This window comes from Streptomyces sp. NPDC002835 (assembly GCF_053591995.1).
This window is the reverse complement of record NZ_JBSFUW010000043.1, coordinates 1-57,671: the sequence shown is the minus strand read 5'-3', so window position 1 is coordinate 57,671 and position 57,671 is coordinate 1. Positions and strand designations below refer to the sequence as shown.

The following is a 57,671-nucleotide window of genomic DNA, read 5'->3' as shown; positions in this document are numbered from 1 at the left end:
CCACCGCACGCTGGCGCGGAGCCGCCGTCCCCGTCCAGCAGGTGCCGCGGCGCGACAGCAGCCGCCGCAGCCACAGCTCGGTCGAGACCAGGTCCGCGAGCCCGTCCAGCGGCACGGGCTCGCCCTCCGACGCCGCGCGCAGCGCCTTGCGGACGACGCGTGCCTCGATCAGGCCCGCGTCCGCGAGCAGCGGGGCCTCGAAGAGGGCCAGCAGGTTCGGCAGCGCGGCCCGCAGGCCCGCCCGCGCGGCCGCGGCGGACGACGCGTGGGTCGGGGAGCCCCAGCCGGCCGGCAGGTCGTGGATGCCCGCGCCGGCGAGGACCGTGCGCAGGACGGCCGCCCGCGCGCCCGGCTGGACGCGCAGCGACTCGGGCAGGTCGCGGCAGGCCCGCACGACCTGGTTGTCGAGGAACGGCGCGTGCAGCCGCTGGCTGCGGATCTCCGCGGCCTGTTCCAGGATCCGGTGGTCGAAGGCGTGGCGGGCGAGTGCGGCCCGTGCCCGGGCCTCGCCCGGCCGTTGGACGGAGGTCGGCCTGGTCGCCGCGTCCGTCAGACGAACCGATACTTCAGCGAGCGCCTCCCCGGTCAGCCAGCGCGCCGCCGGCCCCGGCCGGGACCAGGCCAGCGCGGCGAGCGACGCGCCCACGGCGCCGTTGCGGAGCGCCGGCCCCGGGCGGTTGGCGAGGAGCAGATGGTCGGCGGCGGTCTCGAGGCCGGTGCGGTAGGGCGTACGGGCGAGCTTGCGTGCCGCGCGGTAGACCGTCAGCGGTACGAACAGGGACTGCGGCGAGGGGCGTTCGGAGCGGGCCAGCGCGGTGACCGGCCGCAGCAGGTGGCGTCGGCGCCGGTCGAGCAGCAGGTCGGCCAGGCGCGCCGGATGCGCGTCGAGGACCTGCCGGGCGCCCGCGCCGGTGAAGTGGTCGGCGCTGCCGGCGGCCAGCCGGCCCCGGTGGCGTTCGGCGGTGACGAGCGAGGGCGCGGGTTCGTCCGTCAGCGGACCGGATTCGAGGTTCGCGTACGGGAGGGCCTCCTCGCCGGCGGCGACCACGACGTGGTGCAGCCGGGGGTTGGCGGCGATGGTGCGGGCGCGTTCCAGTTCCGGTTCGCGCAGGTCGTGCCCGCTGGTGGCGAGGTCGTTGAAGGTAACGGCGAGCAGTCGTTCGCCGGCCCCGGTGCCGTGACCGAGGACGGTGCCGGGCACGCCGGGCAGTCCGGCCGCCAGCAGCGCGAGGGTGCTGGACGCGCTGCCTCCGGAGAGGTCGGCGCCGATGCCCGGCGCGGGCGCGCCCCGTGCCGCGCGGCGTTCCGCGGGCCCCATGCCGGGGACGGGCCCCGGGTCCGGCGGCACGGTCTCCGGTGCGTGCCGGGGCGCGGTCAGCCTGGCGCGTACGGCCTCGACCAGTGCGTCGCGTACGCCGTCGATGGCGCGGGCCGCCTCGACCTGCGGGGCGGCGACCGCGAGCGAGGCGACCGGCTCGTAGCCGGTGATCTCCCGCGAGCCCTCCCGCAGGATCAGCGCGTGACCGGGCGGGATGCGCTTGACCCCGACGTACGGGGTCGAGTCGCGCAGCGCCTCGGGGGTCTCGGGGCAGGCGAGCAGCGCGGCCAGGTGCCCGATGTCGAGCTGGGCCTCGATGAGGTCGGCGAGCGGGAGGGCGGCCGTGGCGTACGCGGTGCCGTTCGCCCAGGGGGTGTGGAAGACGGGCCGCGCGCCCGCGAGGTCGCCGACGACGGTGATGCGGCGGCCGACCTGGACGACGACGGTGTAGCTGCCGGCCCATGCGGTCAGATGCCTCAGTGCGCCGCCGCGCGCCGCGAACAGGCCGACGAGCAGCTGCTCGTCGCTGGCCGCGCAGCAGCCGAGGACGGCGAGCCGGGTCACGCCGGGAGTCTGTGCGCCGGGCGCGGCGCGGGGGCCCGCGGGGGTGGAGTGGGGCCGCTGGTTGGGTTCCGCGGTGATGACGCGTACTTCGTCGGGGCGCCAGTCGCCGACCGCCCACAGCGGATCGGGGTCACCCCACAGGAGTTGGGCTCCGACGGGATGGACGGTACGGCCTTCCCCGGACGCCCCGACGGCGCCCACTGTGCCGAAGTTCGCGGCGATACTGCTCCACCCCACCAACCACCGCATCGCCGCCTCCCCACGTTGCCCGAAGCCGTTCGGGAACATGCTGCCACGAAGGAGGCGCAAGTGAGGGGCTGCGCGTAGCGTGCGCAAAAAGTGAACACGCCCCCGGCATTGGCGATTTGCCGTCGGTGCCGGGGCCGGTCCGGAGACCGGTGAGGGTGCACAGAAGCCGCAGAAGCGGTGAGTCGGACAGGCGATATCCAGCCAATTTTGGAGAACCTCAGCGCACCCGTTCGGACACAACACATGGACCGGGAGGCGCAGTTCGCCCCCCGGACCCTGTCCACCGCCCGCGGGGATTGAGGCGATGGTGTCCCCCAGCCCGCTGGTTCCAGTGCGCAGCGGGCCGACCCACGCAGCACTCATGGAAGCGCTCCCGCCCCGGACCGGCCAGAGCGCACGAACGGGCGCACGGCCACACGGCGGGAGCACGAGGGCGGACGGCCGTCCGCCCTCGCGGACCACAATCCCGCCATAGGGAGGTTGGCCCCTTAACGGTCGGGATGCGGCGAACTACGCTGGGTTTACTGATGTTCTCCACAGGCGCGCATATTCCGCCGGGCTCGGCCGCACGCTTTTGCAGCCGGGACCGGTCGGAACGGGGGGCGGCGAACCGGGAGGACCCAGCACGAATGCCGTGCGCGGGCCGCGCACGGCAGCCGTCTGTGTGTCGAGGGGTGGCGCATGTCCAGGGAGCAACGCGGGCCGAACGAAAAGCTCGGCACGGTTCTCGCCCTCGCGGGAATCAGCAACGCGGGCCTCGCGCGGCGGGTCAACGACCTCGGTGCGCAACGTGGTCTGACCCTCCGTTACGACAAGACGTCGGTGGCCCGGTGGGTGTCGAAGGGCATGGTGCCGCAGGGCGCCGCACCCCATCTCATCGCCGCCGCCATCGGGGCCAAGCTGGGCCGCCCGGTGCCACTGCACGAGATCGGTCTCGCGGACGCCGACCCGGCCCCCGAGGTGGGGCTGGCCTTCCCGCGCGACGTCGGCGAGGCGGTGAAATCGGCCACCGAGCTGTACCGGCTGGACCTCGCGGGCCGCCGGGCCGGCAGCGGGGGGATCTGGCAGTCGCTGGCCGGTTCGTTCGCAGTGAGCGCCTATGCGACGCCCGCGTCCCGCTGGCTGATAACCCCGGCCGACCCGTCGGTCGAGCGGCTGCTCGACACCGCGGGCGGCTCCCTCGTCCTGCCCGACGCCTCCGCCCCCCTGTCCTCGCCCGCCGACCTGGCCGACACTCCGGAGTCGGCCGACACGCCAGCACGCGTGGGCCACAGCGACGTGGCGAAACTGCGGGAGGCGGCGGAGGACGCCCGGCGCTGGGACTCCAAGTACGGCGGAGGCGACTGGCGTTCCTCCATGGTCCCCGAGTGCCTCCGCGTCGACGCGGCGCCGCTGCTCCTCGGCTCCTACTCGGACGAGGTGGGCCGCGCCCTGTTCGGCGCGACGGCCGAGCTGACGAGACTGGCCGGCTGGATGGCCTTCGACACCGGTCAGCAGGAGGCCGCCCAGCGGTACTACATCCAGGCCCTGCGGCTGGCCCGGGCCGCCGCGGACGTCCCGCTCGGCGGATACGTCCTCGCGTCGATGTCGCTGCAGGCGACGTACCGCGGCTTCGCCGACGAGGGCGTCGACCTCGCCCAGGCGGCACTGGAACGCAACCGCGGGCTCGCCACCGCCCGCACCATGAGCTTCTTCCGGCTGGTGGAGGCCCGTGCCCACGCCAAGGCGAACGACGCGGCGGCCGCGGGCGCGGCGCTCAGGGCTGCGGAGGGCTGGCTGGAGCGCTCCCGGTCGGGCGACGGCGACCCGTCGTGGCTGGGCTTCTACTCGTACGACCGGTTCGCCGCCGACGCCGCCGAGTGCTACCGCGATCTGAAGGCGCCCCGGCAGGTGCGGCGCTTCACCGAGCAGGCGCTGTCCCGGCCCACCGAGGAGTACGTGCGCTCGCACGGACTGCGTCTCGTGGTCTCGGCGGTGGCCGAGCTGGAGTCCGGCAACCTGGACGCGGCGTGCGCGGCGGGCACCCGCGCGGTCGAGGTGGCGGGCCGGATCTCCTCCGCGCGCACCACCGAGTACGTACGGGACCTGCTGCACCGGCTGGAGCCGTACGGCGACGAGCCGAGGGTCATGGAGCTGCGGGAGAGAGCCCGCCCGCTCCTGATGACCCCGGCCTGAGCCCAGCCGGCCTGACGACCCGGCCTGCCCCTCGTCGGCCCGACGACCCCGGCCTGAGCCTCCCCGGCCGGCGGCCGAGGCCCTCCGGTCCGGGCCCGGGGTGCGTGTCCCGCACGGCGGCTGGTTTAAGCGCATTGTCGGCGGGCCAGTGCACTATCGGGGTGGGAGGTGACGCGGTGAGGGCGTCCGGGCAGGACTTCGACTGCGACGTGCTGGTGGTCGGCGGCGGCATCGTCGGCCTCTCGACGGCGTACGCGCTGGTCCGCTCCGCGCCGGGGACGCGGGTGACGGTCCTGGAGAAGGAGCACGGCCCCGCCAGGCACCAGACGGGGCGCAACAGCGGAGTGATCCACAGCGGGATCTACTACCGGCCCGGCTCGCTGAAGGCGCGGTTCGCGGTGCGCGGCGCCGCCGAGATGGTCAAGTTCTGCGCCGAGTACGGCATCGACCACGAGGTCACCGGCAAGCTGATCGTCGCGACGGACCGGGACGAGCTCCCGCGGCTCCACGCCCTGGTCCAGCGCGGCCGGGAGAACGGCATCCCGGTCCGCGAGCTGGGCCCGGCCCAGATCACGGAGTACGAGCCGGAGGTCCGCGGGCTCGCCGCGATCCATGTGGCGACGACCGGGATCTGCGACTACGGGGCGGTGGCCGCGCAGCTCGCCACGGCGTCCGGCGCGGACGTGCGGTACGGCGAGGAGGTCACCGTCGTGGACCGCCGCCCCTGGGGCGTCGCGGTGCGGACGCGGACGGGCACGGTCGTACGGGCCCGGGCGCTGGTCAACTGCGCCGGACTGCACTGCGACCGGGTGGCACGGCTCGCGGGCGACGACCCCGGGATGCGGATCGTCCCCTTCCGCGGCGAGTACTACGACCTGGCCCGCCCCGGTCTCGTACGCGGCCTGGTGTATCCGGTGCCCGACCCGGCCTTCCCCTTCCTCGGTGTCCATCTGACCCGTGGCATCGACGGCGGCGTCCACGTCGGTCCGAACGCGGTCCCCGCGCTGGCCCGCGAGGGCTACCGCTGGTCGACCGTCCGGCCCCGGGAGCTCGCCGGCACCCTCGGCTGGCCCGGCTTCTGGCACATCGCCCGCCGGCACTGGCGGTACGGGGCGGGCGAAGTACGCCGGTCGCTCTCGAAGCGCGCCTTCACGACGGCTGCGCGCCGGCTGCTCCCCGCTCTCGCGGAGGACGATCTGCGGCCTGCCCCGGCAGGCGTGCGGGCGCAGGCGGTGCTGCGGGACGGGACGCTCGCCGACGACTTCCTGATCCGCGAGGCGCCGCGGACGGTGCACGTCCTGAACGCCCCCTCCCCGGCGGCGACGGCCTCGCTCCCGATCGGGCGCGAGATCGCCCGCCGCGTCCTCGCCTCCCTGGCCGCGCTCTCCGTCTGACCCGGCCGTACCGCCCTCCGGCGGGCGAGCGGGCGCCAGGAGCCGTCGGCGCTCCCGCCCTCGTAGAATCGGGAGCACTGTGTCTGAGTCCCTTAACACCACCCCCGACGCCCCTCGCCACTACATCCGCGCCAAGGGCGAGCCGCGCTTTCCCGGCGGCCCCTCCGCCGACCCGGCCGGATCGCACCACGAGCGCCGTATCCGCAGCTTCCAGCCGCGGCGGAGCCGGGTCACCACCGGGCAGGGCGACGCGCTGCAGCGGCTGTGGCCGGTGTGGGGCATGGACATCGACGGGCACCGGGTGCTGGACCTCGACGAGATGTTCGGCGGGCTGCCGGTCGTCCTGGAGATCGGCTTCGGGATGGGCGAGGCCACCGCGCAGATGGCCGCCGACGACCCCGGGACCGGGACCCTCGCGGTCGACGTGCACACCCCCGGCCAGGGCAACCTCCTGAGTCTCGCGGAGCGGAACGGCCTGTCCAACGTCCGGGTGGCCAACGGCGACGCGATCATCCTGCTCCGGGAGATGCTGCCGCCCCACTCGCTCGACGGCATGCGCGTCTACTTCCCCGACCCGTGGCCCAAGAAGCGGCACCACAAGCGCCGGCTCATCCAGCCGGAGTTCCTCGCCCTCGCCGCCCGGCGACTCAGGCCGGGCGCGGTCCTGCACTGCGCGACCGACTGGGAGCCGTACGCCGAGCAGATGCTCGAAGTGCTCTCCGCGCACCCGGACTTCGAGAACACCGAGAGCGACGGCGGTTTCGCGCCACGTCCCGCGTTCCGTCCGCTGACCCGCTTCGAGGGCCAGGGCCTCGACAAGGGCCACACGGTGCGTGACCTGCTCTTCCGCCGGGTTCGGCCGCAGGGCTGACCGGTGCGCCGGGGGCCTCGACGCACCGTGCGCCGTCGCCAGTTGTCAGTGCGCGTGGTTAGGGTCGACGGGTGTCCGACTCGTCCGCGCAGCAGCCGCCGCAGTACCGCCCGCACAGCGTCGCGGTGCCGCCGCACCCGGTGCTGCCCGCACCCCGGCAGGAGCACGTCGACGCGCTGCTCACCGAACTGCCGGAGCCCGCGCGCCGGCGCTACCGGCCCCTGGCGGCCTCGAGGTTCTGGCGCAGCAGGGCGGTCCGCGCCGGCGCGGTGATCACGCTGCTCGCCCTGTGCGGCCTGGTGATCCTGGTGCTCGTGCGCGAACAGACCGGCACCCAGGGCTTCCTGGTCGGGCTCGGTCTGGCGACGTTGCCGGTCCCGCTGCTGCTGGCCGCGTTCCGCTGGCTGGACCGGGTCGAGCCGGGCCCCTGGCGGAATCTGATCTTCTCGTTCGCCTGGGGCGCCTGTGCCGCGGCGCTGATCGCGATCGTCGCGAACACGTTCGCGACCCGCTGGATAGCGACGGCGACCGCCGATCCGGCGTCCGCCGACACCATCGGGGCGACGGTCGTGGCGCCCGTCGTCGAGGAGAGCGCGAAGGCCGCCGCGATCCTGCTGATCTTCCTCTTCCGCAGACGGGACTTCACCGGGATCGTGGACGGTGTGGTCGTCGCCGGTTTCACCTCCACCGGCTTCGCCTTCACGGAGAACATCCTCTACCTGGGCAGCGCGTTCGACGAGGACCAGTCGACGGGCACGTCCGGCTTCGCCTCGGTGACCGCCGCAACCTTCTTCGTCCGGGTGGTGATGTCACCGTTCGCCCATCCGCTCTTCACCGTGCTGACGGGCCTCGGTTTCGGTCTCGCCGCGCTCGGCGCGCGCCGCCACCGGCGGCTGCGGAGTATCGCGCTGCCGCTGCTGGGCCTGGCCCTCGCGATGGGCATGCACGCCCTGTGGAACGGATCGGCGTCGATGCTCGGCCCGTGGGGCTTCTACGCGGTGTACGGGGCGTTCATGGTGCCGGCCTTCGGGCTGCTCACCTGGCTGACGATATGGACCCGCCAGCGCGAGCTGCGCACGATATCGGACGAGCTCCCCGCCTACGCCGCGGCGGGCTGGCTGCCGGCGGCCGAGCCGCGGGCCCTGTCCTCGATGCGGGCCCGCGCGATGGCGCGCGACTTCGCCCGGCGCACCTACGGTCCGGCGGCCGGCCACGCGGTGTCGGAGTACGAGGCGTTCGCGACGTCGCTCGCCTTCCTGCGCCGCCGGGCCCACCGGGGCACCGCGGACCCGGACTTCGCGGAGCGCGAGCAGGAGCTGCTGCACCATCTGTGGCAGCGCCGGCAGGTGGCGAGCCCGTCACTGGCGTACGCGGACCGGGCGACGAGCCGGATACCGGCGCCGCCTCCGTACCGCGACTACGGCGGCTACAACCCGTACCGTTCCTGAACGCCGCGGAGGCCGGGGGCGGCGGTGCTCCGTAAACAGCCCGGCAGCCCTGGCGTCGGGGGGTGTGACGCCAAGGCTGCCGGAGACATGGATGTGCCCGGCGCGGAGAGCGCACGCGTGAGCGTGCGAGCCCCGTACCGGGCAGGGATCAGAGGGTGAGGCCCTTGTCGCGCAGCCAGGCCATCGGGTCGATGCCGGAGCCGCCCGCGGTGCGCACCTCGAGGTGCAGGTGGGGACCGGTGACGTTGCCGGTGGCGCCGACGCGTCCGATCGTCTCGCCGGTGGTGACCGTCTGGCCCGCGCTCGCCGTCATCGAGGACAGGTGGGCGTAAAGGACCTCGGTGCCGTCGTCCAGTTCGAGGACGATGCGGTAGCCGTAGGAGCCGGACCAGCCGGCGGCCGTGACCGTACCGCCGTGGACGGCCTTGACCGGGGTGCCGGTCGGGGCGGCGAAGTCCAGGCCGGTGTGCTGGCCGGAGGACCACATGGAGCCGGCTTCGCCGTAGGTGGAGGTGATCGTGTACGAGGAGGTGGGCAGGGAGAAGCTCCTCGCGAGCTCGGCGAGCCGCTCGGCCTCCGCCTTGGCCCTGGCCGCCTCCTCCGCCTTGCGCTTCTCCTCCGCGGCCTTGGCCTCGGCCTCGCTCTGCTGCTTCGCCGCGGCGGCCGCGGCCTGTTCCGCGGCAAGCTTCTCCGCGGCGGCCTTGGCCTCCGCGTCCGCCACGGCCTGCTGCTGCTCGGCCTGCTGAAGGATGCGGGCGCGCAGTGCCTCACCGGCGCCCGTCGACTGCGCGGCGCCGTCACCGTCGGCCACGGGAGCCGCGGCGGCGGTCAGCGGGGCGGCGTCGGCTTCGTCCGCCGCGTCGGAGTCGGAGTCGTCGGAGACGAACGAGCTGACGCCCGGCAGGGACTTGGCGTCGGGAAGGTTGTCCGTGATGGCGTCGGGGAGCGAGATGGAGACGGCCGGCTTGTCCTGCGCGGTGGCTATGCCACCGGCGCCGACCGCGGCGATCACACCGACGCCGAGCACCGTGGAGCTGCGGGCGAGTCCGCCGCGCTGCTTGATGACACGGTGCCGGCCGCGCACCGGGCGGATGGACTCCTCGGTGGGATTCCATTCCTCCCAGGACCGCTCGGGTGCGTCGCCACCGGAGTGTTCAGACGCGAAGCGGGCCTCTGGGGCAGGCATGTTGGACGCCACGAAGGCGTTCTCCTTCCTTCCTTCTCGCCTACCGGGTTAGCTGACGGGTTCGGAGCAGGAAGGTCTCCTACGGGCGCCTCGACCGCGGACTGCGCGGCAAGAGGTGCCCGATTCACCCCAATTGGTGGTTCCCCGGTTCCCTTGTGGGATTCGGCGCGTGCGCACGGTGCCGACTCTGACGTCGGCTGGGACGACCGCGCTGCGTTATCGAACGTTAATAGACTGCGGGGCCGGATTCCAAGCTGTTCCGGATGATCATTAACGATTCCGGCGGGGACTTACCCGGACAGACGCGGGCGGAACCGGGCGACTTGATCAAACGTCAGGCCCGCACCTTTTTCTGACGTTGCGTCAAATGTTATGCGGAGGGGTGCCTTTCGATTACGGGCCGTGAGGACCGCCCGGCCGGCGGACCGGTCGCACCCCGCACGGCACGGGCCGGTCGGACCCGCATCATCCGTTTTCGCCGCCGGATCACGCCTCCGGCGGGACCACCGGCACCGTCCTGCGCCGGTCCGGCTGCCCCCGCGCCGGGCGGCCGACGGCCAGCAGCGCCATGTCGTCGTTCGACCCGCCGCCGGTGTACCGGCGTACGTCGTCGACGATCGCGTCCAACAGGTCCCCGGGCCCCGGGAAGAGCCGCCCGCCGAGCCGTTCGACCGGGTCGTAGAAGACACCGCGGTCGTCACGCGCCTCCGTGACGCCGTCCGTGTAGAGCAGCAGCGTCGCCCCGTCGGGCAGCGGGAACTCCTCCGCACGGTCCGGCCACTCCCCCAGGCCCATCCCGAGCGGCAGCGCCGCCTGCTGCGGCTGGAGCACGTCCAGCGCGCCGTCGGCGTGCAGCACCAACGGCTCGGGGTGCCCCCGGTTCACCAGCCGCACCACCGCACGGCCGCGCGGGATCTCGCCCAGCACGGCGGTGGTGAAACCCTCCACCGCGTCCAGGCTCTCCCGCCGGGTGCCCTCCCGCTTGAGCGCACGCTCCAGCCGCTGCCCCACACCCTCGAGCGAGCGCTCCTGCTCCGCGGCCTCCCGGAACGCGCCGATGATCACGGCCACGGTCCCCACCGCCCCCAGCCCCTTGCCGCGGACGTCGCCGACGATCAGGCGCACGCCGTACGGGGTGTCCTGCACGGCGAAGAGGTCACCGCCGATGAACGCGCCCTCCTGCGCCGCCTCGTACCGGGCTGCGATGTGCAGGCCGCCGATCCGCTCGGCCGGCGCGGGCAGCACGGCGCGCTGCGCGGTCTCCGCGATCACCCGGGCCGACGCCAGCTGTTCGCCCCTGCGCTGGACGACCCTGTTGATGAGCAGCGCGAGAGCGGCGACGGTGAACACGGTGCTGGTCTCGGTGACGGCGGTGATCTGGGCGGCGGTCCCGTTCACCACGTGCATGCCGCTCACGCCCATGATCGCGGCGACCCCCATGAGCAGGGTCATGACGAACGAGACGAGCGGGGCGGCGAGGAGGGGAGCGGCGGCGAAGAGCGGCACGGCGGTGAAACGAGGGGGTGTCAGCAGGTCGAAGACCACTCCTGCGACGATCATCGCGACGGGCAGGGCCCGAACGAACCACGGGGCCCGCCGCACGCCGCCCTGATCTCGCCGCTGCTGTCCCAAGGGTGGTCTCCTGCCGGGTCCGCTGACGGCTGCGGACAGTACCGCGCCCTCCTCAGGCTGAGCGTCGACACGCCGCGCAGCTACTTCCCGTCGTCCAACCGGGCGAATGCCGGGACGGTCGGAGAGACCACCGTGGAGGAGATCCGGTGACCGGGGAAAAGCCACCGGCCCGGTGATCGATCTCCAGGATCGACCACCGGGCCGGTGCCATCAGTAGCGGGGACAGGATTTGAACCTGCGACCTCTGGGTTATGAGCCCAGCGAGCTACCGAGCTGCTCCACCCCGCGTCGTGAACACAACCTTACGGCATCCCGAGCAAGATCAACTCCACCTTTTCCACGAGCCCGCCCGGGCGCCGTCACATCGGCCCGCCGCCGTCCGTCAGACATACGGGGAAGCGGTTCGACAGACATACGGGCAACCCGATCACCAGGGCACGACGAGGGGACGGAACGACGATGGACGACCACGACTTCCTGGCCGAGCGCTTCGAGGCACACCGCGGGCAACTGCGCGCGGTGGCCTACCGGATGCTCGGCTCGCTGAGCGAGGCGGACGACGCCGTCCAGGAGGCGTGGCTCCGGCTCAGCCGCAGCGACTCCGACGGGATCGACAACCTGGGCGGCTGGCTCACGACCGTGGTGGGGCGGGTCTGCCTGGACATGCTGCGCTCGCGTACGTCCCGCCGCGAGGAACCGATGGACGTGCGCCTGCCCGAACCGATCGTGAGCAGCACGGACACCGTCGACCCGGAGCACCGGGCGCTGCTCGCCGACTCGGTCGGTCTCGCGCTCCTCGTCGTACTGGAGACGCTGGGCCCTGCGGAGCGGCTGGCGTTCGTGCTGCACGACATGTTCGGGGTGCCCTTCGACGAGATCGCGCCCGTCGTCGGGCGCACCCCGGCGGCCACCCGTCAGCTCGCGAGCCGTGCCCGGCGCCGTGTCCAGGGCTCCGCCCCCGTCCCGGACGCCGACCTCGCCCGGCAGCGTGTCGCCGTCGACGCCTTTCTCGCGGCGGCGCGCGGCGGCGACTTCGAGGCGCTCGTCGCGGTACTCGCCCCGGATGTCGTCGTCCGTTCCGACAGCGGGGCGCTGCGTCCCGGTTCGGTCGTACGGGGCGCGGCGGCCGTCGCCGGCCAGGCGATCACCTACGCGCGCCTCGCGGACGTGGCCCGGCCGACCCTGGTCAACGGGGCGGCCGGGGTCGTCGAGATGGCGGGCGGGCGGCCCCTGGCGGTCATGGCCTTCACCGTCACCGACGGACGGATCGCGGAGATCGACATCCTCACCGACCCGGAACGGCTGGACCGCCTGGACCTGACCGTCACGGGCGCGTGAGGGCGCCCCGTCGCCAGGATGCCCGGTCACCCCGACGCAGAGAACCGTCACGGGCGCGTGAGGGCGCCCTGGGTCACTCCTGTCCGAGCCAGAGGTCCGGGCCGAACACCTCGTAGTGGATGTCCGCGGCCGGGACGCCGCGGCGCAGCAGGTCGCCGCGGACGGCGCGCATGAAGGGCAGCGGGCCGCACAGGTAGGCGGTGAGCCCCTCCGGCAGGTCGAGCGCGCCGATATCGGCCTGCCCGGCCGCCGCCCCGTCGCCCGCCCGCTGCTCCTCGTACCAGAGGTGCAGCGACGCGGCCGGGTGCGTGTCGACGAGGCGGCGCAGCTCCTCGCGGTGGGCGTGGCCGACGGCGCTGCGGTCCGCGTGGACCACGGTGACCGGGCGGGTGGAGCCGGTGGCGGCGAGGTGGTCGAGGACGGCCAGCATCGGCGTACTGCCGATCCCGGCGGACGCCAGGAGCAGCGGCCCGTCGCCCTCGCCGGGAACCAGGTCGCCGAACGGCAGGGACACGGTCAACAGGTCGCCGGCCCGCGCCGTTTCGTGGAGCCACGAGGACACCTCGCCCTGCGGGCCGTGGCCGTCCCGTACCCGCTTGACGGTGATCCGCCAGTGCGGGCGGCTGGGGGCGGAGGAGAGGCTGTACTGGCGTATCTGCCGGGCTCCGTCCGGCAGTTCGGCCTGGACGCTGACGTACTGTCCGGGCCTGAAGAGCGGGACCGGCGTGCCGTCCGCGGGGCGCAGGAGGAACGAGACGGCGTCGGGCGTCTCCTCGCGCCGCTCGACGATCTCCATGCTCTGCCACACCTCGCCCTCGGCGGCGCCGGCCTCCTGGTAGAGCCGGGACTCGAGGGCGATCAGGGCGTTCGCCATCAGCCAGTAGACCTCGTCCCAGGCCGCGGCCACCTCCAGGGTGACGGCGTCGCCGAGCACCTCGCCGATCGCCGCGAAGAGATGGCGGTGCACGAGCTTGTACTGCTCCGAGGTGACGCCGAGGGAGGCGTGCTTGTTCGCGATCCGGGCGAGCATCGCGTCGGGCCGGTCGTCGGGCCGGTCGAGCAGCATGCCCGCGAAGGCGGCGATGGAGCCGGCCAGCGCCTGCTGCTGCTCCCCGTTGGCCTGGTTGCCCCGGTTGAACAGGTCGCGCAGCAGCTCGGGACGGTCGTCGAAGAGCTTGCGGTAGAAGAGCTGGGTGATGTCTCCGATGGCGGCACCGACGACGGGGAGGGTGGCCCGGACGACGGGGGCGGACTGCTCGGACAGCACAGGGACTCCTTAATTGGTAGACGATCTTCGCATTATGGAGCGCCCTCTGAGGAGGACCTCGTCGTTCACGTCGGGGGTTCAGTACCGGTGCGATTCGACACTGCGCGCCGACAGGCCGACCAGCACCGGCCCGGCCGGTGAGGCCACCAGGTCGCCCACGGTCAGCGTGTCGAGGGTGGCGTAGAAGGCCTCCTGCGCGTCCCGCAGCGCCCGCCGCAGCCGGCAGGCCCCGCGCAGCGGACAGGGCGCGTCACCCTCGCAGGTGACGACCTCCGCCTCACCTTCCAGTTCCCGCACCAGCCAGCCGACGGAAGCCTGCCTGCCCAGCCCGGTCAGCTCCAGCCCGCCACCCCGCCCGCGTCTGGCCTCCAGGACCCCGAGGTGCTGGAGCCGGGCGATCGCCTTGGCCATGTGCGCATACGGAACGTTCATCACCTCGGCCACCTCCCGGGTGGTCGAGGGCCCGTCCTGCTCGGAGACCGCGAGGCGCATGACGGCACGCAGCGCCAGGTCGGTGAACTTGGTCAGTCGCACAGTGGAACGCTAACAAATACGCATCTGACAGTCCGATTCAGGGGCCCACTTCCCACCCTGCCGGCCCCGCCGGGCGTCGCACTCCTGATCGCCCGATGCGCGAGACGCCTGACACCGGGAGCCCGCGACGGGATGATGGGGGCCTTCGGGATGACCTCGAGAAAGGTACGTTCGTGACCAACGGGATCGACGACGCGGAATACGAGAACCTGCGGGACGAACGCAGGGAGCAGGCAGAGGCCTTCGACGCCATCGGCGACCGCTACGACGAGGCCTTCCCCCACAAAGAGGGGCAGCTCGCCGCCGGCGAGTGGCTGATCCGCTCACTGCCCTCCGGGTCGCGGGTGCTGGACCTCGGCTGCGGTACGGGCGTACCGACCGCACGCCAACTTGTCGACGCCGGGCACGAGGTGGTGGGCGTGGACCTGTCGAGCGTCATGGTGGACCTGGCCAGGCAGAAGGTCCCCGAAGCGACCTTCCACGAGCTCGACCTCGCGGACCTGCAACCCGGCGGCCCCGTCGACCTGGGCCGCTTCGACGCGGTCGCGGCCTTCTTCTCCCTGCTCATGCTCCCGCGGGCCGAGATCCCCACGGCCCTGGGGACCATCCACCATGTGCTGAAGCCCGGCGGGCTGTTCGCGCTCTCGATGGTGGAGGCGGACGTCGACGACCGCCCGATCCCGTTCCTCGGAAACACCATCCGGGTCTCGGGCTACCTCCGCGAAGAGCTGCGCAAGGTCATCGAGACGGCGGGCTTCGAGATCCTCGAGGAGACCTCCTACACCTACGCCCCGGCCATCGCCGACGTACCGCCGGAGGAACAGATCTTCCTCTCCTGCCGCCGCCGCGACTGACCACCGACCTCCCCGAGCGAGCCCCGGTCCGGGGCTCGGCCGGGAGCCCGTTGAAGCACGGCGTACCGTGCTGATCGCCGAGGCCCATGTGGTGGGACAACCCGCCCCGCGCACCGGGCCCCGGTGCTGGAATAGCCCCATGGCCGACACACCGTCCCGCGCCGGTACGCCCGCCGCCCACGACACCGACCTGATCGTCATCGGCGGCGGCCCGGCCGGCTGCGCCGCCGCCCGCATGGCCGCGAGCGTCGGCATGCGCTCGGTCCTGATCGAGCCGGACGCCCTGTGTCGCAACCTGTACCGCATCCCGGCCCTCGACAACGTCCTCGGCGGGCACACCAGCGGCCCCGCTCTCGCCGACTCGATCACCACGGAGCTGAAGAGCACAGAGCTGTGCCGCCTCCAACTCGGCCGCCACGCAGTCGAACTGCACGCCGACGACGACCACGTCGCCATCACCCTGGACACCGGCACGCGCCTGACCGCCCCGCACGCCGTCGTCGCCACCGGTGTCGGTCCTCTCCAGCCACGAGACGTCGCCTGGATCACTGCCCCCAACGGCCTCACGCTGCCCCCGCTGTGGCAGGCCGACGCGGACGACGCCGAGGGCCGCACCCTCCTCGTCCTCGGCGGCGACCGCCCGATCGGCACCTTCCTGCGCGCCCACCCGGCCACCGGCACCCGCCTGCTCGTCGCGTACCCGGAAGCCGACGAGTACAAGATCGAGGAGATCCGCGACGACCCCCGCGTCACGCTCCTGCCCGTCGACCGCCTCACCCTGCGAGGCTCCGAAGGGACAGCGGCGACGGCGGAAGCGGTGACCCGGGACGGCGCGCGGCACCCGCTCACGGCGGACGCCGTCCACCTCAGCATCGGGAACGCGCCCACCGCCCCGGCCGGCGACCTCGTCCGAGGTACGGACGGCTACTGCCCGCCGACCGACCAGCACCCCCGCATCAGCGTCGCCGGCGATCTGCGCTCCGCCCGCTACCAGCGGATCATGACCGCACTGGGGTCGGGCAGTGAGGCAGCACTGCACGCCTACTACGTGGCGCGGGATCTGCCCGCCAGGCGCTGAGGAACACGGGAAGAGCGGAGGTCGCCGAAGCGGCCCCGGCCGGTGCTTCGTGCCCGTAGAGCCGCCCCCGTAGCGGCTGCTGCCGGACCGTCCGCTCACGCATCGCTTACGCAGGAGCCCGGGAACGACGAAGCGCCCCGACCGGATGGAGCCGATCGAGGCGCTGAGCAGCAGGTCGGAGGGGGCTTCCCCGCCCTGCCTTCGGTAGGCCGTGTGGGACTCGAACCCACAACCAACGGATTAAAAGTCCGCTGCTCTGCCAATTGAGCTAACGGCCCTCGGCACAACACCCCCGAGCATAGCGGCAGAGATCCCCGGAGCCGATCGGGTATCCCTTCCCGGCCGCGTCCCCGGCGCGTCCCCGCCGACACCCCCGCGTCCACGCGTCCCCGCCAATTCGGCGGGGACGCGTGGACGCGGCGGCCGGAGGTCGTGGCGTCAGCCCACGTAGTAGCCGGCGACGTCGGCGATGAGGTTCACCGAGCCGGCGTTGTTGTAGAAGCTGACCTTGCCGTTGACCACCGGGACGATCACCAGGTTCGGGGCCGTCTGGCCCGCCACCAGGTTCAGGTTCGACGCGCTCGTGCGCGTCGTCCCGTTCGGGTACACGGCCACGTAGGTCGTCGCCGTCGGCGAGGTACCCGTCACGTTCATGACCACGGCCGTGACCCCGGTCGCCGGGACACCGTTCTTCCCCGTCACCTGGAGGGTGACCGTCCGGCCCGCGCCGACCTTCGCCTTCGGCACGCCCAGGCCGATACGCGTGTCCATGAACCGCGTCGGCGTCAGCGGCCGGTAGGTCGAGCCGTCGGGGGCGGACGTGAAGTAGCCCGACACATCCGCGATCAGGTTCACCGAACCGGCGTAGTTGTAGAAGCTGACCCTCCCGTTGATCACGGGCACGACCACCAGGTTCGGCGCCGTCTGGCCCGCCACCACGTTCAGGTTCGACGCGCTCGTGCGCGTCGTCCCGTTCGGGTACACGGACACGTACGTCGTCGCCGTCGGACCCGTCGCGGTCACGTTCAGCACCACGGCCGTGACCCCGGTCGCGGGCACTCCGCCGCGGCCGGTCACCTGGAGTGTGACGGTCCGGCCCGCGCCGACCTTGGACTTGGGCACGCCGAGCCCGGTCCGCGTGTCCATCAGACGATTCGGCGTCACCGGCTCGTACGTCGAGCCCTCGTCCGACGCCGTGAAGAAGCCCGACACATCCGCGATCAGGTTCACGGTTCCGGCGTAGTTGTAGAAGCTGACCTTGCCGTTGACCACCGGCACGACCACCAGGTTGGGACGTGTCTCGCCGGTACGGACGTTCAGGTTCGACGCGCTCGTGCGCGTCGTCCCGCTCGGGTACACGGACACGTACGTCGTCGCCGTCGGACCCGTCGCGGTCACGTTCATGACCACCGCCGTCACGCCCGACGCGGGAACGCCGCCGGTGCCCGCCACCTGCAGGGTGACCGTCCTCCCGGCGCCGACCTTCGCCTTCGGCACACCGAGCCCGGTCCGCGTGTCCATCACGCGGTTGGGCTGCACCGGCTGGAACGTGCCGGTGACGGCCTTGGTCCCGCCGGTCACCCGGAACGTGCCGGTGGCGGTCGCCGCCGGCCCCGTGCCGTCCGCCGGGAGGGCCTTCAGGCTCCAGCTGTACGTACCGTCGACGACGGCCCTGCCGTCCGTTCCCCGGCCGTCCCAGGCCACCCGCACGGGGCCCCGGGTCCCTCCGCCGCCGACCGTGTGCACGGCGGTGTTCGCCTTGTCGTGCACCGTCAGCCGCCAGGAGGAAGCGGGCCGGGAGAGCTGCCAGTTCGCCGCCCAGCCCGCGCCGCCGGCCAGGTCGGCGCTCGTCGGGACACCGGCGGGAAACGCCGCCAGGCCGGAGACGGGGACACCGCTGGGGATGACGTGGCCCTGGAACTCGTCGTCGAGGTAGGCGATGCCGCCGCCGAAGCGGTCGACGGTCCAGGAGTACCGCATGGTGGCGCGTCCGCCGTTCCACCCCGGCCGCACACCCAGGTCGCGGGTCTCGGCCGTGCCGTCCTGGAACTCCGTCACCGCGAAGGTGTCGGAGACGGTCACGAAGTACCCGTCGCCCAGCAGGCCCCGGCCGTCGGGCAGCGTCACCTTGGTGCCGTTGTCCCGGTCGATCGCGCCCGACGACCTGAAGTACGGGCAGGACCAGGAGAGCCAGCGGCCCGCCGTCTGCAGTTCGACGGGGACGCAGCTCGCGCCGGTCTGGAGCGTGCCCGTCCGCGTGCCCGTCCGCAGGTCGGTCAGTTCGACCTCACCGGCCGTGCCCGTCGCGGTGTACAGGGTGCTGCCCCAGATCGCCGCCGCCGTACGCGGCTTGGTCAGGACGATCCCGGAACCGGCGGGCGCGTCGAAGTCGACGACGACCAGATTCCCGGCCAGGTCCGGCTGGCCGACGGAGACCGCGCCGCTCGCGAAGGCCGCGTACCGGCCGAAGGTGTCGACGATCTGCCCGGAGCCCTGGCCCGTGTTCACCCGCGCGACGCGGTCCGTGCCGCCACGGGCGACGAGTTCGGTGGTGGTCGTACCGTTCAGCGTCGTGCTGACCTCGTAGACGGAGCGCCCGTCACCGGAGGCGAACACCGACTCGCAGGCGACCGCGCCACAGCTCGTGGTCTCGTAGCGGCTGGTCTCACGGCCGAGCCACTCGGCCTTGCCGGCGGTGGTGGGGGACGTGAGCGGGGCGAGGTCCCGGCGGTAGAAGCCGGACGTGTCCCTGACGCCGTTCTCCTCCAGGGTCGTCACGGAGCCGCCGGCCACGGCGACCGCCCCGACCTCGGCCGTCATCGGCTCGATGTGGTGCAGCTTCCGCAGCAGCGGAGTGCCGTTCTCGACCGTGGCCCGGTGGACGAACCAGGCGTCGGACGACTCACCGCCGATCGTGACCGCGCCGCCGCCGGGGAACTGCTCGGTCTGCGCGCCCGCGTTCTCCAGCAGGACCTTGCGCTGCGTCCCGTCCGGGGAGAACGCGACGACGCCCCTGCCGAACGGGTCGGTCGTGCCGTCCTTCTCCGGCGCGATCAGCCAGTCGTCGCCGAGGAGGGCGAAGTGGTCGTGGTCGAGGTCCTCCGGCACGGCGACCGTCCGCTCGCCGCCGCCGAGGTCGGCGCGGCTGCGGATGTGGACGCTGCGGTCGCGGTGGTCCCACCAGGCGATCTGCCCGGGGTCCAGGACGGCGCGCGAGGAGGCCATGGCCGGGAAGGAGTCGAGCGCGCCGGTCGCCAGGTCGACCACGCCGAGCATGTCCGGCTGGTCGTACGGGTCGGGCGTGGTGCTGAAGGCGACCACGACGGACCGGGCGTCGCCGCCCAGCGGCCGGCCGTCCTTGAGGTCGCTGCCCGCGGGCCAGCCCTCGACCGGGGTGCGAACGGTCGAGCCGTCCTGCTGCGGGCGCAGCAGGTACCAGCCCGGCACCTGGCCCAGGTTGTCGCCCTCGTAGTCCTCGACCAGCACGCTGGAGCCGAAGACACCGGCCCTGACGTCGCCGCTCGGGACCTCGACACGGGTCACCGTGCCGGTGGCCATGTCCTTGAGGTCGACGCTTTCGCTCCTGGTGTCGTCGAAGGCGACGACGTCCGACCCCTCGCCGGCGGAGCCGAGAGCGCCGCTGCCGGGGCCCCGGCCCCCGCCGAGGCCGGTGAGTTCCGTGCTCTTCCCGGTCTCGTACGCCGTCCACACCGACGCGTCACCACTGACGCTGCTGTGGCGCTCGGAGCCGTGGAGATAGCCGGTGGGCCCGAGGCTGTAGATCTCCTCCTGGCGCGGCAGCTTGCGCGAGGTGGGCGTGAAGTCGACGTGGCCGGCGACGGATTCGGCGCTCGGCGCCGCGACGGCCGGGACGGCGAGCGGCCCGAGTCCGGCGACGAGAGTGAAGGTTGCCGTGACGCACACGGCAGGACGAATGGATGGGCGTCTGTGCACCCGGTTCCTCCCCTGGGGCGGAGCTGAAGGGGCGGAGTGCGGGTCGTCACCGACGGCGCTCTCCCGGCCAGATCCCCCCGGCCTCTCCCGCAGCACAAGTAGGCGGATCCTAGCAACAGGGCCCGTACGCCACCGAAGTGGTGTACGGGCCCTGGCGCTACGACGTGCGCGGCCGCCGGATCAGCCGGTGTAGTACCCGGCGACGTCGGCGATCAGGTTCACCGAGCCGGCGTTGTTGTAGAAGCTGACCTTGCCGTTGACCACGGGCACCATCACCAGGTTCGGGGCCGTCTGGCCGGTGACCAGGTTCAGGTTCGACGCGCTGGTGCGGGTCGTGCCGTTCGGGCACACGGCGACATACGTCGAAGCCGTCGGCGCGGTACCCGTCTCGTTCATGGCCACCGCAGTCACCCTCGCCGTCGGCACGCCGCCATTGCCCGTCACCCGAGACGACAAAGTGGCGTAGGAGAGCGCTGCGAGCACTCGGGTCCTCCCCCGGCTGTTGGAGACACAGGGGAGCAACGGTGAAGGTGATGCCAGATAAGTCCGAAAGCGGCCCCCCGGCCGCGCCCCCCGTGTAAGTGGGGTGACTTTAACAGCAGCCCCACAAACAACGGAAGACATTTTCGAACCCGTTCAACGCGTCAGGGCCCGTACGACACCGAGGTGTCGTACGGGCCCTGACCGGGATTCAGCGGACGTCAGCCGTTGCGCTTCCAGCGCGGCTTGTCGTCGCGGCGGCCGCCACCGAAGGAGCCGGAGCCGGCGGCGCCACCGCGGTGGTCGTCACGGCGGCCGTGGGGGCGGTCACCGGCGCCCGGGCGGAAGCCGCCCGAGGGACGGTCGTCGCGGCGGTCGCGGTTGAAGGGGCGGTCGCTGCCGCGGTGGCCGGCCGGACGGTCGTCGCGGCGGAAGCCGCCACGGTCGTTGTCACGGCGGTCGTCGCGACGGAAGCCACCGCCCGAGGGACGCTCGTCACGGCGCTCGAAGGAGCGGCCGCCACGGTCACCACCGCGGTCGTCACGACGCTCGAAGGAACGCCCACCGCGGTCACCGCCACGGTCGTTGTCACGGCGGTCGTCACGGCGGAAGCCACCGCCCGAGGGACGCTCGTCACGGCGCTCGAAGGAGCGGCCGCCACGGTCGCCACCACGGTCGTCACGGCGGAAGCCGCCACGGTCGTTGTCCCGGCGGTCGTCCCGGCGGAAGCCACCGCGGTCGTTGTCCCGGCGGAAGCCGCCCGAGGGACGGTCGTCGCGGCGGTCACGGCGGTCGAAGTTGCCGCGGTCGTCGCGGGACTCGCGGACCGGCTCGGCCTGGGCCGGCACCGCGGCGAGCTCGGCCTCGGCGGCCTCGGCCGCCTCGGCGATCGCGGCCTCCGGGTCCTCGCCGCGCTCACGCGCCGCGCGGGCCACCAGGCGGTCGGCCTCCTCGCGGAGCTCGGTCGCACGGCGCTGGACGCGCTCGAGCTGACGCGTCAGCTCGACGACCTCGCGCTCGGCCTGCTTGGCCGCGTTGTTCGCGGAGTCGGCCTGGACCTCGGTCAGCGAACGGGCGCCGGTGATCTCGGCGACCTCGGGGTCGAACGCGCCTGCCCCGCCGACGATGTGACGCGAGGCGTCGACGCCCGCGTCCTCCATCAGCCGGAAGATCTGGCGGCGCTGGTGCGGCAGCGAGAGCGAGACGACGACGCCGGACTTGCCGGCACGGGCCGTACGGCCCGAGCGGTGCAGGTAGTCCTTGTGGTCACCGGCCGGGTCCACGTTCAGGACCAGGTCGATGCCGTCGACGTGGATGCCGCGGGCGGCGACGTCGGTGGCGACCAGCGCGTTGACGTAGCCCTTCTTGAAGTCCTCGAGCACCCGGGTGCGCGCGCCCTGCGTCATACCGCCGTGCAGCGCGTCGGCCTTCACACCGGAGTCGCAGAGCTGCTCGGCGATGCGGTCGGCACCGAGCTGGGTGCGGACGAAGATGATCGTCCGGCCCTTGCGGGCGGCGATGGCGGCCGTGACCGGCGCCTTGTCCTTGGGCTTCACGACGAGCACGTGGTGGCTCATGGTCGTGACGTTGCCCTGGGCGCTGTCGACCTCGTGCGTGACCGGGTCGGTCAGGTAGCGCTTGACCAGCGTGCTGATCTCGTTCTCCATGGTGGCGGAGAAGAGCATCCGCTGGCCGCCGCCGGGGATCTGGTCGAGCAGCTCGGTGACCTCGGGCAGGAAGCCCAGGTCGGACATCTGGTCGGCCTCGTCGAGGACGGCGACCTGGACGTTCGCCAGGGAGCAGGCACCGCGGTTGATGATGTCGCGCAGTCGGCCCGGGGTGGCGACGAGGACGTCGACACCGCGCTCCAGCGCGTAGATCTGGTTGCCCATGGAGGTACCGCCGCAGACGACCTTCATCTTGAGGCCGAGCACGTCGCCGTAGGGCTGCAGGGCGTCCGCGACCTGCATCGCGAGCTCACGGGTCGGCGTGAGGATGATCGCGCGGGGCTTCTTCTTCTCGGTGTGGCCGCCGGCCAGCGAGGCCAGGGTCGGCAGACCGAAGGAGAGGGTCTTGCCGGAGCCGGTACGGCCACGGCCGAGGATGTCCTTGCCGGCCAGGGCGTCCGGGATGGTCGCGGCCTGGATCGGGAAGGGCGTGGTCACGCCGTTCTGGGCGAGCTTGCGTACGACGCCTTCGGGGAGACCGAGCTCCGTGAAGGTGATCTGGGGCTCCTCGGGGGCCTCGGGGGCCTCCACGACGGCCGCCTCAGCGGTCGTGACAATCTCGTCGTTGTCGGGCATGACGGAGTGATCAGTGCTGAAAGTGGACATGCGAAATGCGAAACCTTCCGGAGTCTCGGCACGCGCCCAAACTCCGTGATTTCGCAAATCGACCGCCTCTATGCGGTCAGCCACGGTTAGGGAGAGTACGCGCCACACGGCGCTCTTCTTTTCGGCGCCGGGCAATGGGATCAAACGATCTACCACCATACTCACCCTCCCCGGACGATGGCAAACCGCCTCCGAGTGAACCGGACCACACGGCCGCCACGGGACCACCACCGCACCGCCACCGCACCGCCCGCGCGCCCCGGCACGGCCCCCGCACAGCCCGCCGCTACGCCGCCGACGGCCGGCCGGCCCCGTCCGCCTCGCCCTCGTCCGCGTCGCCGCCCGCCCTGCCCGCGCCGTCCGCCGCGCCGGGCTGCGGTGAGGCGGCCGGCTCCGCCTGCGCCCCCGAGGGGTGGTCCACCTCCCGCATCGCGCCGATGTGGACCTCCGGCGCGGACGACGCGCTCGGCGGGTCCGAGGGCTCCGGCTCGGACGGCGGAGGGCTCTCCGCAGGCGGCTCCGGCGACTCCTCGGCCGGCGGCGGGGCGGACGACCGGGACGCGGAGGGGGACGCGCCGCCCGAGGGTGCGGCCGGCTCCGAGGCCGGCGGCTGCTGGCCGGGCCGCGTCGGCTCCGGCTCCGTGGACGCCGACCCGCTCGGGCTCGGCGACGCGCTCCCGCTCTTCGCGTCCTGGCCGGTGGAGTCACCGCCGGCGCCGCGCCGGCCGTGCCCGCCCGGCGGCACATGGCCGCCGTCCGGCTCGGCCACCGCCCCGTCACCGTCGGCGGACGTGCTCACCGCGGGCTTCCTGCTCTCGTCGTCACTCACGCTCATACAGCCGGCCGAGGCCAGGACCGCCAGTGACGCGGCGATCCAGACGGCCGTACGGCGGCCAGGGGCAGAGAACTGGCGCACGGGGCACCTCCGGGGCAGGGGACGCGGGTCGCACTGCCCAACTCCCGGCACCCCGCAGGGGACACGCCCGGGATCCCGGTACCCGAACGGGCGGGCCGCCCGTGTCACGCGGTGAGCGCCCGCGCCAACTCCAGCCCCAGGAAGACCGATCCCAGCCCCACCAGCAGCGAGGCCGCCACATTCGCCACGGCCAGGAACCGCCACCCCCGCTCGGCCAGACGCAGCGTCTCGTACGAGAACGTGGAGTACGTCGTCAGCGCCCCGCACAGCCCCGTGCCGAGCAGCGCGTACGTGCCCGAGGACACCGACGCCCCGGCGACGGCCCCGAGCACCAGGCTCCCCGCCGCGTTGACCACGAACGTCCCCCACGGGAACACCGAGTCGTGGCGGGCCTGCACCGCACGGTCCGTCAGATACCGCAGCGGGGCCCCGATCGCGGCGCCCACGACCACCATCAGCCAGTTCACCGCGGCGCCACCCGCTTCACCAGCGCCCTGGCCGCCGACGCCGCCAGCCACACCGCCCCCACGGCCCCGGCGACCGTGCCGCCCGCGTACGCCAGCGCGGTGCCCGCCTCCTCCCGCTCCAGCAGCTCCGAGAAGTCGAGCGCGAAGGTCGAGAAGGTCGTGAACCCGCCCAGCACGCCCACGCCGAGGAACGGCCGCAGCAGCGGCGGGGCCGCACGGCCGCCCTCGCTGACGCACACCATCAGCACGCCGATGAGCCCGCAGCCGAGGACGTTCACCCAGAACACCGCCCACGGAAAGGCGCCCTCGGGCGCCGGCCACAGCAGGGACGCGCCGTACCGGGCGGCCGCGCCCACCGCGCCGCCCGCCGAGATCGCGGCGAGCACCGGCCACTTGTGCGCGCCGGCGGTCTCCGCCCGCTGGGCGGGCACATGGAGGTCGACGTCCGGGTCGATCGCCTCCGCGTCGCCGCCGGAGCCGGCCGCCGGACCGGAGGTCACCCGTAGCCCAGTTCGTGCAACCGGTCGTCGTCGATGCCGAAGTGGTGGGCGATCTCGTGCACCACGGTGATCTCGGTCTCGGCGACGACGTCCTCGCGGTTCTCGCACATCCGCAGCGTCGGCCCGCGGTAGATCGTGATGCGGTCGGGCAGCACGCCCGCGTACCACTCGCCGCGGTCCGTCAGCGGAGTCCCCTCGTAGAGCCCGAGCAGATCGGGGTCGTCCGCGGCGGGCTCGTCCTCCACGAACACCGCGACGTTGTCCATCAGCCGCGTCAGTTCGGGCGGGATCCTGTCCAGGGCCTCGGAGACCAGTTCCTCGAACTCCTCGCGCGTCATCTCCAGCACCCGGCCATTGTCACGTACGCCGTGCGAGTGGTCGCCCCGGCATGGCCGCCCGTTCGCGCGGGCATACGGGACGAATGGCCCGCGAAGCCCCGCAACCGCCCCGCTCGCTCACGTCACCGTCCCCGATCCGCGCCGCACTCGCCCGTCTCGGGCGCCGTATGCCCCGGCGCGGCCGCTCCCCGCGCGCCGGAAGCGCGCCCCTGGCGCGCACTCCGCGGCCGTGGCTCCGGGCGCTCGGCCTGACCACCGTCGTGATCGTCGGAGCGTGGCTCGGACTGCTCGTCGTCGGCAACGTCCGTACGCCCGTCGGCCCCATGGACACGACGATGACGCTGCGCCCGGATCTCACCGGCGGAACGAAGATCAACGTGTCACCGCTGGGCGCGCTGGAGCTCGACTCGCACACCGCGCCGGTACGTCTCGACGTCGACGTCGACCGCCTCGACCCGGTCCGCTCCCAGCTCCTGGTCGAGCACCCGGAACTGATCTCCGGCCTCGAGGAGGAGATCAACCGCGACGTCCGGAACGGCACCACCGAGCTGGCCGTGCGCTCCTGCGTCGCCGTCGTCTCCGGCGCGACCGCGCTGGGCCTCGCCGTCTACCGCCGCCCCCGCCGGGCCCTCGCCGCGGGCGGCCTCGCGCTCGCCCTGCTGGCCGCGTCCGGCATCAGCGCGTACGCCACCTGGAACCCGAAGTCCGTCCTGGAGCCGAGGTTCTCCGGGCTGCTGACCTCCGCGCCGTCCGTCGTCGGCAACGCCCGCTCGATCGTCACCGAATTCAGCGTCTACCAGGAAGAATTGGCGCGGCTCGTCACCAACGTCACCAAGCTGTACGAGGCGACGTCCACCCTCCCCGCCTACCGGCCCGACCCGGGCACGATGCGGGTGCTGCACGTCTCCGACATCCACCTCAACCCGGCGGCGTGGCACATCATCGCCTCGCTCGTCGAGCAGTACGACATCGACGTGATCATCGACTCCGGCGACACGATGGACCACGGCTCTGCCGCCGAGAACGGCTTCCTGGACCCGATCTCCGACCTCGGCGCGCCCTACGTCTGGGTACGCGGCAACCACGACTCCGCCGTCACGCAGGAGTACCTGCGGCGTCTGAAGAACGTCCACGTCCTCGACGAGGGCAGGGCCGTGACCGTGGGCGGACTGCGCATCGCAGGCAGCGGCGACCCCCAGTTCACCCCCGACCGCTCGGTCGTCGCCCTGGGCGACCCGGCCGAACGGATGACGGGCATCCGCCTCGCCTCTGCCCTGCGCGACCAGGAACGCGCCAGCACGCCCGTCGACATCGCCGTCGCGCACAACCCGGTCGCCGCCCGCGAGACCGACGGCACGGTCCCCCTCGTCCTGGCCGGCCACGTCCACCGGCGCCACACCGAGATCCTCAAGCACGGCACCCGCCTGAAGATCGAGGGCTCCACGGGCGGCGGCGGCCTGCGGGCGGTCCAGAACGAGAAGCCGGAGAAGGTCCGGGCCTCCGTCCTCTACCTGGACCGGGACACCCGCCGGATGCAGGCGTGGGACGAGATCACCCTGGGCGGCCTCGGGCTGACCACGGCGGAGGTCAGCCGCCATCTGGCCGAGGACCCCGAACCGGACCCCTCGCCGTCGGGCAGCCCGTCCGGGACACCGCCCCCGGCCACCCCCAGCCCCTCACCGGCGCCCACGCCGTGAATACCTCGCGAACCTCGCCGAGGAGGTCCGCCCTCTGAGCACGGTGCACCTGTTTCAGTTTGGTCGCGGCCCAAATGCCGTAGTACAGTCTCGTCGTGCCCAAGGGCAGCGGTCAGGGCTTGACCGTCCCGAACCCCGCAAGGGGCCAGGGAGAAGCGGAACCTCTCGGGGGAAAGCGGAGTCACATGCTTCTCACGTCCCCCGGGAATGCCGGAGAAGTAGCGGTACCGGTTACTCGCCCTCATCGTCTAGTGGCCCAGGACGCCGCCCTTTCAAGGCGGTAGCACGGGTTCGAATCCCGTTGGGGGCACGCAACACCGTGTGCGAGACTAGTCCCGCACAAGCTTGGTCCTGTGGAGCAGTTTGGAGTGCTCGCCACCCTGTCAAGGTGGAGGCCGCGGGTTCAAATCCCGTCAGGACCGCTGAGGCTCGGAAGAGTCTCGTGGCTGGGTAGCTCAGTTGGTACGAGCGATCGCCTGAAAAGCGATAGGTCGCCGGTTCGACCCCGGCCCCAGCCACACCCCGAAGGCCCCGGCTCCTCCGAGCCGGGGCCTTCGACGCGCCCTGGCCTGCCGGAGGGCTTGAGCTTGCCGGTCTTGTCGGGGCTCCGCCCCGAACCCCGCGCCTCAAACTCCCCCTACGGCCTGGCGGCCGTGGGAGGGGGTACCTCCGACGCCGCCAGGCGTAGGGGGAGTGCCCCCAGCGAGGCTGGATGGGCCCGGCCCGGGCTTGCCGCGCAGCGGCATTCCCAGCCCGGCCGGCGTTTGAGGCCACCGCGCGGAGCGCGGTACCGGTCCGGGCGGAGCCCGGTTGCGGGAAGGGGCGGGTAGGGGAGCAGGCCCGCCGCAGGCGCCACCCGCACCCGCCCTCACACCCGGTCCCGCCTCCGCCCCCACCCCCGCGCCGCCAGCCCCGCGCCCACCCCCGCCACCACAAGCCCCAGCAGCACCCAGTCCGGCACCGCCGCCCCCACCCCCGACACCCATTCCTCGACCGCGAACGAGTCGTCGACCGACAGCAGGCCCGGCAGGGCCGTCGTCCCGTCGAAGGCGAGGAAAACCGCGCCGAGGACGATGAAGAACAGCCCCGACAGCAGCGACGTCGTGTGCAGTTCGAAACGCCCCACCCGCAGCGCCCGCCCGCGCAGCCACCCCCGGCGACCCAGATCGAAGCGTTCCCACAGCAGGGCCAGCACGAAGAGGGGCACCGCCATGCCCAGGGCGTAGACCGCCATGAGCAGACCGCCGTAGACGGGGCTGCCGCTCACCGCCGCCACGGTCAGCACGCTGCCCAGGATCGGGCCGGCGCAGAAGCCGGCCAGCCCGTAGACCAGGCCGAGGGCGTACACGGACATCGCCGTCGTCGGCCGGATACGGCCGGTGACCGAGGCGATACGGCGCGAGGCGAAGCCCATGCCGAGGATCTGCGCGACGCCGAGCGCGACGATCAGCCAACCGCCCACGGCGATCAGCAGGTCACGGTGGCCGTAGAACAGCCGCCCGGCGAACGACCCCGCCGCGCCGAGCGGCACGAGCGTGGTCGCCAGGCCCGCGTAGAAGACCCCGGTGCGGGCCAGCAGCCTGCCCGCCGAGTCGATGGAGTACGCGAAGAAGGCGGGGAGGAGCAGCGCGCTGCACGGGCTGACCAGCGCGAGCAGGCCGCCGAGGAGGGCGGCCAGATAGCCGATGTCGCTCACCGCCCGGCCTCGCCCGCGGCCTTCTTCGCCGCCTCGATCGCCTCGGTGAACGTCCTGGTCGGCTGCGCGCCGGCAACGGGCCGCCCGTTGATCAGGAAGGACGGCGTGGACGTGGCGCCGAGCCCGTACGCCTCTTCCTGGTCCCTTTTCACGGCCGCACGGGCGGCCTCGCTGTCCAGGTCGCGGGTGAAACGGTCGAGGTCGGCGACGCCCGCCTCGCCGGCCAGGGCCCGCAGCCGGTCCTTGCCGAAGCCCTTCTCCTTGGCGCCCTCCGCGTACGCGGCCGCGTGGAATTCCCAGAAGCGGTCCTGCTGCCCCGCCGCCCACGCGGCACGCGCCGCGGACTCCGACTCCTCCCCGAAGATCGGGAAGTTGCGCCACTCGATCCGCAGGGTGCCGTCCTCGACGTACTTCTTCACCAGTTCGGGCTCGGTGTCACGGGCGAACTTGCCGCAGTAGCCGCAGCGGAAGTCGGCGTACTCGATCATCACGACGGGCGCGTCGGTACGGCCCTGCGCCAGCTTGTCGTCGCCGTCGCGGCGGGCGAGCTTCTCGAGCGCGGGGTACGCGCCGCCCTGCGGGTCGGCGGCGGAGGCGCCGGACGGGGACGAGGCCGCGGACGAGGAGCCGGCGGACGGCGACGCGTCCGGCTTGGTCGCCGTGTACGAGGCGTAGCCGAGCAGCAGCGCCGCGGCGACGACGCCCGTGCCGATGACGAGGGGCTTGCGCGAAGGGCGCGAGGGACGCGAGGTGCGAGCGGTGGAAGAAGACAAGGTGGTGCTCCTGAGCGAAGGTCTGGCGGATCCGAGCTGGTGAGAGGGCTGGGGCCGTCGGCCTAGACGCGCAGGACGGAGAGCTCGACCGGGGAGGGCGGCGCCGGCGGCGGCACGGGCAGCGGCGACACGTCGAGAAACGCCTGACCCGGCGCCGCCGGGGAGACGGGCCCGCCCGCCCGGTGCAGCGCGGGCAGCAGCTCGTACGCGGAGGAGCCGCGCGGCGGCGTCCCGGGACGCACGCCGCCGTCGTCGGCGTCGCTGCTCGGACCGCAGCCCGGGGACTGCACCGGGCCGGCGGCCGCGGAGGCAACCGTGAGCGCGGGACCGGACGTCGCTGCCGCCGCCGTGCTCACGCCGCCTCCGAGAAGCGCTCCCACCAGGCCCAGCAGCAGGCTCGCCGTCACCACAAGGCGGTGCCGGCTGTCGCGGCGGATCAGCATGGACGCGCTGTCCCTTCGGAGTTCGGGGCGCACAGGTGGGGCGGTGGACTGGACCGGACGGGGGAGGATCGCTCCATACTGCACCAGCTCGCGGGCGAAATGGGTTCGCCAGTGGTTTCCCGGGGGTGCGATCCTGGAGTCCGTATGTCTACTTCCCTCGCCGAGATCCAGACCCTGCTGACCGGGGCGTCGCTGCGGGACGCCCACCGGCTCGGCCGCCGTCTCGAAGGCGCCCGTCGCATCCGTAAGCCCGAGGCACGGCAGGCCGTGCTCGACGAGATCGCCGCGGAGGCGGAGAAGTCCGCGGCCCGAATCGCCCGGCGCGCCGGCCGCGTGCCCGAGATCACGTACCCGGAACAGCTGCCCGTCAGCCAGAAGAAGGACGTGATCCTGGAGGCGATACGGGACCACCAGGTGGTGATCGTCGCGGGCGAGACGGGGTCGGGCAAGACGACCCAGATCCCGAAGATCTGCCTGGAGCTCGGCCGGGGCGTGCGCGGCATGATCGGCCACACCCAGCCCCGCCGGATCGCCGCCCGCACGGTCGCGGAGCGGGTCGCGGAGGAGCTGGACACCCCGCTCGGCGAGGCGGTCGGCTGGAAGGTCCGTTTCACCGACCAGGTGGGCGGCGACACCTTCGTCAAGCTGATGACGGACGGCATCCTGCTCGCCGAGCTCCAGACGGACCGCGAGCTGCGCGCCTACGACACGATCATCATCGACGAGGCGCACGAGCGGTCCCTGAACATCGACTTCCTGCTCGGCTATCTCGCCCAGCTGCTGCCGAAGCGCCCCGACCTCAAGGTCGTGATCACCTCGGCGACGATCGACCCCGAGCGTTTCTCCCGGCACTTCGGCGACGCCCCGATCGTCGAGGTCAGCGGCCGTACGTACCCGGTCGAGGTGCGGTACCGGCCGCTGCTGGAGGACGACGCCGACGACAGCGACCGTGACCAGATCACCGCGATCACGGACGCCGTCGAGGAGCTGATGGGCGAGGGGAAGGGCGACATCCTCGTCTTCCTCTCCGGTGAGCGCGAGATCCGCGACACGGCGGACGCGCTCAACAAGAAGCAGTACAGATTCACCGAGGTACTGCCGCTGTACGCGCGCCTGTCGCACGCCGAGCAGCACCGGGTGTTCCAGCAGCACACCGGCCGCCGGATCGTGCTGGCGACGAACGTCGCGGAGACGTCGCTGACCGTCCCCGGCATCAAGTACGTGATCGACCCGGGCACCGCCCGTATCTCCCGCTACAGCCACCGCACCAAGGTGCAGCGGCTGCCGATCGAGCCGGTCAGCCAGGCCAGCGCCAACCAGCGCAAGGGCCGTTGCGGCCGTACGTCGGACGGCATCTGCATCCGGCTGTACTCGGAGGACGACTTCAACTCCCGTCCCGAGTTCACGGACGCGGAGATCCTGCGGACGAACCTGGCGTCGGTCATCCTGCAGATGACCGCGGCCGGCCTCGGCGACATCGAGAAGTTCCCCTTCATCGACCCGCCGGACCACCGCAACATCCGCGACGGTGTGCAGCTCCTCCAGGAGCTCGGCGCGTTCGACCCCGCGCAGAAGGACCCGCGCAAGAAGCTCACGGAGATGGGCCGCAAGCTCTCGCAGCTGCCGGTCGACCCGCGGCTGGCGCGCATGGTTCTGGAGGCCGACAAGAACGGCTGTGTCCGCGAGGTCATGGTGATCGCGGCCGCCCTCTCCATCCAGGACCCGCGCGAGCGCCCGGCGGAGAAGCAGGCGCAGGCGGACCAGCAGCACGCCCGCTTCAAGGACGAGACGTCCGACTTCCTGGCGTACCTCAACCTGTGGCGCTACGTCCGCGAACAGCAGAAGGAGCGCGGCTCCTCGAGCTTCCGCCGGATGTGCAAGCAGGAGTATCTGAACTTCCTGCGCATCCGCGAGTGGCAGGACATCTACTCGCAGCTGCGCACAGTGGCGAAGCAGATGGGGATCCACCTGAACGAGGACGACGCGCCCGAGCAGTCGGTGCACGTATCGCTCCTCGCCGGCCTGCTGTCGCACGTCGGGATGAAGGACGTGAAGGAGGGCGCGAAGAACGAGTACGTGGGCGCCCGCAACGCCAAGTTCGCGATCTTCCCCGGCTCCGCCCTCTTCAAGAAGCCCCCGCGGTTCGTGATGTCCGCCGAGCTGGTGGAGACGTCTCGGCTGTGGGCCCGGGTCAACGCGCGGATCGAACCGGAGTGGATCGAACCGCTCGCGCAGCATTTGCTGAAGCGTACGTACAGCGAGCCGCACTGGGAGAAGGACGCGGCGGCGGTGATGGCGTACGAGAAGGTGACGCTGTACGGCGTGCCGATCATCGCCCAGCGCAAGGTCAACTACGGGCGGATCGACCCGGAGGTCTCGCGCGACCTCTTCATCCGCAACGCGCTGGTCGAAGGCGACTGGCGCACGCACCACAAGTTCTTCGCGGACAACCGCAGGCTGCTGACCGAGGTCGAGGAGCTGGAGCACCGGGCCCGCCGGCGGGACATCCTCGTCGACGACGAGACGCTGTTCGACTTCTACGACCAGCGGGTGCCCGAACACGTCGTGTCGGGCGCGCACTTCGACTCGTGGTGGAAGCACAAGCAACGTGAGCAGCCGGAACTCCTCGACTTCGAGCGCGAGATGCTCATCAACGAGAAGGCCGGCGAGGTCACCAAGGACGACTACCCGGACTCCTGGCGGCAGGGCCGGCTGAAGTTCCGGGTGACGTACCAGTTCGAGCCGGGCGCGGACGCGGACGGCGTCACCGTCCACATCCCGCTCCAGGTGCTGAACCAGGTCACGGACGAGGGTTTCGACTGGCAGATCCCGGGCCTGCGGGAGGAGGTGGTCACCGAGCTGATCCGTTCCCTGCCGAAGCCGGTCCGCCGCCACTACGTCCCCGCGCCGAACTACGCGAAGGCGTTCCTGGAGAGAGCCGTGCCGCTCCAGGAGCCGCTGCCGGTCACCCTGGCGCGCGAGCTCCAGCGGATGGTCGGCGTGCCCGTCTCTGCGGACGACTTCGACCTCTCCCGCGTACCCGACCACCTGAAGATCACCTTCCGGATCGTCGACGAGCGGCGCAAGAAGCTCGCGGAGGACAAGGACCTGGAGGCGCTGCGGCTCCAGCTGAAGCCGAAGGCCCGTCAGGCGCTCTCCAAGGCCGCCGCGGCGGCCACGGGGGGCCCGGCGGGCTCCGGGGAGTCCCTGGAGCGCACCGGCCTCACCGACTGGACGATCGGCACGCTGACGAAGGTCTTCGAGACCCGGCGGGCCGGCCAGCCGGTCAAGGCGTTCCCCGCCCTGGTCGACGAGGGCTCCTCCGTCTCCGTACGGCTCTTCGACACCGAGGCGGAGCAGGCGCAGGCCATGTGGCGGGGCACCCGCCGCCTGATCATGCTCAACATCCCGGTGAGTCCGGCGAAGTTCGCGTCCGACAAGTTGACGAACCAGCAGAAGCTGGCGCTGTCCCGCAATCCGCACGGTTCGATCCAGGCGCTCTTCGAGGACTGCGCCATGGCCTCGGCCGACCGGCTGATCGCGGAGCACGGCGGCCCGGCGTGGGACGAGGAGTCGTTCCGGAAGCTGTTCGACAAGGTCCGCGCCGACCTCGTCGACCTCACCGTGCGCACGATCGACCAGGTGCAGCAGATCCTGGCGGCCTGGCAGGCCTGTGAGCGCCGTCTGAAGGCCACGAACAGCCTGGTCCTGATCAACAACGTCCAGGACGTGCGCGAGCAGCTGGCGGCCCTCGTGCCCGCCGGCTTCGTGACCCGCACGGGGCTGCGCAGGCTGCCGGACCTGATGCGCTACCTGATCGCGGTGGACCGCCGCCTCCAGCAGATGCCGACGGCCGTCCAGCGCGACACGACGCGCATGGAGAAGGTCCACGAGATGCAGGACGAGTACGCCTGGCTGCTCGAACAGATGCCGCAGGGGCGGCCCGTGCCGCAGGCGGTACTGGACATCCGCTGGATGATCGAGGAGCTGCGGGTGAGCTACTTCGCGCACGCGCTGGGCACGGCGTATCCGGTGTCCGACAAGCGGATCGTGAAGGCGATCGACGCGGCGGCGCCGTGACGGGCCCGTCGCCGGGAGTGAGTTCGACCTGATGGTCGCACCTGCTGTACAGTCGTCCACGCAGCCAAGGGAGCAGTAACCGGCTGCGAAACCTGGTCCTGTGGAGCAGTTTGGAGTGCTCGCCACCCTGTCAAGGTGGAGGCCGCGGGTTCAAATCCCGTCAGGACCGCTTGAAGTACCGAAGGCCCGCACCGTGTTGGTGCGGGCCTTCGTCGTGCAGGGCCGCAGGAGGCCGCGCCCGCGGCGGAGCCGCCGTCGGACACAGCAAATCCCGTCAGGACCGCGCGAGTACCGAAGGCCCGCATCAACACGATGCGGGCCTTCGTCGTGCGATGCGGCGAAGCCGCCGTCGGACGCACCAAACCCCGTCAGGACCGCGCGAAGTAACGAAGGCTGTCGCGCGTCACACGCCTGCCCGGCGCGGAGCCTCGTGCGCCGGGCCGTCTTGACGGCGTCATCTGCCGCGGGTACCCAGTCACTAGGGGACGGCACACACCCGGAGGTGACGTGCATGGCGGCGTCCACGGCAAGGCGGTACGAGACCAGGGCGCTGCTGCGCGCCCATCTGTCGGCCTATTCCGGCTACCGGCACCTCACGAGGTCCTGCCCCATCTGTCACCGCCTCCTGCGGCTCGCCATGGAGCGCCCGGAGAACGAGCCACGGAACCGCGTGCCGAAGGCGTTCCTGCCCCAGGTTGTCGAGCCGACACGCGAGGCACTGCACGATCCGCCGCACGAGCCGGCGCCAGCCGATGACAAAGGTCCTACCAAGGAGTGACCAACGGCCGCTCTGTGACGCTCTTTTCCGTGACAGGCTGGGGTTTGGCAAGAGTCGGGCAGTGTGACGGGTGTCACCGAACTGGTTTTCAGAACCTCGACACTTAGGCCCTCCCTACAACCGTCCGATTTAATATGTGCCATTGCACTCCCCTCAGGACGGTCCGGCACAGGTCGCCACAAGGCGCCCTCAGCGCCCCAGCCGCCCCTCGGGCAACAAAAATCGCGCTGGACCCGGCGGAGTCCAGCGCGATCGATGACAAGGTCTGTTGGGGCAGACGCCGTCACGTGGAGCTAGGGGTGGGCGTTCCGAGGTGGGGGCCCCGGAAATGCCCGGTCAAACGGGGTGTGTTCAGGCCTCGCTGCGCTGCTGCGGGATCCCCGCAAGCAGTGCGCGGACCTCTGCCTCGCGGTACCGGCGATGTCCTCCGAGCGTGCGGATGGACGTGAGCTTGCCTGCCTTGGCCCAGCGGGTGACCGTCTTCGGGTCCACGCGGAACATGGTGGCAACCTCAGCCGGGGTCAGCAGCGGCTCGGCATCAGGGGTGCGAGCGGTCATGAGCGGCCTCCTCGGGAGAACCGAACCTTCTCGGTTCTTTCCTCTAAATTCTGCACCTTGACCCGCGTTGCCCGAAATGGCGGACGCAGGCCGAGTCGGTTATAGGACGAACGGCTTGTCCTCGGCACTACAACTACACCATCTGTCCAGCGACGTCGGCCAAACCGATGGAATTGCCCTCTCAGGTGTCCATCAGCGGCCGAAGCCCGATGGACCATGCCATAACGGACAGTCACGTCACAGTAACGATCAGTCACAGAGCGATCAGGAGTCGCCAGACCCCCCATAGAGTGCAATGCTGAGCATTCCGCCCACACTTGGACGGAAGGAACCCTCCCCGGACTCCTTGTCCTATTTTGACACGAGGGTAGGTGATGGGCGCAAGGGCGCGGTTAGTGCAGTCCGTCACGCTTGAGGCAAGTGCCCGGATCGGGACCTACGTCCTGTACGCAGCGGGACCCGGACAACGAAGTCGGCCTTCAGTTGGCGAACTGACGGTCTCTGACGGCCCGCCAGCGCTCCGTCAGCCGGGCGTACGCCTCGGCCGCCCCCTCGCCGTCGCCGGCCCGCAGCGCCGTGATGCCCTCCGTCACATCCGCCGCCGACCGGTCCTCCGCGAGCTGCTCCCCGGGCAGCGCGTGCACCAGGCCGCCGTAGTCGAGCTCGACCAGCGAGCGCGGATGGAACTCCTCCAGCCAGCGGCCCACGTCCACCAGGGCGTCGGTCAGCGGGCCCTCGTCGATCGTCTCCCGCAGCGTCCGCAGGGCCCGCGCCACCCGCCGGCGCGCCTGGACCATCGGCGTCCGGTAGCGCAGCACGGGCGCGCCCGGGCCCGCCGCCTCGTACTCCCGCTCCTCGTCGGTGAAGAGCGTGAACCAGCCGACCGGGACATGCCAGACCGCCGTCCTGATCCACGGCCGGGCGTCCGGGTTGCGTGCGCGCCACTGATCGAAGTCCGCCTCCGCCTGCCCCCGCACCACCGGCGGCAGCGCGGCGTCCAGCAGGGGCTCCGGAAGCTGCTGGGCGAGCTCCCCGAGGGCCAGCCAGCCACGCAGCCGGGTCCGCCACGGGCAGACGCAGACCACACCGTCCACGTCGGCCACGAACGCGTCGGCGCTCTCGTGGACCGGTACGGGGACCGGCGGGGTCGGCAGCAAGTCGGCCAGGGAGCGGCGCAGTTCGTCCTGTGCGGTCGGCGTGGCGTCCCGGCGGGCGTAGCGGGCCCAGTGGCCGCGCTCCGGCTCCGGGAAGGCCGCCAGCGGCTCATAGATCCGCAGATAGGACGCGTAAGGGACGAGAACAGAGGACAGCGCCGGCATGCCGCGATCCTTCCACGCCGGCACCCCGCGAGAGGGTGATCTCGGGCACGGGGTCGGATCTACGCACGCGTAGGACTTACTCTCTTGCCCAACCGGACCTTCCCGGCCTCCCCTGCCACAAGCGACCGGGATGATCGAGGAGGGACCGCACCCGCCGCTTCGTACTTGGGAGTCACCACCGTGACCGATGTGACCGGCGCCAATGCCGACGTACTGCACACCCTGTTCCGCTCGGAGCAGGGCGGGCACGAGCAAGTCGTGCTGTGCCAGGACCGCGCCAGTGGCCTGAAGGCTGTCATCGCCATCCACTCCACCGCCCTGGGCCCGGCCCTCGGCGGCACCCGTTTCTACCCGTACGCGTCCGAGCAGGAGGCCGTCGCCGACGCGCTGAACCTCTCGCGTGGAATGTCGTACAAGAACGCCATGGCCGGTCTCGACCACGGCGGCGGCAAGGCCGTGATCATCGGTGATCCCGAGCAGATCAAGTCGGAGGAGCTGCTGCTGGCCTACGGCCGCTTCGTGGATTCCCTCGGTGGCCGCTACGTGACCGCCTGCGACGTCGGCACCTACGTCTCCGACATGGACGTCGCCGCGCGCGAGAGCCGCTGGGTCACCGGCCGCTCCCCCGAGAACGGCGGCGCCGGCGACTCGTCCGTGCTGACCGCCTACGGCGTCTTCCAGGGCATGCGGGCGTCCGCCCAGCACCTGTGGGGCGAGCCGACCCTGCGGGGCCGCAAGGTGGGCATCGCCGGCGTCGGCAAGGTCGGCCACCACCTGGTCGACCACCTGGTCTCCGACGGCGCCGAGGTCGTGATCACGGACGTGCGCGAGGAGTCGGTGCGCCGGATCCTCGGCCGGCACCCCCAGGTCACCGCCGCCGCCGACACGGCCGCCCTGATCCGCACCGAGGGCCTGGACGTCTACGCCCCCTGCGCGCTCGGCGGGGCCCTGAACGACGCGACGGTCCCGGCCATCACGGCCAAGGTCGTCTGCGGCGCGGCCAACAACCAGCTGGACCACCCGGGCGTCGAGAAGGACCTCGCGGACCGCGGGATCCTCTACGCGCCGGACTACGTGGTGAACGCGGGCGGTGTCATCCAGGTCGCCGACGAACTCCACGGGTTCGACTTCGACCGGTGCAAGGCGAAGGCGTCGGAGATCTTCGACACCACGCTGACGATATTCGCACGTGCGAAGGCGGACGGTATTCCGCCGGCTGCGGCGGCCGACCGGATCGCTGAACAGCGCATGGCGGAGGCCCGCGGTCGCTGATCGTGGGGGCCGGCCCGCCGGCCGTGGGGAGACATGACTCACCCCGGTCGGCGGGTCGACCGTCGCGAAAGGGTTAAAATCGCCGTTGACCAGCGAGGACAGGGCTCCTCGCCGGTCCTGCGAAGGGGCCCGTGATGCGGGCGGCGTACCGTATGGCCGCGGAAGCAGGTACCGTTGAAGCCCTACGGACCGGTCTCTCCGAGGAGAGTCCGTTCCGACTCATGAACGCGTGTCAAGACTCTGGGGCCGTCGAGCCCCGTCACCGAGGGGGTCGAGCCATGGGGCGCGGCCGGGCCAAGGCCAAGCAGACAAAGGTCGCCCGCCAGCTGAAGTACAACAGCGGCGGGACTGATCTGTCGCGTCTGGCCAACGAGCTGGGCGCTTCGACTTCGAGTCAGCCTCCGAACGGCGAGCCGTTCGAGGACGACGACGAGGAAGACGACCCGTACGCACAGTACGCGGATCTGTACAACGACGACGAGGACGAGGACGAAGAGTCCGGCCCGTCGTCGCAACAACGCCGCGGCGCTTGACGCTGTACTGACACTGACCCGGTCCTGGGGCGACCCCGGACCGGGTTCTGTGCTGTTCAGCTCCGGGCCCGCTCCTCCGGATGCCGCCGGGCTCGCCGGCCCGGTCCGGAGGAGAGGGCCTCGCCGACGGCGGCCTCCGGGCCGCTACGACGCATAGGTTCCGGTCAGCTCGGCGCCCGTGTGCCCGGCGTCGGTCCGCTCGACGATGCTGCCGGCGACCCAGGCGTCGACCCCGCGGTCGGCCAGCGTGGTCAGCGCCACGTCGACGGACTCCTGCGGGACGACGGCCATCATGCCGACGCCCATGTTCAGGGTCTTCTCCAGCTCGAGCTGCTCGACCCGGCCGGCCCTGCCGACGAGGTCGAACACCGGTCCGGGGGTCCAGGTCGACCGGTCCACGACCGCGTGGAGCGAGTCGGGGACGACCCGCGCCAGGTTGTTGGCGAGGCCGCCGCCGGTGATGTGGCTGAACGCGTGCACCTCGGTGGTCCGGGTGAGCGCCAGGCAGTCCAGTGAGTAGATCTTGGTGGGCTCGAGCAGCTCCTCGCCGACCGTCCGGCCGAGCTCCTCCACCCGCTGCTCCAGGGACATCTTCGCCCGGTCGAACAGCACGTTCCGGACCAGCGAGTACCCGTTGGAGTGAAGCCCGGACGACGCCATCGCGATGACCGCGTCACCCTTACGGATGCGATCGGGGCCCAGCAGCCGGTCCGCCTCGACCACGCCGGTCCCCGCGCCCGCGACGTCGAAGTCGTCCGGGCCGAGCAGACCGGGGTGCTCGGCGGTCTCGCCGCCGACCAGCGCCGTACCGGCGAGCACACAGCCCTCGGCGATGCCCTTCACGATGCCGGCGACCCGCTCGGGGTGGACCTTGCCGACACAGATGTAGTCGGTCATGAACAGCGGCTCGGCGCCGCAGACGACGATGTCGTCCATGACCATCGCGACCAGGTCGTGGCCGATCGTGTCGTACACGCCCAGCTGGCGGGCGATGTCGACCTTCGTGCCGACACCGTCCGTGGCGGAGGCGAGGAGCGGACGCTCGTAGCGCTTGAGGGCGGAGGCGTCGAAGAGGCCGGCGAAACCGCCCAGGCCGCCGAGGCCGGCGACCTCGGGGCGCTTCGTCTTCTTCACCCACTCCTTCATCAGCTCGACCGCACGGTCGCCCGCTTCGATGTCGACGCCCGCGGCCGCGTAGCTGGCGCCGGTGTCCGCGTGCTGAGCACGCTCGGAAGATTCAGCAGACATGCTGGAGAACTTTCGTGTCGTACTGCAGGGGGATCACGGACGACGGAGCGCGTCGGCGGCGTCGGAGCCGCCCGCCAGCTCGGTCTCCAGAAGCTGCTTGCCGAGCAGCTCGGGGTCGGGCAGGTCCATCGGGTACTCGCCGTCGAAGCAGGCGCGGCACAGGTTCGGCTTGGCGATGGTGGTCGCCTCGATCATGCCGTCGATGGAGATGTACGCCAGGGAGTCGGCGCCGAGCGAGGTGCCGATCTCCTCGATCTTCATGCCGTTGGCGATGAGCTCGGCGCGGGTCGCGAAGTCGATGCCGAAGAAGCAGGGCCACTTCACCGGCGGGGACGAGATCCGGATGTGGACCTCGGCGGCGCCGGCCTCGCGGAGCATCTTGACCAGGGCGCGCTGGGTGTTGCCGCGGACGATCGAGTCGTCCACGACGACCAGCCGCTTGCCCCGGATGACTTCCTTGAGCGGGTTCAGCTTGAGACGGATTCCCAGCTGGCGGATGGTCTGGGACGGCTGGATGAAGGTGCGGCCGACGTAGGCGTTCTTCACCAGGCCGGAGCCATACGGGATGCCGCTGGCCTCCGCGTAGCCGATGGCGGCGGGCGTGCCCGACTCCGGCGTCGCTATGACCAGGTCCGCGTCGGCCGGGGCCTCCTTGGCCAGCTTGCGGCCCATCTCCACACGGGAGAGGTAGACGTTCCGGCCGGCGATGTCGGTGTCGGGGCGGGCCAGGTAGACGTACTCGAAGACACAGCCCTTGGGCTTCGCTTCTGCGAATCGCGAACTACGGAGGCCGTTCTCGTCGATGGCGATGAGCTCGCCGAGCTCGATCTCGCGGACGAAGCTGGCGCCGCAGATGTCCAGCGCGGCGGTCTCCGACGCGACGACCCAGCCGCGGTCGAGGCGGCCGAGGACCAGCGGGCGGATGCCCTGCGGGTCGCGGGCCGCGTAGAGGGTGCCCTCGTCCATGAAGACGAGCGAGAAGGCGCCCCGGACCTCGGGGAGGACCTTGGCGGCCGCCTCCTCGACGGTCAGCGGCTTGCCGTCCTCGTCGACCTGGCCGGCGAGAAGCGCGGTGATCAGATCGGTGTCGTTGGTGGCGGCGACCTGGGTGGCCCGGCCGTCCTCCTTGGGGAGTTCGGCGACCATCTCGGCGAGCTGCGCCGTGTTGACCAGGTTTCCGTTGTGGCCGAGCGCGATGGAGCCGTGGGCGGTGGCCCGGAAGGTCGGCTGCGCGTTCTCCCACACGGAGGCGCCGGTGGTCGAGTAGCGGGCGTGACCGACCGCGATATGACCCTTGAGGGAGCCGAGGGAGGTTTCGTCGAAGACCTGGGAGACCAGGCCCATGTCCTTGAAGACAAGGATCTGGGAGCCGTTGCTCACCGCGATTCCCGCGGATTCCTGGCCTCGATGTTGGAGGGCGTAGAGCCCGAAGTAAGTGAGCTTCGCGACCTCTTCACCCGGAGCCCAGACACCGAAGACGCCGCAAGCGTCCTGAGGGCCCTTCTCACCGGGGAGCAGGTCGTGGTTGAGTCGTCCGTCACCACGTGGCACGCCACCGAGTGTAGGCGAGATCGACCACTGGTCCGAATTGGGGACAGCGCCCGGCCGGGCCCCCGGGGGTGCACGGGGTCCACTTCGGGCGCGATCACGGGTGCCTGCCGGGGTGCGTACGACCTCCCCGGACGTCCGGAAATCCGTCCAGTGAACCGTCCACGATCCAAGACGACGGCCCGTATCCCGCGCGGGCCAGGGCTTCGACGCCCCGGCCCGGCCGCATCGGCTTGATCACCCTGCGTCAAAGACGGCCCCGCGTCCGGCCGGAACGCGTCGCCGCGGACGGCCGGTGCGGGCGTGTGCTAGTTCACACGGTCACTTCTCGCCGGGGAGCTCCGCGGCGACCGCGGCGAAGCCTTCGCCGTCCGGCCCGGTGAGCGTCAGGGAGCGGTGGTTCAGCTCGTACGTCGCCGTCCCTTCGAGGACCTTGACCAGTTTCCGCTCGACGTCCATCTCGGGGCCGTCGCACAGCTTCCTGGTGGAGGCCAGCCGGCCGAAGGTGATCGAGTCCTCGGAGATCTCGGCGGTGCTGGTGAAGCGGTTGCAGCCGAGGCTGCCGCGGACGGAGCCGTCCTTGCCGAAGGTCAGAAACGCCTTGTCCTCCGCACCGGCGGGCAGTGACGCCGCCGTCCCGCCGGAGACCAGGCTGTTCACCGCCCACTTGGTGCCCACCAGCGGCGCGGGCGGCTGCGAGGTGAGGGCGATGGTGTCGCCCTTCTCCGTCGTGAGGGTCAGCCTGCCGTCGGTCAGCTCCGCCTTCAGCCGGCCGGTGAGGGCGGCGCGCAGGGCGTCCTCGAAGCTCTGGACCTTCTCCTCGCAGGCCATCTCGGTCATCTCGGCGGGCCGCACGGTGATCGTGTCGCCCTCGACCGACACATCGGCGCCGAAGTGGTTGCACCCGTAGTTGCCCTGGGCCCGGCCCTTGTCGGTGATCTCGACGTGTGCGCCGGACGGGGCCGCGGTCCTTCTGCCGTCGATGGTGAGGCTGTCGACGGACCAGTGGACGCCGGTCACGGGCACGTCCGGCTGCACGGACCCGCCGCCGGACCCGGACCCCGGACCGGACTCCGCGCCGCAGGCGGCGAGCGCGAGGACGGCCAGTGCGGTGACAGAGATGCTCAGCTGGTTGCGCATACCGATGGGACGGAGCGGCCTCCTGGCCGGTTCCGCCGCCTCACCCGTACGGCTCAGCGGCGGCAGGACCCGTGCGCTCAGCCCAGGATCGGCAGCAGCGCCCCGAGGTCGGCCCGCTCCCCACTCGCGCTGACCTTCGCCGCCCCCAGCGCGTCCCGCCACCCCGTACGGCCGGTGGCCAGCCGGATCCAGGTCAGCGGATCGGCCTCGACCACGTTGGGCGGGGTGCCCCGGGTGTGCCGGGGGCCCTCGACGCACTGCACGACCGCGAACGGCGGAACCCGCACCTCCGTCGACGCGCCCGGCGCCTTGACCGCCAGCGCGTCGGCGAGCAGCCGGGTGCACGCGGCCAGCGCCCGGCGGTCGTACGGGACGCCCAGCCCGGTCGCGTCGTTCAGGTCGTCGGTGTGGACGATCAGCTCGACGGTGCGGGTGACCAGGAAGTCCCCGAGCCGCATCCCGCCGAACCGCATCGGCACGAGCCGCTCCGCGGATGCGCCCGGCAGCAGCTCCCCGAGGTCCGCGGCCGTACGGTCGAACAGCTCGCCGACCGAGCCGCCGTCGGCGAACGCCCTGGTGTCCTCGTCCACCTGCCCGGCCGCCGTCACCGTCGCGAAGGGCCAGTCGAGCAGCGCCAGGTCCTGATGGTCCGGCTCCGGCAGCCGCAGATACCGCGCGACGAGCCCGGACACCATCGCGATGTGCGCGGCGAGCTCCCGCACGGTCCAGTCACCGAGCCGCGTCGGCAGCGTGAACTGCTCCTCGCTGAGCGTGCCCACCGCCTGCCGCACCTGCCCGAACTGGGCGAGAACGGCGGCACGCGTGACGTCGGGATCGTAGGCGCGAAGGCGCTTCCTGGCCGGTGGCATGAGCCGACCCTACGGGGTGCGGGGGCCGCCGGGCACGGGGTTCCCGGCGCCGGACACGGACCGAGGAAGCCCCCCGCCCCGGCGGACCGGGACGGGGGCTTTCCGGGACGGGCGTCCGACGGGGTGCGTCGGGTCCGTCAGGGGTGCGTCAGACGAGCAGGGCCGGGATCGTCGACTCGTGGGCCGTGCGCAGCTCGCTCAGCGGGATGCTGAACTCGCCCTGCACCTCCACCGCCTCGCCGTCGACGACGCCGATACGGGTCGCGGGCAGGCCTCGTGCGCCGCACATGTCGCTGAAGCGGAGCTCCTCGCTGCGCGGGACGGCGACGACCGCGCGGCCGGCCGACTCGCTCAGCAGGAGGGTGAAGGCGTCGAGACCGTCCGGGACGACCAGGCGCGCGCCCTTGCCGCCGCGGAGGCAGGACTCGACCACGGCCTGGATCAGGCCGCCGTCGGACAGGTCGTGCGCCGCGTCGATCATGCCGTCGCGGGAGGCCGCGATCAGGATCTCGGCCAGCAGCTTCTCCCGGTCCAGGTCGACCTTCGGCGGCAGACCGCCGAGGTGGTCGTGGACGACCTGGGACCAGGCCGAGCCGCCGAACTCCTCGCGGGTGTCACCGAGCAGGTAGAGCAGCTGCCCCTCCTCGGCGAACGCGATCGGCGTACGGCGGTTGACGTCGTCGATCACGCCCAGCACGGCCACGACCGGCGTCGGGTGGATCGCGTTCTCGCCCGTCTGGTTGTAGAGCGAGACGTTGCCGCCGGTGACCGGCGTGCCGAGCTGGAGGCAGCCGTCCGCGAGACCGCGGGTGGCCTCGGCGAACTGCCACATGACGTCCGGGTCCTCCGGCGAGCCGAAGTTCAGGCAGTCCGAGATCGCGAGCGGCTTCGCACCGGAGGCCGCGACATTGCGGTACGCCTCGGCCAGCGCGAGCTGCGCACCCGTGTACGGGTCGAGCTTGGCGTACCGGCCGTTGCCGTCGGTCGCCATGGCCACGCCCAGGTTCGACTCCTCGTCGACCCGGACCATGCCGGCGTCCTCGGGCTGGGCGAGCACGGTGTTGCCCTGCACGAAGCGGTCGTACTGGTCGGTGATCCACGCCTTGGAGGCCTGGTTCGGGGAGGCGACCAGCTTGAGGATCTGCTCGCGCAGCTGCTCCGCGTCTCCCGGGCGGGCCAGCTTGTTCGCGTCGTCGGCCTGCAGCGCGTCCTGCCAGGACGGGCGGGCGTACGGACGGTGGTACGTCGGGCCCTCGTGCGCCACGGAACGCGGCGGCACGTCGACGATCTGCTCGCCGTGCCAGAAGATCTCCAGGCGCTCGCCCTCGGTCACCTCACCGATGACGGTGGCGATGACGTCCCACTTCTCGCAGATCTCCAGGAAGCGCTCGACCTTGTCCGGCTCGACGATCGCGCACATGCGCTCCTGCGACTCGCTCATGAGGATCTCCTCCGGCGAGAGCGTCGCGTCGCGCAGCGGAACGCTGTCCAGCTCGACCCGCATACCGCCGGAGCCGGCGCTCGCCAGCTCGGAGGTGGCGCAGGACAGGCCCGCGCCGCCGAGGTCCTGGATGCCCGCGACGAGCTTCTCCTTGAAGATCTCAAGGGTGCACTCGATCAGGAGCTTCTCCTGGAACGGGTCGCCGACCTGGACGGCGGGCCGCTTGGCCGGGCCGGTCGACTCGAACGTCTCGGACGCGAGGACCGAGACGCCGCCGATGCCGTCGCCGCCGGTGCGGGCGCCGTACAGGATGACCTTGTTGCCGGGGCCGGACGCCTTCGCGAGGTGGATGTCCTCGTGCTTCATCACGCCGATGCAGCCGGCGTTGACCAGCGGGTTCCCCTGGTAGCAGGAGTCGAAGACGACCTCGCCGCCGATGTTGGGCAGGCCGAGGCAGTTGCCGTAGCCGCCGATGCCGGCGACGACGCCGGGCAGCACGCGCTTGGTGTCGGGGTGGTCGGCGGCGCCGAAGCGCAGCGGGTCGACCACGGCGACCGGGCGGGCGCCCATCGCGAGGATGTCGCGGACGATGCCGCCGACGCCGGTGGCCGCGCCCTGGTAGGGCTCGATGTACGAGGGGTGGTTGTGCGACTCCACCTTGAAGGTGACCGCGTAGCCCTGGCCGATGTCGACGACGCCGGCGTTCTCGCCGATGCCGACGAGCATGGCGTCGTTGACGGGGGCCTTCTCGCTGAACTGCTTCAGATGGACCTTGCTGCTCTTGTACGAGCAGTGCTCGGACCACATGACGCTGTACATCGCGAGCTCGGCGCCGGTGGGACGGCGGCCCAGGATCTCGCGGATGCGCGCGTACTCGTCCTCCTTGAGGCCGAGCTCCTTCCAGGGCTGGTCCGCCTCCGGGGTACCGGTCGCGTGCTTGACGGTGTCCAGGCTGTGCTTGATGGTGCCCTCGCTTCGCTCGGTCGTCATGCTGCGACCAACTTCTTCAGGATCGAGGTGAAGAATCCGAGCCCGTCGGTGCGGCCGGTACCGACCAGCGGCTCCACGGCGTGCTCGGGGTGCGGCATCAGGCCGACCACGTTGCCCGCGGCGTTGGTGATGCCGGCGATGTCGCGCAGCGAACCGTTCGGGTTGCCGTCGAGGTAGCGGAAGGCGACGCGGCCCTCCGCCTCCAGCTCGTCGAGCGTGTGCTCGTCGGCGACGTAACGGCCGTCGATGTTCTTCAGCGGTACGGAGATCTCCTGGCCCGACGCGTAGTCGGCCGTCCACGCGGTGTCCGCGTTCTCCACCCGCAGCTTCTGGTCGCGGCAGATGAAGTGGAGGTGGTTGTTGCGCAGCATCGCGCCCGGCAGCAGATGCGACTCGGTGAGGATCTGGAAGCCGTTGCAGATGCCGAGGACCGGCATGCCCGCCTTGGCCTGCTCTATGACGGTCTCCATCACCGGCGAGAACCGGGAGATCGCTCCGGCGCGCAGATAGTCGCCGTAGGAGAAACCGCCGGCGAGGACGACCGCGTCGACCTGCTGGAGGTCCTTGTCGCGGTGCCACAGCGGAACGGGCTCCGCGCCGGCGAGACGGGCGGCGCGCAGGGCGTCCCGGTCGTCGAGCGTTCCGGGGAAGGTGACGACTCCGATACGAGAGGTCACGACTCCACCTTCACGACGAAGTCCTCGATGACGGTGTTGGCGAGGAACGTTTCAGCCATCTCATGGATGCGGGCGAGGGCGGCCTCGTCGACCGGCCCGTCCACCTCCAGTTCGAAGCGCTTTCCCTGACGGACGTCCGCGATCCCGGCGAATCCCAGACGCGGCAGTGCACGCTGCACCGCCTGTCCCTGGGGGTCGAGGATCTCGGGCTTGAGCATGACGTCGACTACGACGCGAGCCACGGGCACTCCCGGTGGTGTGTTGCGAGGGCGGTTCCCTCAGCGTACCCGGCTGGAAAATCTACGCGGGTAGATATGCGGACGTCACCCAAGAAAAACGACGTTAAGAATCAGGGTCGCCAAAGCGAAGGACACGCGGAGGTAATTGCCAGGGCTTCACAATGCGCCACCGACCGCTGTACAAAGGAATACAGAGGAAAGCAGGATTGCTCCTCGACGGCCGAATAGCCGGTATCACCGCACGTCAGAACCTGACCGTGGCCGGTGATACCGCAGGGAAAGGACCGATATCCGTGGCTCAGCGAGTGGTGGTCACGCTCTCCGACGACATCGACGGCGGAGAAGCGGCGGAAACGGTCGAGTTCGGCCTCGACGGTAAGTCGTACGAGATCGACCTCAATCCCTCGAATGCAAAGAAACTGCGCAAGGCCCTGGCACCGTACACGGCCGCCGCCCGCAGGCAGGTGACCGGCGGCAAGCGCGACAAGTCCCGCGCCGTGACCTACCGGCACACCTCGGTGGAGGCCGCGCCGGCGGCGGTCCGGGCCTGGGCCCAGTCCAACAAGATGGACGTCCCGGCCCGCGGCCGCATCCCCAAGCGCGTCTACGAGGCGTTCCGCGAGGCCAGTTGAGCCGCCCGCGCCACGCGCGGGCGCGCCGGGGCCGAACGGAGTTGCACTCCACCCCTGGTGATCGGCTACAGTCTGGAGCACGCCGAAGGGCAAGCCGAAAGGCCGCCCCGGGCAGCGTGCGGGTGTAGTTCAGTAGTAGAACATCCCCCTTCCAGGGGGAAGGCGCAGTGTGCAATTCCTGTCACCCGCTCTGCATCACTATTACCGTCCACCGATGTGGATCAGGTACAGTGGTGTTCGCACCGCCCAGTGAGAGCTGAGCGGCAGCAATGCGGACGTGGCTCAGTTGGTAGAGCATCACCTTGCCAAGGTGAGGGTCGCGAGTTCGAATCTCGTCGTCCGCTCAAGATCGAAGGCCCTGGTCGATACGACCGGGGCCTTCGTCGTTCCCGGACATTTGTCGTCGCTGAAGATGCCAGCGCGCGCTGTCCGCGCCCTTTCGCCTGGGCGATGAGTACGTGATCGAGGCCGTGACCTCGCCGGTTATCCGCCGCCGCGGCCTTCCCGCAAACGTGAAGGACGCGGATACCCCGCACGGGCGGTGTGACAGTGACCACAGCCCTGCGGACGAAATGCCCGGTCGCCGGACCCTGATCGTGACCAGCCGCGACCTGCCCGGACATACCGTGAGCGCCCAGCGGCTCGCCGGGACCCTCCACACCGTGCAGGCGGAAAACCGTGGCGTGGACCGGGAGTTGGCGTCCGACGCGATCTCGGCCGGTAGCGGCCTTTTGGCCGTGAGGGAGGCCGAGGTACTGGACCTCGCGGCGACAGGACCCGGGGCGGGCCTCGCTGCCCCAGGGCCGGCTTTCGCCGGGTGCGGCTCACCCGCCGCCGAGGTTGGGTATAGTGGTTTCCGCGCTACGGCGCATGCGGACGTGGCTCAGTTGGTAGAGCATCACCTTGCCAAGGTGAGGGTCGCGAGTTCGAATCTCGTCGTCCGCTCAGTGTGAAGCCCCCGGCGATCTCGCCGGGGGCTTCTTCGTTGTGCCGTGTCGTGAGCCGCTTCGTGTGCGGCCGGGGCGGATCCGGCGGACGCGGGACGTGTCCGCCGGACCTACCGCTACTGCCAGGCGGTGCCGGTCAGGAGCTCGTACGCCTCCACGTACTTGGCGCGCGTCGCCGCCACGATCTCCTCGGGCAGGGCGGGCGGCGGCTGCTCGCTCGTGCGGTCCCAGCCGGATTCGGGGGACGTCAGCCAGTCGCGTACGAACTGCTTGTCGTACGACGGCTGGGCGCGGCCCGGCTCCCAGCTCGCGGCCGGCCAGAACCGGGACGAGTCCGGGGTGAGCACCTCGTCGGCGATGATCAGCTCGTCGCCGTCGAAGCCGAACTCGAACTTGGTGTCGGCCAGGATGATGCCCCGGCCGCGCGCGATGTCGCGGGCCCGGGAGTAGACCGCGAGGGTCGACTGGCGCAGCTGGGCGGCGGTCTCCGCACCGACCTGGCGGGCGACCTCCTCGTAGCTGACGTTCTCGTCGTGCTCGCCGACGGCCGCCTTGGTGGCGGGCGTGAAGATCGGGGCGGGCAGCTCGGAGCCGTCGCTCAGCCCCTCAGGCAGCGCCAGACCGCACACCGTGCGGGACTCCTTGTACTCGGCGAGCCCGGAACCGGTGAGATAGCCACGGGCCACGCACTCGACCGGGATCATGCGCAGCGACTTGCACACCATGGTGCGCCCGGCCCAGTCGGCGGGCGCCCCGTCGGGCACGTCGGTGGAGATGACGTGGTTGCCGATCAGGTCCTGCAGGCGCTCGAACCACCACAGGGAGAGCTGGGTCAGGACCCGGCCCTTGTCGGGGATCTCCGTGGGGAGCACCCAGTCGTACGCCGACATGCGGTCGCTGGCGACCATCACGAGGTCGCCCGCCTCGTTCTGGTACAGGTCGCGCACCTTGCCGGTGTGCAGATGCACCAGACCGGGCACCTGCAACGGCTCGGGTTTTTCGACGAATCCGGACACGGTTCCTCCCGTGGCTGTGAACAACAGCTCTGATTGTCCCGTACGCGGGCAGAGGCCACCCGATCAGGGGTCGAGGGCCGGTGACGAGCCCGTGCCCGCCCGGCACCTGCCCGGTCCTGTCGTCGGCCGGCCGCTCAGTCGCGCTTGCAGATGCGGTCCAGCAGATTGGCGGTGGCGCGCTGGATGCGGGCGTCGACATGGCCGGGCCGGTCCAGCGCGGGCGACCAGGCGAACGTGCCCGACGCGAAGACCAGCGCACCCGAGGGAGCGCGGTACAGGGACGTCTCCTGGTGGCGGACTGCTCCGTCACCGTCCCGGTAGGGGGAGTGGGCGAGCAGAATGCGGCCCTCGTGCTCGGGCAGCGCGGTGCGCGGGAAGTACCGGTCGGCCTCGCCGGCGACCAGGCCGGGCAGCTCGTCGCCCTCGCCGGCCCCGGTGGAGTCCCACAGCCAGTGGTCCGCGTTCCGTACGACCAGCGGGGACGGTTCCGGGACGCGGCCCGCGTACTGGATGCCCAGCAGCTGCTGCTCCGCCCGGTCCACCTCACGCCACAGGGCGGGCCTGCCGGGGCCGCGACGTTTTCGGCAGGTCAGCAGCCGGTCGGGCGCCCCGGAGGCCGAGGGGCCGAGCTCGACCTGCCAGTACAGGGTGTTCGCGGAGAGGAACACCAGCGAGGTCCCCTGGTCGCGGGCCAGCTCCGCGGCGCGGCGCATGGGCGCCGACCAGTACTCGTCGTGGCCCGGGAAGACCAGGCCCCGGTAGCGCGCCGGGTCGATGCGGCCCGCGTGCAGATCGCGGGCGTCGGCGTAGGCGAGGTCGTAGCCGTACCGCTCGGCCCAGCGGACGAAGTCGTAGGCGTGGCCCACATGGAGGGGGAGGCCCGCGCCCGCGTACGGGCGGTCGAAGGAGACCGTGGTGGCGGCGTCCTCCTCGCCCAGCAGCCTGCCGTCCTCGTCCCAGGCGTGGTAGAGACTCGCGCCGGTGCCGCCGTCCTCGGGGTAGAGGTTGTAGGCCTGCCAGGTGATGTCGGGCAGCAGGAGAAGAAGGTCCGCGGGATGGTCGTCGCGGACCGTGAACGGGATGTGGGAGCGGTATCCGTCGAGGGTGGTCAGCACGGCGACGTACGCGCCGACCGACCAGTAGGACGGGATCTGCAGCCGCCACGAGAGCCACCAGTGATGGCAGGAGACCGTGCGGTCGGCGGTGAGCGGGGGCGGCTGGACGATCCCGGCGAGCCGGGGGCTCGTGGTGATCTTGGCGGCCCCGTGCCCTCCGTAGTGGCCGATGCGGTAGATGTCGACGGAGAACTGCTGCGGCGGGTCCACGGTGATGTGGAAGTCGATCGCCTCGCCGGGGGCCGCCGCGCCCGGGCCGGCGAACCCTTTGATCTGGCGGCGCACGTCGTCCGCGGTGCGGGGGCCGCCGGAACCGCCCCCGGCCAGGCCGGGGTCGGCGTACCAGGGGACGACCTGGCCGGTGTCGTCGAAGTACTGCTCGCTGCCGCGCAGCCAGGGCAGCGGGCCCTGACCGAAGGGGTCGGAGACGGCGTGCGCCAGGGCACCCGACTCCCATCGCCGGATCTGGTCCGCCCCCATGCCTGCCCCCTCCCTCGGTGCCTCTGTGACAACCGCGCTGGCGCCGACCTGTTCAGCGCCGGTCTCCAGCACATCACATTACGCAAGCAGTCCGTCACCGTTCGTCGCGAATTGACGACAAGGAGGCGATAGATGGAAGAGATCGTTCCGCATCGGGCTCCGGGGCCGACCGCCCCCGCGATCACGGGCGGAACGCCGCCTCGGGCGCACCACCCGTAATTCAGACGAGGCGGACCGGCTTCTCCGGGCGCACTCCGAGGGAACCGAGCCACACCCGAAGCGGCTGCGCGTCACCCTCCTCCACCAGGCTCAGCACCGGCGACGCCAGGTCCCCCAGGCGCTCGCCGTCGACCATCAGGGCCGGGCCGTCCAGCCAGTCCAGGCCGGGTACCGCGCCCACCGTGTCGACCGCGGTGCAGCACACCATCGCGACGACATGGTCGGCGAGCAGCTCACGGCCGGTGCGGGGCGGCTGGAGCGGCATCAGCGGCAGCGGATCGCCGCCGCCCCAGAGCGCCAGGGCGCCCTCGGAACCGTCCGCCACCGGGTCGGCGGCCGGGGCGGGCTCGCCAGCCGCCTCCTCGCGTGCCATCCGGGCCGTCAGCACGGCGGCCAGCGCGTCGCTCGCCTCGCCGCCCGGCCGTGCCGAGAGATGGTCGATGACCCGCGCCAGCGTCGGGCCCTGCGGACCCCTCGACGGGGGGACGCCCAGTTCGTCGAGGACCCGGTGGATACGGGCCGCCTCCGTACGCCACTTCCGGTCGACGACCTCCTCCGGATACTGCTGCCAGTCGACCGGCGCCCAGTCGGGGCCCGGCCCGGCGGGACCGCCGTGGAAGAGCCGCGCGGCCAGCAGCGACGCCGCCTCGTCCACCACCCCCGGCTCCTCCAGCAGGTCACAGGCGGGGCGCTCGCCCAGCCGCGAGGTGAAGCCCTCCGCCAGGCGGTCACGGCGCGACAGCTCCGTCAGCGCCGACACGACACCCGCGTCCAGCCGTGACGGCCAGCGGCCCATCCGCCACGCGGGCAGCGCCACCCTGGTCAGCAGCCGGTCCCAGCCCGCGTACGCCAGGCCGACCTGCTCCTGGGCGACGATCCGCAGCCCGTGGTCCACGGCCTTTGCGCGCTCCGAGGCGGCGACCGCGACCCAGCGCTCCATCCCCGCCGCCTGCTCCTGGCAGGCGCGCAGCAGCAGCCGCGCGGCTCTGCCGAAGAAGCCGGCCAGCACCCTTCCGACGAACCCCCGGCCGGGGCGGGCGGCATCGGCCACCGCCGCGTCCAGCCCCCGTACGTAACGGCGGGCGGCGGCTATGTCGGGATCGGCGGCCGATCCGGTGCCGGCGACGACCGGCGCGAGCACCGCCCGCAGCTCCGCCACCCGCATCCACCACAGGAACGGCGATCCGATCACCAGCACCGGCGCCTCTTCCGTACGCCGCCGGGCTCCCGATATCGAGTGCGCCGGATGCGACCGGTCCTCGAGCCAGCTGTCGCAGTCAGGGGTGAGCGCCAGGGCGGACGGCGCGGGCACCTCGAGGCGCTCCGCCAGGTCCCGCACCAGCCGGTAGAGGTCAGGGGCGGAGCGCTCCGGCAGTTCCACGGTCGGGCTGAGCGCCGGGGAGGCCCGCACGATGACCGCGGTGACGACGGCGGCGGTCACCAGCACGATCAGGGCGCAGACCGACACGACCCAGCGGGCGACGTCCCAGCCGCCGCCCTTCATGTGACCCGCCGCGCCACCGGCGAACAGGACGACGGCGACGGCCGCCGGGAGGAGCGCCACGGCGACCGCCCTGCTGCGGGCCCGCAGCACCGCAAACGCCATGGCTCGCGCGCCCCTGGCGCCCATCGACTCTCCGATACCGGTATCGGACACGACCGGAACTCACCCCCTCTGCCCTGCGACGGTGTTGGTCACTCCCCCACTGTGGCACCGCCCACTGACATCGCAATGCCGGTGGGCCAAGTGCCGGAATGCTTGCGCCGCACCCTAGTTGGGGCTTTCACGGCCGTCATCCGGTTGGGGCACCCGTCACTCGATGGAATGGCTTTGGGCAAAGGAACGCCCGCCCGGACGGAATGTCGGGGCGGGCGTCGAAACCACACTCGAGAGGCCGCGCGGGCACTTCTCGGGAGCGCTCCTGCTTCTGCTCGGCGCGCTTCGGTCAGACCCGGTCGGGCCCCGGTCCTGGCCGGGTGGGTCAGGCCTCCGCGGCCTTGCGTGCGATGTCCGTGCGGTGCTGGGAGCCGTCGAGACGGATCCGGTCCACGGCCCGGTACGCGCGCTCGCGGGCCTCGACGAGGTCCTCGCCGGTCGCCGTGACCGACAGCACCCGGCCGCCCGCGCTCACGACCGCGTCACCGTCCCGCTTGGTACCGGCGTGCAGGACGTACGCGTGCGGCGCGTCCTCGGCCGCGACGGCGTCCAGGCCCTCGATCGGGTCACCGGTGCGGGGGGTGCCGGGGTAGTTGTGCGAGGCGATCACCACGGTCACGGCCGCGTCGTCGCGCCAGTTGAGCGGAGGCTCGGCGTCCAGCGTGCCCTTCGCCGCGTTGAGCAGGACGCTCGACAGCGGGGTCTTGAGCCGGGCCAGGACCACCTGGGTCTCGGGGTCGCCGAAGCGGGCGTTGAACTCGATGACCCGCACACCGCGCGAGGTGATCGCGAGGCCCGCGTACAGCAGTCCGGAGAAGGGCGTTCCGCGGCGGCGCAGCTCGTCGACGGTCGGCTGGAGCACGCTCGCCATGACCTCGTCGACCAGCTTGGGGTCGGCCCACGGCAGCGGCGAGTAGGCGCCCATGCCGCCCGTGTTGGGGCCCTTGTCGTCGTCCAGGGCGCGCTTGAAGTCCTGCGCGGGCTGAAGCGGGAGGACCGTCTCGCCGTCGGTGATGGCGAACAGGGACACCTCGGGACCGTCGAGGAACTCCTCGATCACGACCCGGTCGCAGGCCAGCGCGTGTTCACGCGCGGCCGCGACGTCGTCCGTGACGACGACGCCCTTGCCGGCCGCGAGACCGTCGTCCTTGACGACGTAAGGGGCGCCGAAGGCGTCCAGTGCCTCGTCGATCTCCTCGGCCGTCGTGCAGACGTAGGCGCGGGCCGTGGGGACTCCGGCGGCCGCCATCACGTCCTTGGCGAAGGCCTTCGAGCCCTCCAGCTGCGCGGCCTCGGCCGAGGGGCCGAAGCAGGGGATGCCGGCCCGGCGCACGGCGTCGGCGACACCGGCGACCAGCGGCGCCTCTGGGCCGACGACGACGAGCCCGGCGCCGATCCCGGTGGCCAGCTCCGCGACGGCAGCACCATCCAGCTGGTCGACCGGGTGCAGCTCGGCGACCTCCGCGATGCCGGCGTTTCCGGGCGCGCAGTGCAGAGCGGTGACGTCGGGATCGAGGGACAGAGAGCGGCACAGGGCGTGTTCGCGGGCGCCGCCGCCGATGACGAGGACCTTCACGGCAGCCAGCCTAACCGCCGACGCGCCGGAGTCTCGTCCGGGCCTCCGAGGAGCGGCCCGCTACTCGTTCGTATATTCCTCCACCACCGTGGCCCCGAGCTCGCGCACGATCAGGTCGTGACCGGAGAGCGCGGAGTCGACCATGTCCGGGTCGTCGGCCTCTGGCACGTCGTCCTCGAGCGACACCGGGGGCGGCGCGTACGCCTCCGGGGGCCGGGGCGGCTCCGCCCCGTTCTGCGACCCCGCGGCGGTGTCGGCCGGGGCGGCGGCCGACTGGTGGGACGGCTGGGACGCGGGCTGGGCGGGACGCGGCGCCGGCGGGGCCGCGGGAGCGGGCGCCGGGGAGGCGGGCTGCGGCCGGTTCTGGCCGTAGCCGCCCTGGCCGGCAGCGGGCTGGCTTCCGTAGCTGCCGGGGCCCGACGTGGGGGTCGGGGCGGTGCCGCCGGGTCCGGCGGAACCACCGGACGGGTCGATGATCGCCTCGACCTTCCACTGCACGTTGAACTGCTCGGCGAGCGCCTGCTTCAGGACGTCCTCACTGCCGCTGCTGCCGAACGTGTCCCGGGCACCGGCGTTGATGAAGCCGAGCTGGAGGGTCGTCCCGTCGAAGCCGGCCACCTGCGCGTTCTGGCTGAGCAGGATCCAGGTGAAGCGGCGGCGGTTCTTCACCGCCTCAAGGATCTCGGGCCACATGTTCCGTACCTGGCCGGCGCCCTGCGCCATGCCGGGGGCGGGGCCAGGCCCCGGAGCGGGAGCGGCCGGGGCGGGCGTGGCCGGGGCAGGAGTCGGCGCGGCAGGAGCGGGCTGGGGCGCGCCCTGGCCGGGCGTGGAGGCCGTGGGCCAGCCGCCGGGCCGACGCGCCGGCTCGGCGGGCCCGGCAGCTCCGCCGGGCGCGGCGGTCCCGGGCCAGGCGCCGGGGCGGGCCGCGGCGGGCGGTTGGGACTGCGGCTGGTCTGCTGGTGGCTGCGGTGCGGGCGGCGCCGCAGGCGCGGGTGCCGCGGCGGGCGCGGGCTCTGTGGAGGCGGGAGCCGCCGGGGCGGGCGCGGGCGCTGTGGGCGCGGGAGCCGCCGGGGCGGGCGGCGCGGCCGGGGGCTGGGCGGGGCCGGGCTGCGATGCCTCTCCGCGCACCGCGGCACGGGCGGCGGCCGGCCCGCCGCCGGGAGGCGCCGGCGCGTGCGCCTGGACGTCCGGCCCCGGTACGTACCCCACCGCGGGCCCCTGCCCACCGGCCGAGAACGACGCCCCGCGCTCCAAACGGTCCAGCCTGGCCTGCACCGACCGCTCGTCGTCGAACGCCGCGGGCAGCAGCACCCGGGCGCAGATCAGTTCCAGCTGGAGGCGCGGCGACGTGGCTCCGCGCATCTCGGTCAGCCCTGTGTTGACCAGATCGGCGGCCCGGCTGAGCTCGGCGGCGCCGAAGACCGAGGCCTGGGCCTGCATCCGCTCGACCACGTCCGCCGGAGCGTCGATCAGCCCCTTGGCGGCGGCGTCCGGGACGGCGGCGAGGATCACCAGGTCGCGCAGCCGCTCCAGCAGGTCGGCGACGAACCGGCGCGGATCGTTGCCGCCCTCGATGACGCGGTCGACGATCTCGAAGGCCGCGGCCCCGTCGCCCGCCGCGAAGGCGTCCACGACGGAGTCGAGGAGCGAGCTGTCCGTGTAGCCGAGCAGAGCCGTCGCCATGGCATACGTCACACCGTCGTCGGCGGCGCCGGCGAGCAGTTGGTCCATGACGGACATGGAGTCACGCACGGAACCGGCGCCCGCCCGGACGACCAGCGGCAGTACGCCGTCCTCGATGGGGATGCCCTCCTGGCCGCACACGAGGCCCAGGTACTCCCTCAGGGTGCCGGGCGGCACCAGACGGAACGGGTAGTGGTGCGTCCTCGACCGGATCGTCCCGATGACCTTCTCGGGCTCGGTGGTCGCGAAGATGAACTTCAGATGCTCCGGCGGCTCCTCGACCACCTTCAGCAGGGCGTTGAAGCCCGCCGAGGTGACCATGTGGGCCTCGTCGATGATGTAGATCTTGTAACGACTGCTCGCCGGCCCGAAGAACGCCTTCTCGCGCAGCTCACGGGCGTCGTCCACACCACCGTGCGAGGCGGCGTCGATCTCGATGACGTCGATCGAGCCGGGCCCGTTGCGCGCCAGGTCACGGCAGGACTGGCACTCCCCGCAGGGCGTCGGCGTCGGCCCCTTCTCGCAGTTCAGACAGCGGGCGAGGATGCGGGCACTGGTCGTCTTGCCACAGCCCCGCGGCCCGCTGAACAGGTACGCGTGATTGACCCGGTTGTTCCGCAGGGCCTGCTGGAGCGGGTCAGTGACATGCTCCTGACCGATGACCTCTGCGAACGACTCGGGGCGGTAGCGGCGGTACAGCGCAAGGGACGACACACCTACGAGGTTATCGGGGCCCACCGACAACCGGACCCGCCCCGTACTCCCCGCCGCCCCCGCAGACGCAAGCGCCCCTCACGCACCCGCCAGAGCCGACCTACCCTTGCTGCCTTCCGGCCCTGGGGGAGTTCAGTCAGATAGCGCCACGTGAGGGGCTGAGCCCAGGTTACCCGATACACAGGGGTGGTCGAACCGCCAGGGGCGGGATGTCCGGCCTCCCCGGACAGAGATCGCGAACAGGTTCGCGAGCACTCCTCAACGTCTTGTATTGTTTGCGGCGGAGGATTCGCCTAGTGGCCTAGGGCGCACGCTTGGAAAGCGTGTTGGGGGCAACCCCTCACGAGTTCGAATCTCGTATCCTCCGCCAGTGCCTCACCGGGCACGATGTCGAAGGGCCCCACCGCTCGCGGTGGGGCCCTTCGTCGTTGTCCGTCTCGGTTTCCGTCTCAGTTCGGGTCTGTGGCGCCCTCGGAGGGACCGTCGGCCGCGCCCCCAAGTGCGTCACCGACCTGTTTGGCGACCTTCCTCAAGAGCGGCCCGGTGACGTGCATGCAGCTAGCTCGCATCCGTGCCGATCCGCCAGGCTCCCATCCCATGATCGCGTCCACCACTACATCGGGGACTCCGAGCAAGAGCAGTACGGTTCCAGCGGTGTGGCGTGCGTCATGGAGCCGCCCGTCTCGTACGCCCGCGTCTTCGAGCAGCTGCTTCCAATGGTGGTAGTCCGTGTTCGGGATGAGAGGTCCGCCGGTCGGCTGAGCGAACACATATCCCTTGTCCTCCCAGTCCGCCCCCGCTTCTTTCCGCTCCCGGTCCTGCTCCTCCCGGCGCTTGTGCAGAAGCTTGATGAGCGGGTCCGGAAGACCGATGGTGCGGCGGCCGGCGCGGGACTTGGTGTTCTTGTGCTCCCGGCGGACCTGCCTGCGCTTCGGGCAGTAGCCGGGCTCGGCCGCAAGTGTCACCGCAGCCGTGTTCGTACTTCAGCCGCAGACGGTTCTTCCGGATGCGGATGTATCCGGCGTCCAGGTAGACGTCTTCCCACATCAGCCCGAGCGCTTCGCCCTGACGCAAGCCGAGTGCCAGAGCGATGACCCAGCGAGCACTGTTGCGACGCTTCGAAGCCTCCAGCAGGAGACTCTGAATCTCCTCGATCGTGTACGGCTCGATCTCCTCCTCTTCGAGCCGCGGGGCCTTGGCGATCTCAGCGACGTTCTTCATGACGTGACCACGTCTCACTGCCTCACTCAGCGCGACGCGGGCGGTCCGATGAGCGTGGTGAGCGGTCCCGGCCGAGCTGCCGTTCTCCTGCATCCGCTCGTAGAACTCTTTGAACCGTTCGGGTCTGCCGCACGATCGGGTGACATCTGAACTGGCTTGCCCTGTGGGGCGGGTGGGAAGGATGTCGCTGTGCCCAAGCCTTATCCGGAGGAGT

Annotated in this window: 42 protein-coding genes, 10 tRNA genes, 1 other RNA gene, 1 pseudogene and 1 riboswitch (1 of these 55 running past the window's edge); of the genes and pseudogenes, 21 read left to right on the top strand and 33 right to left on the bottom strand. The window is 71.8% G+C overall.

Annotated elements, in window-relative coordinates; all coding sequences use genetic code 11:
- Positions 1–2,131: the 5' portion of an asparagine synthase-related protein gene (locus ACWD01_RS32040; RefSeq protein ID WP_451166752.1), read on the bottom strand. 38 nt of this gene lie to the left of the window's left edge; the window shows 2,131 of its 2,169 coding nt (coding positions 1–2,131); its start codon is at positions 2,129–2,131; its stop codon lies beyond the left edge, outside the window.
- A 681-nt stretch (positions 2,132–2,812) separates the two neighbouring features.
- On the opposite strand from ACWD01_RS32040, the gene ACWD01_RS32035 reads away from it, so the two are divergent.
- The 4 genes from ACWD01_RS32035 (at position 2,813) to ACWD01_RS32020 (ending at position 8,019) form a co-directional block, all read left to right on the top strand.
- On the top strand, positions 2,813–4,306 hold the full coding sequence (locus tag ACWD01_RS32035) for an MFS transporter (protein ID WP_451166750.1): 1,494 nt from the start codon (positions 2,813–2,815) through the stop codon (positions 4,304–4,306).
- 176 nt (positions 4,307–4,482) lie between these two features.
- Positions 4,483–5,700 carry an L-2-hydroxyglutarate oxidase gene (lhgO, locus tag ACWD01_RS32030; RefSeq protein ID WP_451166748.1) on the top strand — a complete coding sequence of 406 codons (1,218 nt, stop codon included), beginning with the start codon at positions 4,483–4,485 and terminating at the stop codon, positions 5,698–5,700.
- Between the two features lie 79 nt (positions 5,701–5,779).
- The gene (gene trmB / locus ACWD01_RS32025) at positions 5,780–6,571 is read left to right on the top strand and encodes a tRNA (guanosine(46)-N7)-methyltransferase TrmB (protein WP_451166746.1); all 792 of its coding nucleotides are present in this window, start codon (positions 5,780–5,782) and stop codon (positions 6,569–6,571) included.
- A 71-nt stretch (positions 6,572–6,642) separates the two neighbouring features.
- Complete coding sequence (locus ACWD01_RS32020; RefSeq protein WP_451166744.1) at positions 6,643–8,019, top strand: PrsW family intramembrane metalloprotease; 1,377 nt, start codon at positions 6,643–6,645, stop codon at positions 8,017–8,019.
- 148 nt (positions 8,020–8,167) lie between these two features.
- Here the strand turns inward: ACWD01_RS32020 and ACWD01_RS32015 are convergent, their stop codons facing one another.
- From ACWD01_RS32015 to ACWD01_RS32005, 3 genes are all read right to left on the bottom strand, one after another.
- Complete coding sequence (locus ACWD01_RS32015; RefSeq protein WP_451166742.1) at positions 8,168–9,217, bottom strand: M23 family metallopeptidase; 1,050 nt, start codon at positions 9,215–9,217, stop codon at positions 8,168–8,170.
- Between the two features lie 10 nt (positions 9,218–9,227).
- Positions 9,228–9,383, bottom strand: a riboswitch (cyclic di-AMP (ydaO/yuaA leader).
- A gap of 308 nt (positions 9,384–9,691) precedes the next feature.
- On the bottom strand, positions 9,692–10,837 hold the full coding sequence (locus ACWD01_RS32010) for a PP2C family protein-serine/threonine phosphatase (protein WP_451166740.1): 1,146 nt from the start codon (positions 10,835–10,837) through the stop codon (positions 9,692–9,694).
- A 214-nt stretch (positions 10,838–11,051) separates the two neighbouring features.
- A tRNA-Met gene (locus ACWD01_RS32005) sits at positions 11,052–11,125 on the bottom strand.
- Between the two features lie 171 nt (positions 11,126–11,296).
- Here ACWD01_RS32005 and sigJ point away from each other — a divergent pair.
- Complete coding sequence (sigJ, locus tag ACWD01_RS32000; protein ID WP_451166738.1) at positions 11,297–12,175, top strand: RNA polymerase sigma factor SigJ; 879 nt, start codon at positions 11,297–11,299, stop codon at positions 12,173–12,175.
- Positions 12,176–12,248: 73 nt separating this feature from the next.
- Here sigJ and ACWD01_RS31995 read toward each other — a convergent pair whose 3' ends face one another.
- Positions 12,249–13,442 (bottom strand): globin domain-containing protein, encoded by a 1,194-nt coding sequence (locus ACWD01_RS31995; protein ID WP_451166737.1) that lies wholly within the window; start codon positions 13,440–13,442, stop codon positions 12,249–12,251.
- Positions 13,443–13,520: 78 nt separating this feature from the next.
- Entirely contained in the window at positions 13,521–13,976 is a 456-nt protein-coding gene (nsrR, locus tag ACWD01_RS31990) for a nitric oxide-sensing transcriptional repressor NsrR (RefSeq protein WP_451166735.1), read from the bottom strand.
- A 173-nt stretch (positions 13,977–14,149) separates the two neighbouring features.
- Here nsrR and ACWD01_RS31985 point away from each other — a divergent pair, with 173 nt between their 5' ends.
- Together ACWD01_RS31985 and ACWD01_RS31980 are read left to right on the top strand one after the other, a co-directional pair.
- Entirely contained in the window at positions 14,150–14,830 is a 681-nt protein-coding gene (locus ACWD01_RS31985; protein ID WP_451166733.1) for a class I SAM-dependent DNA methyltransferase, read from the top strand.
- A 139-nt stretch (positions 14,831–14,969) separates the two neighbouring features.
- Positions 14,970–15,908 (top strand): FAD-dependent oxidoreductase, encoded by a 939-nt coding sequence (locus tag ACWD01_RS31980; RefSeq protein ID WP_451166731.1) that lies wholly within the window; start codon positions 14,970–14,972, stop codon positions 15,906–15,908.
- A 205-nt stretch (positions 15,909–16,113) separates the two neighbouring features.
- On the opposite strand, the gene ACWD01_RS31975 is transcribed toward ACWD01_RS31980, so the two are convergent.
- From ACWD01_RS31975 to ACWD01_RS31940, 8 genes are all read right to left on the bottom strand, one after another.
- Positions 16,114–16,186 (bottom strand) — tRNA-Lys (locus ACWD01_RS31975).
- A gap of 160 nt (positions 16,187–16,346) precedes the next feature.
- A complete protein-coding gene (locus ACWD01_RS31970; protein WP_451166729.1) occupies positions 16,347–19,832 on the bottom strand; it encodes a FlgD immunoglobulin-like domain containing protein in 3,486 nt (1,161 codons plus the stop codon).
- 210 nt (positions 19,833–20,042) lie between these two features.
- The gene (locus ACWD01_RS31965) at positions 20,043–20,345 is read right to left on the bottom strand and encodes a hypothetical protein (protein WP_451166727.1); all 303 of its coding nucleotides are present in this window, start codon (positions 20,343–20,345) and stop codon (positions 20,043–20,045) included.
- A 218-nt stretch (positions 20,346–20,563) separates the two neighbouring features.
- Positions 20,564–22,675 carry a DEAD/DEAH box helicase gene (locus ACWD01_RS31960; RefSeq protein WP_451166725.1) on the bottom strand — a complete coding sequence of 704 codons (2,112 nt, stop codon included), beginning with the start codon at positions 22,673–22,675 and terminating at the stop codon, positions 20,564–20,566.
- 286 nt (positions 22,676–22,961) lie between these two features.
- Positions 22,962–23,591, bottom strand: a complete 630-nt coding sequence (locus tag ACWD01_RS31955) for a hypothetical protein (protein ID WP_451166723.1) — start codon at positions 23,589–23,591, stop codon at positions 22,962–22,964.
- Positions 23,592–23,695: 104 nt separating this feature from the next.
- Positions 23,696–24,058, bottom strand: coding sequence for a fluoride efflux transporter FluC (locus ACWD01_RS31950; RefSeq protein WP_451166722.1), 363 nt, complete (start codon positions 24,056–24,058; stop codon positions 23,696–23,698).
- Positions 24,055–24,558, bottom strand: coding sequence for a fluoride efflux transporter FluC (locus ACWD01_RS31945; protein WP_451166720.1), 504 nt, complete (start codon positions 24,556–24,558; stop codon positions 24,055–24,057). The genes ACWD01_RS31950 and ACWD01_RS31945 overlap by 4 nt, the downstream gene beginning before the upstream one ends.
- Complete coding sequence (locus ACWD01_RS31940; RefSeq protein WP_451166719.1) at positions 24,555–24,905, bottom strand: metallopeptidase family protein; 351 nt, start codon at positions 24,903–24,905, stop codon at positions 24,555–24,557. Before ACWD01_RS31940 ends, ACWD01_RS31945 begins: the two co-directional genes overlap by 4 nt.
- 74 nt (positions 24,906–24,979) lie before the next feature.
- Between ACWD01_RS31940 and ACWD01_RS31935 the strand changes: the two genes are divergently transcribed.
- The 4 genes from ACWD01_RS31935 (at position 24,980) to ACWD01_RS31920 (ending at position 27,111) form a co-directional block, all read left to right on the top strand.
- A complete protein-coding gene (locus ACWD01_RS31935) occupies positions 24,980–26,593 on the top strand; it encodes a metallophosphoesterase family protein (protein ID WP_451166717.1) in 1,614 nt (537 codons plus the stop codon).
- A gap of 237 nt (positions 26,594–26,830) precedes the next feature.
- Positions 26,831–26,903, top strand: a tRNA-Glu gene (locus ACWD01_RS31930).
- 37 nt (positions 26,904–26,940) lie between these two features.
- Positions 26,941–27,015 (top strand) — tRNA-Asp (locus ACWD01_RS31925).
- A gap of 22 nt (positions 27,016–27,037) precedes the next feature.
- Positions 27,038–27,111, top strand: a tRNA-Phe gene (locus tag ACWD01_RS31920).
- 350 nt (positions 27,112–27,461) lie between these two features.
- On the opposite strand, the gene ACWD01_RS31915 is transcribed toward ACWD01_RS31920, so the two are convergent.
- The 3 genes from ACWD01_RS31915 to ACWD01_RS31905 form a co-directional block, all read right to left on the bottom strand.
- A complete protein-coding gene (locus tag ACWD01_RS31915) occupies positions 27,462–28,289 on the bottom strand; it encodes a cytochrome c biogenesis CcdA family protein (protein WP_451166716.1) in 828 nt (275 codons plus the stop codon).
- Positions 28,286–29,062, bottom strand: coding sequence for a DsbA family protein (locus ACWD01_RS31910; protein ID WP_451166714.1), 777 nt, complete (start codon positions 29,060–29,062; stop codon positions 28,286–28,288). Before ACWD01_RS31910 ends, ACWD01_RS31915 begins: the two co-directional genes overlap by 4 nt.
- A 62-nt stretch (positions 29,063–29,124) precedes the next feature.
- Complete coding sequence (locus tag ACWD01_RS31905) at positions 29,125–29,505, bottom strand: hypothetical protein (protein ID WP_451166713.1); 381 nt, start codon at positions 29,503–29,505, stop codon at positions 29,125–29,127.
- Positions 29,506–29,649: 144 nt separating this feature from the next.
- Here ACWD01_RS31905 and hrpA point away from each other — a divergent pair, with 144 nt between their 5' ends.
- The 3 genes from hrpA (at position 29,650) to ACWD01_RS31890 (ending at position 34,363) form a co-directional block, all read left to right on the top strand.
- Positions 29,650–33,585, top strand: coding sequence for an ATP-dependent RNA helicase HrpA (gene hrpA / locus ACWD01_RS31900; protein WP_451166711.1), 3,936 nt, complete (start codon positions 29,650–29,652; stop codon positions 33,583–33,585).
- 94 nt (positions 33,586–33,679) lie between these two features.
- A tRNA-Asp gene (locus tag ACWD01_RS31895) sits at positions 33,680–33,754 on the top strand.
- 342 nt (positions 33,755–34,096) lie between these two features.
- Positions 34,097–34,363: a DUF6274 family protein gene (locus ACWD01_RS31890; protein ID WP_451166709.1), complete on the top strand. Its 267-nt coding sequence runs from the start codon at positions 34,097–34,099 to the stop codon at positions 34,361–34,363.
- 351 nt (positions 34,364–34,714) lie between these two features.
- Here ACWD01_RS31890 and bldC read toward each other — a convergent pair whose 3' ends face one another.
- On the bottom strand, positions 34,715–34,921 hold the full coding sequence (gene bldC / locus ACWD01_RS31885; RefSeq protein WP_003949541.1) for a developmental transcriptional regulator BldC: 207 nt from the start codon (positions 34,919–34,921) through the stop codon (positions 34,715–34,717).
- A 479-nt stretch (positions 34,922–35,400) separates the two neighbouring features.
- Positions 35,401–36,240 (bottom strand): hypothetical protein, encoded by an 840-nt coding sequence (locus ACWD01_RS31880; protein WP_451166707.1) that lies wholly within the window; start codon positions 36,238–36,240, stop codon positions 35,401–35,403.
- A 180-nt stretch (positions 36,241–36,420) separates the two neighbouring features.
- On the opposite strand from ACWD01_RS31880, the gene ACWD01_RS31875 reads away from it, so the two are divergent.
- Both ACWD01_RS31875 and ACWD01_RS31870 read left to right on the top strand, forming a co-directional pair.
- A complete protein-coding gene (locus tag ACWD01_RS31875; RefSeq protein ID WP_451166705.1) occupies positions 36,421–37,512 on the top strand; it encodes a Leu/Phe/Val dehydrogenase in 1,092 nt (363 codons plus the stop codon).
- Between the two features lie 278 nt (positions 37,513–37,790).
- Positions 37,791–38,045 (top strand): DUF3073 domain-containing protein, encoded by a 255-nt coding sequence (locus ACWD01_RS31870; RefSeq protein ID WP_159690167.1) that lies wholly within the window; start codon positions 37,791–37,793, stop codon positions 38,043–38,045.
- A 144-nt stretch (positions 38,046–38,189) separates the two neighbouring features.
- On the opposite strand, the gene purM is transcribed toward ACWD01_RS31870, so the two are convergent.
- The 7 genes from purM to purS all read right to left on the bottom strand — a co-directional run bounded on the left by purM (position 38,190) and on the right by purS (position 46,200).
- Positions 38,190–39,293 (bottom strand): phosphoribosylformylglycinamidine cyclo-ligase, encoded by a 1,104-nt coding sequence (purM, locus tag ACWD01_RS31865; RefSeq protein WP_451166703.1) that lies wholly within the window; start codon positions 39,291–39,293, stop codon positions 38,190–38,192.
- Between the two features lie 33 nt (positions 39,294–39,326).
- Positions 39,327–40,844, bottom strand: a complete 1,518-nt coding sequence (gene purF / locus ACWD01_RS31860) for an amidophosphoribosyltransferase (RefSeq protein WP_451166701.1) — start codon at positions 40,842–40,844, stop codon at positions 39,327–39,329.
- 318 nt (positions 40,845–41,162) lie between these two features.
- A complete protein-coding gene (locus ACWD01_RS31855) occupies positions 41,163–41,981 on the bottom strand; it encodes an META domain-containing protein (RefSeq protein ID WP_451166700.1) in 819 nt (272 codons plus the stop codon).
- A 77-nt stretch (positions 41,982–42,058) separates the two neighbouring features.
- A complete protein-coding gene (locus ACWD01_RS31850; protein ID WP_451166698.1) occupies positions 42,059–42,850 on the bottom strand; it encodes a sterol carrier family protein in 792 nt (263 codons plus the stop codon).
- A gap of 148 nt (positions 42,851–42,998) precedes the next feature.
- Positions 42,999–45,281, bottom strand: a complete 2,283-nt coding sequence (purL, locus tag ACWD01_RS31845) for a phosphoribosylformylglycinamidine synthase subunit PurL (protein WP_451166696.1) — start codon at positions 45,279–45,281, stop codon at positions 42,999–43,001.
- On the bottom strand, positions 45,278–45,958 hold the full coding sequence (purQ, locus tag ACWD01_RS31840; protein WP_451166694.1) for a phosphoribosylformylglycinamidine synthase subunit PurQ: 681 nt from the start codon (positions 45,956–45,958) through the stop codon (positions 45,278–45,280). The genes purL and purQ overlap by 4 nt, the downstream gene beginning before the upstream one ends.
- Positions 45,955–46,200 carry a phosphoribosylformylglycinamidine synthase subunit PurS gene (gene purS / locus ACWD01_RS31835; protein WP_356898528.1) on the bottom strand — a complete coding sequence of 82 codons (246 nt, stop codon included), beginning with the start codon at positions 46,198–46,200 and terminating at the stop codon, positions 45,955–45,957. Before purS ends, purQ begins: the two co-directional genes overlap by 4 nt.
- Positions 46,201–46,490: 290 nt before the next feature.
- On the opposite strand from purS, the gene ACWD01_RS31830 reads away from it, so the two are divergent.
- The 4 genes from ACWD01_RS31830 (at position 46,491) to ACWD01_RS31815 (ending at position 47,774) form a co-directional block, all read left to right on the top strand.
- Positions 46,491–46,829 carry a histone-like nucleoid-structuring protein Lsr2 gene (locus tag ACWD01_RS31830; protein ID WP_356898527.1) on the top strand — a complete coding sequence of 113 codons (339 nt, stop codon included), beginning with the start codon at positions 46,491–46,493 and terminating at the stop codon, positions 46,827–46,829.
- Positions 46,830–46,947: 118 nt separating this feature from the next.
- Positions 46,948–47,019, top strand: a tRNA-Gly gene (locus tag ACWD01_RS31825).
- Between the two features lie 81 nt (positions 47,020–47,100).
- Positions 47,101–47,173, top strand: a tRNA-Gly gene (locus tag ACWD01_RS31820).
- 528 nt (positions 47,174–47,701) lie between these two features.
- Positions 47,702–47,774: transfer RNA gene (locus ACWD01_RS31815), tRNA-Gly, on the top strand.
- Positions 47,775–47,892: 118 nt separating this feature from the next.
- Here ACWD01_RS31815 and ACWD01_RS31810 read toward each other — a convergent pair.
- The 6 genes from ACWD01_RS31810 to ffs form a co-directional block, all read right to left on the bottom strand.
- Positions 47,893–48,792 carry a phosphoribosylaminoimidazolesuccinocarboxamide synthase gene (locus ACWD01_RS31810; protein ID WP_451166692.1) on the bottom strand — a complete coding sequence of 300 codons (900 nt, stop codon included), beginning with the start codon at positions 48,790–48,792 and terminating at the stop codon, positions 47,893–47,895.
- Between the two features lie 134 nt (positions 48,793–48,926).
- Positions 48,927–50,387 (bottom strand): N,N-dimethylformamidase beta subunit family domain-containing protein, encoded by a 1,461-nt coding sequence (locus ACWD01_RS31805; RefSeq protein WP_451166690.1) that lies wholly within the window; start codon positions 50,385–50,387, stop codon positions 48,927–48,929.
- Between the two features lie 220 nt (positions 50,388–50,607).
- Positions 50,608–52,263, bottom strand: a complete 1,656-nt coding sequence (locus tag ACWD01_RS31800) for a hypothetical protein (protein WP_451166688.1) — start codon at positions 52,261–52,263, stop codon at positions 50,608–50,610.
- A 325-nt stretch (positions 52,264–52,588) separates the two neighbouring features.
- Positions 52,589–53,839, bottom strand: coding sequence for a phosphoribosylamine--glycine ligase (gene purD, locus ACWD01_RS31795; RefSeq protein ID WP_451166686.1), 1,251 nt, complete (start codon positions 53,837–53,839; stop codon positions 52,589–52,591).
- A 60-nt stretch (positions 53,840–53,899) separates the two neighbouring features.
- Positions 53,900–56,236, bottom strand: a complete 2,337-nt coding sequence (locus ACWD01_RS31790; protein ID WP_451166685.1) for a DNA polymerase III subunit gamma and tau — start codon at positions 56,234–56,236, stop codon at positions 53,900–53,902.
- Positions 56,237–56,300: 64 nt separating this feature from the next.
- Positions 56,301–56,399, bottom strand: an RNA gene (ffs, locus tag ACWD01_RS31785) — signal recognition particle sRNA small type.
- A gap of 119 nt (positions 56,400–56,518) precedes the next feature.
- Here ffs and ACWD01_RS31780 point away from each other — a divergent pair.
- Positions 56,519–56,606 (top strand) — tRNA-Ser (locus tag ACWD01_RS31780).
- Between the two features lie 79 nt (positions 56,607–56,685).
- Here the strand turns inward: ACWD01_RS31780 and ACWD01_RS31775 are convergent.
- Positions 56,686–57,580: pseudogene (locus tag ACWD01_RS31775) on the bottom strand (tyrosine-type recombinase/integrase); the annotation flags it as partial.
- Between the last annotated feature and the right edge of the window lie 91 nt (positions 57,581–57,671).

Bases quoted from the DNA above. Each gene is read 5' to 3' on its own strand.
- ACWD01_RS32035 (WP_451166750.1), top strand. From the start codon at position 2,813: ATGTCCAGGGAGCAACGCGGGCCGAACGAAAAGCTCGGCACGGTTCTC.
- sigJ (WP_451166738.1), top strand. From the start codon at position 11,297: ATGGACGACCACGACTTCCTGGCCGAGCGCTTCGAGGCACACCGCGGG.
- ACWD01_RS31980 (WP_451166731.1), top strand. From the start codon at position 14,970: ATGGCCGACACACCGTCCCGCGCCGGTACGCCCGCCGCCCACGACACC.
- ACWD01_RS31960 (WP_451166725.1), bottom strand. From the start codon at position 22,675: ATGTCCACTTTCAGCACTGATCACTCCGTCATGCCCGACAACGACGAG.
- ACWD01_RS31935 (WP_451166717.1), top strand. From the start codon at position 24,980: ATGGCCCGCGAAGCCCCGCAACCGCCCCGCTCGCTCACGTCACCGTCC.
- ACWD01_RS31905 (WP_451166713.1), bottom strand. From the start codon at position 29,505: ATGCTGATCCGCCGCGACAGCCGGCACCGCCTTGTGGTGACGGCGAGC.
- hrpA (WP_451166711.1), top strand. From the start codon at position 29,650: ATGTCTACTTCCCTCGCCGAGATCCAGACCCTGCTGACCGGGGCGTCG.
- ACWD01_RS31890 (WP_451166709.1), top strand. From the start codon at position 34,097: ATGGCGGCGTCCACGGCAAGGCGGTACGAGACCAGGGCGCTGCTGCGC.
- bldC (WP_003949541.1), bottom strand. From the start codon at position 34,921: ATGACCGCTCGCACCCCTGATGCCGAGCCGCTGCTGACCCCGGCTGAG.
- ACWD01_RS31880 (WP_451166707.1), bottom strand. From the start codon at position 36,240: ATGCCGGCGCTGTCCTCTGTTCTCGTCCCTTACGCGTCCTATCTGCGG.
- ACWD01_RS31870 (WP_159690167.1), top strand. From the start codon at position 37,791: ATGGGGCGCGGCCGGGCCAAGGCCAAGCAGACAAAGGTCGCCCGCCAG.
- purM (WP_451166703.1), bottom strand. From the start codon at position 39,293: ATGTCTGCTGAATCTTCCGAGCGTGCTCAGCACGCGGACACCGGCGCC.
- ACWD01_RS31855 (WP_451166700.1), bottom strand. From the start codon at position 41,981: ATGCGCAACCAGCTGAGCATCTCTGTCACCGCACTGGCCGTCCTCGCG.
- ACWD01_RS31850 (WP_451166698.1), bottom strand. From the start codon at position 42,850: ATGCCACCGGCCAGGAAGCGCCTTCGCGCCTACGATCCCGACGTCACG.
- purL (WP_451166696.1), bottom strand. From the start codon at position 45,281: ATGACGACCGAGCGAAGCGAGGGCACCATCAAGCACAGCCTGGACACC.
- ACWD01_RS31805 (WP_451166690.1), bottom strand. From the start codon at position 50,387: ATGGGGGCGGACCAGATCCGGCGATGGGAGTCGGGTGCCCTGGCGCAC.